This window comes from Agrobacterium sp. GD03872, from assembly GCF_029840625.1.
Classification (GTDB): domain Bacteria; phylum Pseudomonadota; class Alphaproteobacteria; order Rhizobiales; family Rhizobiaceae; genus Agrobacterium; species Agrobacterium fabrum_A.
Map to the genome: position 1 here is coordinate 1 of NZ_JAOCCY010000022.1, position 57,671 is coordinate 57,671.

Annotated in this window: 48 protein-coding genes (1 of these 48 running past the window's edge); 18 read left to right on the forward strand and 30 right to left on the reverse strand. The window is 61.0% G+C overall.

The genetic code is table 11. The features are described 5' to 3' along the window. Positions 1–20 precede the first annotated feature (20 nt). The 10 genes from ugpC to aztA form a co-directional block, all read right to left on the reverse strand. Positions 21–1,097 carry a sn-glycerol-3-phosphate ABC transporter ATP-binding protein UgpC gene (ugpC, locus tag N5D22_RS24880; RefSeq protein ID WP_279658688.1) on the reverse strand — a complete coding sequence of 359 codons (1,077 nt, stop codon included), beginning with the start codon at positions 1,095–1,097 and terminating at the stop codon, positions 21–23. 4 nt (positions 1,098–1,101) lie between these two features. Next, on the reverse strand, positions 1,102–1,932 hold the full coding sequence (locus tag N5D22_RS24885; RefSeq protein WP_279658689.1) for a carbohydrate ABC transporter permease: 831 nt from the start codon (positions 1,930–1,932) through the stop codon (positions 1,102–1,104). Positions 1,933–1,935: 3 nt separating this feature from the next. Next, entirely contained in the window at positions 1,936–2,880 is a 945-nt protein-coding gene (locus N5D22_RS24890) for a sugar ABC transporter permease (RefSeq protein ID WP_279658690.1), read from the reverse strand. A gap of 151 nt (positions 2,881–3,031) precedes the next feature. Then, on the reverse strand, positions 3,032–4,291 hold the full coding sequence (locus N5D22_RS24895) for a sugar ABC transporter substrate-binding protein (protein ID WP_127758036.1): 1,260 nt from the start codon (positions 4,289–4,291) through the stop codon (positions 3,032–3,034). Positions 4,292–4,329: 38 nt separating this feature from the next. Further along, positions 4,330–5,502, reverse strand: a complete 1,173-nt coding sequence (locus N5D22_RS24900) for a PLP-dependent transferase (protein ID WP_279658691.1) — start codon at positions 5,500–5,502, stop codon at positions 4,330–4,332. After that, complete coding sequence (locus N5D22_RS24905; protein WP_279658692.1) at positions 5,499–6,191, reverse strand: FadR/GntR family transcriptional regulator; 693 nt, start codon at positions 6,189–6,191, stop codon at positions 5,499–5,501. Before N5D22_RS24905 ends, N5D22_RS24900 begins: the two co-directional genes overlap by 4 nt. Before the next feature lie 229 nt (positions 6,192–6,420). Continuing rightward, positions 6,421–6,894 (reverse strand): ribonuclease HI, encoded by a 474-nt coding sequence (locus N5D22_RS24910; protein ID WP_279658740.1) that lies wholly within the window; start codon positions 6,892–6,894, stop codon positions 6,421–6,423. A 126-nt stretch (positions 6,895–7,020) separates the two neighbouring features. Beyond that, positions 7,021–8,037 carry a zinc ABC transporter substrate-binding protein AztC gene (gene aztC, locus N5D22_RS24915; protein ID WP_279658693.1) on the reverse strand — a complete coding sequence of 339 codons (1,017 nt, stop codon included), beginning with the start codon at positions 8,035–8,037 and terminating at the stop codon, positions 7,021–7,023. A gap of 27 nt (positions 8,038–8,064) precedes the next feature. Next, positions 8,065–8,931 carry a zinc ABC transporter permease AztB gene (gene aztB / locus N5D22_RS24920; protein ID WP_279658694.1) on the reverse strand — a complete coding sequence of 289 codons (867 nt, stop codon included), beginning with the start codon at positions 8,929–8,931 and terminating at the stop codon, positions 8,065–8,067. Then, entirely contained in the window at positions 8,924–9,751 is an 828-nt protein-coding gene (aztA, locus tag N5D22_RS24925) for a zinc ABC transporter ATP-binding protein AztA (protein ID WP_279658695.1), read from the reverse strand. Before aztA ends, aztB begins: the two co-directional genes overlap by 8 nt. Positions 9,752–10,181: 430 nt before the next feature. Between aztA and zigA the strand changes: the two genes are divergently transcribed. Then, positions 10,182–11,387, forward strand: a complete 1,206-nt coding sequence (gene zigA, locus N5D22_RS24930) for a zinc metallochaperone GTPase ZigA (protein ID WP_279658696.1) — start codon at positions 10,182–10,184, stop codon at positions 11,385–11,387. Positions 11,388–11,632: 245 nt separating this feature from the next. Here the strand turns inward: zigA and N5D22_RS24935 are convergent, their stop codons facing one another. Both N5D22_RS24935 and N5D22_RS24940 read right to left on the reverse strand, forming a co-directional pair. Next, positions 11,633–11,902, reverse strand: a complete 270-nt coding sequence (locus tag N5D22_RS24935) for a hypothetical protein (RefSeq protein WP_279658697.1) — start codon at positions 11,900–11,902, stop codon at positions 11,633–11,635. Next, positions 11,899–13,005 (reverse strand): GTP-binding protein, encoded by a 1,107-nt coding sequence (locus N5D22_RS24940; RefSeq protein ID WP_279658698.1) that lies wholly within the window; start codon positions 13,003–13,005, stop codon positions 11,899–11,901. The genes N5D22_RS24935 and N5D22_RS24940 overlap by 4 nt, the downstream gene beginning before the upstream one ends. Positions 13,006–13,367: 362 nt before the next feature. On the opposite strand from N5D22_RS24940, the gene ugpB reads away from it, so the two are divergent. The 4 genes from ugpB (at position 13,368) to N5D22_RS24960 (ending at position 17,548) form a co-directional block, all read left to right on the forward strand. Then, complete coding sequence (ugpB, locus tag N5D22_RS24945; protein ID WP_279658741.1) at positions 13,368–14,678, forward strand: sn-glycerol-3-phosphate ABC transporter substrate-binding protein UgpB; 1,311 nt, start codon at positions 13,368–13,370, stop codon at positions 14,676–14,678. Positions 14,679–14,746: 68 nt separating this feature from the next. Next, positions 14,747–15,628 carry a sn-glycerol-3-phosphate ABC transporter permease UgpA gene (ugpA, locus tag N5D22_RS24950; protein ID WP_279658699.1) on the forward strand — a complete coding sequence of 294 codons (882 nt, stop codon included), beginning with the start codon at positions 14,747–14,749 and terminating at the stop codon, positions 15,626–15,628. Positions 15,629–15,638: 10 nt separating this feature from the next. Then, positions 15,639–16,487, forward strand: a complete 849-nt coding sequence (gene ugpE, locus N5D22_RS24955) for a sn-glycerol-3-phosphate ABC transporter permease UgpE (RefSeq protein WP_279658700.1) — start codon at positions 15,639–15,641, stop codon at positions 16,485–16,487. Beyond that, the gene (locus N5D22_RS24960; RefSeq protein WP_279658701.1) at positions 16,487–17,548 is read left to right on the forward strand and encodes a sn-glycerol-3-phosphate import ATP-binding protein UgpC; all 1,062 of its coding nucleotides are present in this window, start codon (positions 16,487–16,489) and stop codon (positions 17,546–17,548) included. Before ugpE ends, N5D22_RS24960 begins: the two co-directional genes overlap by 1 nt. 73 nt (positions 17,549–17,621) lie before the next feature. Here the strand turns inward: N5D22_RS24960 and N5D22_RS24965 are convergent, their stop codons facing one another. The 6 genes from N5D22_RS24965 to odc2 form a co-directional block, all read right to left on the reverse strand. Further along, positions 17,622–18,065: a glyoxalase superfamily protein gene (locus N5D22_RS24965; RefSeq protein ID WP_279658702.1), complete on the reverse strand. Its 444-nt coding sequence runs from the start codon at positions 18,063–18,065 to the stop codon at positions 17,622–17,624. A 209-nt stretch (positions 18,066–18,274) separates the two neighbouring features. After that, positions 18,275–18,973 (reverse strand): OmpW family protein, encoded by a 699-nt coding sequence (locus N5D22_RS24970; RefSeq protein ID WP_279658703.1) that lies wholly within the window; start codon positions 18,971–18,973, stop codon positions 18,275–18,277. Positions 18,974–19,284: 311 nt separating this feature from the next. Next, positions 19,285–20,580 (reverse strand): MFS transporter, encoded by a 1,296-nt coding sequence (locus tag N5D22_RS24975; RefSeq protein WP_279658704.1) that lies wholly within the window; start codon positions 20,578–20,580, stop codon positions 19,285–19,287. Between the two features lie 89 nt (positions 20,581–20,669). Beyond that, positions 20,670–21,071, reverse strand: coding sequence for a MarR family winged helix-turn-helix transcriptional regulator (locus N5D22_RS24980; protein WP_020813347.1), 402 nt, complete (start codon positions 21,069–21,071; stop codon positions 20,670–20,672). Positions 21,072–21,217: 146 nt separating this feature from the next. Beyond that, positions 21,218–21,787, reverse strand: a complete 570-nt coding sequence (locus N5D22_RS24985; RefSeq protein WP_279658705.1) for an N-acetyltransferase — start codon at positions 21,785–21,787, stop codon at positions 21,218–21,220. A 249-nt stretch (positions 21,788–22,036) separates the two neighbouring features. Next, positions 22,037–23,170 (reverse strand): ornithine/lysine decarboxylase, encoded by a 1,134-nt coding sequence (gene odc2 / locus N5D22_RS24990; protein ID WP_279658706.1) that lies wholly within the window; start codon positions 23,168–23,170, stop codon positions 22,037–22,039. Between the two features lie 538 nt (positions 23,171–23,708). Between odc2 and N5D22_RS24995 the strand changes: the two genes are divergently transcribed. Further along, on the forward strand, positions 23,709–24,602 hold the full coding sequence (locus N5D22_RS24995) for a LysR family transcriptional regulator (protein ID WP_279658707.1): 894 nt from the start codon (positions 23,709–23,711) through the stop codon (positions 24,600–24,602). A 222-nt stretch (positions 24,603–24,824) separates the two neighbouring features. On the opposite strand, the gene N5D22_RS25000 is transcribed toward N5D22_RS24995, so the two are convergent. The 9 genes from N5D22_RS25000 to N5D22_RS25040 form a co-directional block, all read right to left on the reverse strand. Beyond that, positions 24,825–25,778 (reverse strand): substrate-binding domain-containing protein, encoded by a 954-nt coding sequence (locus tag N5D22_RS25000; protein ID WP_279658708.1) that lies wholly within the window; start codon positions 25,776–25,778, stop codon positions 24,825–24,827. A 72-nt stretch (positions 25,779–25,850) separates the two neighbouring features. Next, complete coding sequence (locus tag N5D22_RS25005) at positions 25,851–26,852, reverse strand: ABC transporter permease (protein ID WP_279658709.1); 1,002 nt, start codon at positions 26,850–26,852, stop codon at positions 25,851–25,853. A gap of 50 nt (positions 26,853–26,902) precedes the next feature. Continuing rightward, positions 26,903–28,426, reverse strand: a complete 1,524-nt coding sequence (locus N5D22_RS25010; protein WP_279658710.1) for a sugar ABC transporter ATP-binding protein — start codon at positions 28,424–28,426, stop codon at positions 26,903–26,905. Positions 28,427–28,621: 195 nt separating this feature from the next. After that, complete coding sequence (locus tag N5D22_RS25015) at positions 28,622–29,245, reverse strand: TetR family transcriptional regulator (RefSeq protein WP_279658711.1); 624 nt, start codon at positions 29,243–29,245, stop codon at positions 28,622–28,624. Between the two features lie 115 nt (positions 29,246–29,360). Continuing rightward, positions 29,361–32,495, reverse strand: a complete 3,135-nt coding sequence (locus N5D22_RS25020; RefSeq protein ID WP_279658712.1) for an efflux RND transporter permease subunit — start codon at positions 32,493–32,495, stop codon at positions 29,361–29,363. A gap of 11 nt (positions 32,496–32,506) precedes the next feature. Next, positions 32,507–33,736, reverse strand: coding sequence for an efflux RND transporter periplasmic adaptor subunit (locus tag N5D22_RS25025; protein WP_279658713.1), 1,230 nt, complete (start codon positions 33,734–33,736; stop codon positions 32,507–32,509). 301 nt (positions 33,737–34,037) lie between these two features. Then, on the reverse strand, positions 34,038–35,540 hold the full coding sequence (locus tag N5D22_RS25030) for a sensor domain-containing diguanylate cyclase (protein WP_279658714.1): 1,503 nt from the start codon (positions 35,538–35,540) through the stop codon (positions 34,038–34,040). A 166-nt stretch (positions 35,541–35,706) separates the two neighbouring features. Further along, entirely contained in the window at positions 35,707–36,531 is an 825-nt protein-coding gene (locus tag N5D22_RS25035; RefSeq protein ID WP_279658715.1) for a bifunctional allantoicase/(S)-ureidoglycine aminohydrolase, read from the reverse strand. A 195-nt stretch (positions 36,532–36,726) separates the two neighbouring features. Next, positions 36,727–37,773, reverse strand: coding sequence for a class I SAM-dependent methyltransferase (locus tag N5D22_RS25040; protein ID WP_279658716.1), 1,047 nt, complete (start codon positions 37,771–37,773; stop codon positions 36,727–36,729). Between the two features lie 316 nt (positions 37,774–38,089). Between N5D22_RS25040 and N5D22_RS25045 the strand changes: the two genes are divergently transcribed. Then, positions 38,090–40,084 (forward strand): GGDEF and EAL domain-containing protein, encoded by a 1,995-nt coding sequence (locus N5D22_RS25045; RefSeq protein ID WP_279658717.1) that lies wholly within the window; start codon positions 38,090–38,092, stop codon positions 40,082–40,084. 55 nt (positions 40,085–40,139) lie between these two features. Here the strand turns inward: N5D22_RS25045 and N5D22_RS25050 are convergent, their stop codons facing one another. Further along, entirely contained in the window at positions 40,140–41,216 is a 1,077-nt protein-coding gene (locus tag N5D22_RS25050; protein WP_279658718.1) for an Ldh family oxidoreductase, read from the reverse strand. A 92-nt stretch (positions 41,217–41,308) separates the two neighbouring features. After that, on the reverse strand, positions 41,309–44,038 hold the full coding sequence (locus N5D22_RS25055) for a DNA translocase FtsK (protein ID WP_279658719.1): 2,730 nt from the start codon (positions 44,036–44,038) through the stop codon (positions 41,309–41,311). A gap of 378 nt (positions 44,039–44,416) precedes the next feature. Here N5D22_RS25055 and N5D22_RS25060 point away from each other — a divergent pair, with 378 nt between their 5' ends. The 7 genes from N5D22_RS25060 (at position 44,417) to N5D22_RS25090 (ending at position 50,907) form a co-directional block, all read left to right on the forward strand. Further along, a complete protein-coding gene (locus N5D22_RS25060) occupies positions 44,417–46,024 on the forward strand; it encodes an ABC transporter substrate-binding protein (RefSeq protein ID WP_279658720.1) in 1,608 nt (535 codons plus the stop codon). Positions 46,025–46,033: 9 nt separating this feature from the next. Continuing rightward, positions 46,034–47,023 (forward strand): ABC transporter permease, encoded by a 990-nt coding sequence (locus N5D22_RS25065; protein ID WP_279658721.1) that lies wholly within the window; start codon positions 46,034–46,036, stop codon positions 47,021–47,023. Further along, on the forward strand, positions 47,020–47,850 hold the full coding sequence (locus N5D22_RS25070) for an ABC transporter permease (RefSeq protein ID WP_279658722.1): 831 nt from the start codon (positions 47,020–47,022) through the stop codon (positions 47,848–47,850). Before N5D22_RS25065 ends, N5D22_RS25070 begins: the two co-directional genes overlap by 4 nt. Continuing rightward, on the forward strand, positions 47,847–48,650 hold the full coding sequence (locus tag N5D22_RS25075) for an ABC transporter ATP-binding protein (protein WP_279658723.1): 804 nt from the start codon (positions 47,847–47,849) through the stop codon (positions 48,648–48,650). Before N5D22_RS25070 ends, N5D22_RS25075 begins: the two co-directional genes overlap by 4 nt. Further along, positions 48,647–49,432 carry an ATP-binding cassette domain-containing protein gene (locus N5D22_RS25080; RefSeq protein ID WP_279658724.1) on the forward strand — a complete coding sequence of 262 codons (786 nt, stop codon included), beginning with the start codon at positions 48,647–48,649 and terminating at the stop codon, positions 49,430–49,432. The genes N5D22_RS25075 and N5D22_RS25080 overlap by 4 nt, the downstream gene beginning before the upstream one ends. Before the next feature lie 3 nt (positions 49,433–49,435). Beyond that, positions 49,436–50,554, forward strand: coding sequence for an alanine--glyoxylate aminotransferase family protein (locus tag N5D22_RS25085; RefSeq protein ID WP_279658725.1), 1,119 nt, complete (start codon positions 49,436–49,438; stop codon positions 50,552–50,554). A 158-nt stretch (positions 50,555–50,712) separates the two neighbouring features. Beyond that, positions 50,713–50,907, forward strand: coding sequence for a hypothetical protein (locus N5D22_RS25090; protein WP_003523745.1), 195 nt, complete (start codon positions 50,713–50,715; stop codon positions 50,905–50,907). A gap of 337 nt (positions 50,908–51,244) precedes the next feature. Here N5D22_RS25090 and N5D22_RS25095 read toward each other — a convergent pair whose 3' ends face one another. Next, complete coding sequence (locus tag N5D22_RS25095) at positions 51,245–53,056, reverse strand: IlvD/Edd family dehydratase (RefSeq protein ID WP_279658726.1); 1,812 nt, start codon at positions 53,054–53,056, stop codon at positions 51,245–51,247. 520 nt (positions 53,057–53,576) lie between these two features. Between N5D22_RS25095 and ytfQ the strand changes: the two genes are divergently transcribed. From ytfQ to yjfF, 4 genes are all read left to right on the forward strand, one after another. Further along, positions 53,577–54,536, forward strand: a complete 960-nt coding sequence (ytfQ, locus tag N5D22_RS25100; RefSeq protein ID WP_279658727.1) for a galactofuranose ABC transporter, galactofuranose-binding protein YtfQ — start codon at positions 53,577–53,579, stop codon at positions 54,534–54,536. Between the two features lie 239 nt (positions 54,537–54,775). Then, a complete protein-coding gene (locus tag N5D22_RS25105) occupies positions 54,776–56,299 on the forward strand; it encodes a sugar ABC transporter ATP-binding protein (protein WP_279658728.1) in 1,524 nt (507 codons plus the stop codon). Then, on the forward strand, positions 56,299–57,339 hold the full coding sequence (locus N5D22_RS25110; RefSeq protein ID WP_279658729.1) for an ABC transporter permease: 1,041 nt from the start codon (positions 56,299–56,301) through the stop codon (positions 57,337–57,339). Before N5D22_RS25105 ends, N5D22_RS25110 begins: the two co-directional genes overlap by 1 nt. Then, positions 57,336–57,671, forward strand: partial view of a galactofuranose ABC transporter, permease protein YjfF gene (yjfF, locus tag N5D22_RS25115; protein ID WP_279658730.1) — the start only. 645 nt of this gene lie beyond the right edge of the window; 336 of the gene's 981 nt are visible here — the first part of the coding sequence; its start codon is at positions 57,336–57,338; its stop codon lies off the right edge, out of view. The genes N5D22_RS25110 and yjfF overlap by 4 nt, the downstream gene beginning before the upstream one ends.

Here is a 57,671-nt window from a genome sequence, read left to right on the forward strand (position 1 = left end):
AGGCGATCTAGGCCGAAGCCTCACGCCTCCCCGATCCTGACGCCATTCCTGTCGAAGACATGCAGCCTTTCCTGCGGGAAACCGACCCGCAGGGACTTGCCCGGCTGCAACAATGCCCGGTCTGACGAAAACAGCTTGAACGGCAATCCATGCACGGTGAGATGCAGGATGACGCCGAGGCCGGTCGGCTCGACCAGATCGACAGTCGCTTCCACACCGCCTTCATCAGGCGCCACGGTGACATGTTCCGGGCGGATACCGAGCGTGACCGGTTCGCCATCGGCCAGCTCCACTTCACGGCCGAGCGCAAGGCGCGTGCCGTCACCCAGCACGACGAAACTGCCGCCATTCTCCCGTCCGATTCGGCCTTCCAGGAAATTCATGCCGGGCGAACCGATGAAACCGGCGACGAAAAGATTGGCAGGGCGGTCGTAAAGATCGAGCGGCGCGCCGATCTGCTGCACATGGCCGGCATTCATCGCGACGATGCGTGAGGCAAGCGTCATCGCCTCGATCTGGTCATGGGTGACGTAAACCGAGGTTGCGCCAAGATCGGCATGCATGCGCTTGATCTCGGCGCGCATCTGTTCGCGCAGCCGGGCATCGAGGTTGGACAGCGGCTCATCGAACAGGAAGGCCTTTGGCTGGCGCACGATGGCGCGGCCCATGGCGACGCGCTGGCGCTGGCCGCCGGAGAGCGCCTTCGGGCGGCGGGCGAGATAGGGATCGAGGCCGAGCTTGGCGGAAGCACCGGCCACCGCCGCCGCGATGGTTTCTTTCGGGCTGCGGCGCAGACGCAGGCTATAACTCATATTGTCGGCGACGCTCATATGCGGATAGAGCGCATAGGACTGGAACACCATGGCAATATCGCGATCCTTCGGCCGGCGATCATTGACGCGTTCGCCGTCGATGGACAGGTCGCCGGACGTTATCTCTTCAAGCCCGGCGATCATGCGCAGCAGCGTCGATTTTCCGCAGCCGGATGGGCCGACGAGGACGATGAACTCGCCATCCCTGATATCAAGATCGACGCCATGCAGCACGGCGAGGTCGCCATAGGTCTTGCCGACATTCTTCAGCTCGATGGAAGCCATGGGATTATCCTTTCACCGCGCCGGCCGTCAGGCCCTGCACGAGATAACGTTGAATGAGCAGGAAGAAGAGGCAGGCCGGAATGAGCGCCAGAACGCCCGCCGCCATCATCTGCCCGAAATCGACGGAGAATTTCGAAACGAAGGTCAGAAGACCAACCGGGAAAGTGGCGCTCTGGTTGCCGGAAATCAGCATCAGCGCAAACAGAAGCTCGCTCCACGCGGCGGTGAAGACGAAACCAAGCGTCGCGGCAATGCCCGGCAGCGTCAACGGCAGGATGATCTGGCGAAAGGCCGTAAACCGGCTCGCCCCGTCGATCATCGCCGCCTCTTCCAGATCCTTCGGAATGCCATCGAAGAACGACTGCATCAGGAAGGTGGCGAAGGGCACGTTGAAGGCGGTGTAGACGATGACGAGGCCCGTGAGGCTGTTGGTGAGGCCGAGGGGCGAGAGCATCTTGAAGATCGGCGCGACCAGCATGACCAGCGGAAACATCTGGGTGATCAGCATTAGCGCCACGATCCAGTATTTGCCCTTGAAACGGAAGCGTGACAGCGCGTAACCCGAGAGCGAAGAAAGTATCGTTACGGCAATTGCCGTGGAGCCCGCGACGATGACGCTGTTCTTAAAAAACGTCGGGAAGGCACTGTTTTCTATGACGAAACGATAATGATCCCAGGTCGCCCGCGATGGCCACATCCTGACACCTTCGCTATAGAGTAGATCGTTCGGCGTCACGGACACCTTGAGCAGCCAGAACAGCGGGAACAGTGCAAAGGCGATATAGACAAGGATCGCCAGACGATGGGCAAGGGTGAGAAATATCCTTGATGTCATCGGTCAGTCCTTCTCGATCAGGCGCTGGCGCAAAAGCACGATCAGCATGGAATAGGCGAGCAGCAGTACCAGAAGCACCAGCGCGATGGCCGAGGCATAACCGAAATCCAGACGCCTAAAGGCCTGGGTGAAGATGTAGCTGGCGACGATCTGCGTGCGGTCGGCCGGTCCGCCATTGGTCATGACGATGATGAGATCGGCGAAATTGGCGATCCAGACGGTGCGCAGCAGGATGGTGATGGCGATGGTGGGCGCCAGAAACGGCAGGGTGATGGAGGTGAAGCGCTGCAGCGGGTTCGCCCCGTCAATTTCCGCCGCCTCGTAAAGATCGCGCGGGATGGCCTGAAGTGCCGCAAGCAAAGTGATGGCGAAGAAGGGAATGCCCCACCAGACATTGGCGATGATCGGCCCCCACATGGCAAGCTGCGGATCGGCGAGGATATTGTTGGGCGCGGATAACAGCCCGAGCGAGACCATCCAGTGCGGCAGCGGCCCGATGACCGGGTTGAACAGCCATGCCCAGTTGAGACCGGCAAGGAAGGTCGGCACGGCCCATGGCAGGAACACCAGCGCCTGCGCCAGCCCCCTGCCCGCAAAGGGTTTATCGAGCAGCAGCGCCAGAATGAGGCCGAAGAAGAATTGCAGGAAAACCGAAGCGCCGGTCCACCACAGCGTATTTTTCAGCGCCCGGTAAAAGGCCGCATCCTGCGACAGCGCCTCCAGATGTTTGAGGCCGACAAAACCGCCGGAAAACGGATTGAGCAGCTGCACATCGCGAAAGGCATAGGAGAGGCCGAGCACCAGCGGCACCAGCATGACGGCGACGATGAGCACCAGCACGGGCGCGCTGTAAAGCCACGGTTCGGCCCAATCGGCAAACCGCCGCATCGCGGGCTTGCCAGCCGGTTTGCTCGCAGCCACTGGCCCGGCGCCATGGGCATAGGACATTGTATCGCTCCCTGATCGGACGACGGAACGGACGGGTTTTCCAGCCTCTCGGCTTACCGATCCGAAAAATTTCTATGAAAAGGCCTGTCGCAGCGAAGGCCGGCAAGACCCGCCGCACGGGCATTTGCGCCCGGACGGCCGGTCAATGTCGTTACTTCGAGGCCAGGAACTTCTGCTGCGCCTTGGTCATGTAATCAGCCCATTGCTTGGCGAGGTCTTCCGGCGTGATATCGCCGAGAAGCGCTTCCTGCGATGTTTTGATGACCAGCGAATCCTTGAAGAAGGCGAATTCCTCAAGATAGGTCGGCATCGTCGTCGGCACGGCGTTCTTGTCGGCCAGTTCGTCGAACCAGCCCTTGAACTGCTCGCTGGCATAGAAGGGGTCCTTCTCCGCCGACTTGTGCACCGGCAGCGCACCGGTCTTCTTGTTCCACTCGATATTGCCTTCCGGCCCTTCAAGTGTCTCGATCAGCTTCCAGGAAAGGTCCTTGTTTTCGGATTTCGACATCATCGACCAGCCGGCGAAACCAATCGTCGGGAAGGTCTTGCCGTCAGGCCCCTTGGGCATGGTCATGACGCCGAAATCTTCCGGCTTCATGCGCTGGGCAATGGCGATCAGCGCATCCGGGTCCTGATCAAGGAAGGCGCAGGTGCCGGAATAAAAGCCGGCGACGATCTCGTTGAAGCCCCAGTTGACGCTGTCCTTCGGCGCGTAACCGTTCTTGTAGAGATCGATCACATAGGTCAGGCCCTTCACCCAGCCGGGGCTGTCGAAGGTGGAGGTGCCGTCCTTGGTGAAGAACTCGTTGGAACCCGCCATGGAGGCGCCGAACATGACCCAGCCGTTGAGGCCGCCCGGGCCGCCGCGCAGGCAATAGCCAGATTTGCCGGGAAGGGCTGCGACCTTCTTGGAAGCATCGGCAAATTCCTCGAGGGTCTTTGGCGGCTCCTTCACGCCGGCTTCGGCCAGCAGCTTCTTGTTGTAGAACATGGCGCGCAGGTAAAAACCATAGGGCAGCATATAGGCCGTGTCCTTGACATCGCGGCCGAGTTCCAGCGTGCGCTCGCTCAAGCCCGCGGTATGCTCCCACTTGGCAAGATAGGGCTCAAGGCTCTCCAGCATGCCGTTATTGGCATAAAGCGACAGCCATGTGTCGGGCATTTCCATCACGTCAGGCACATCGCCGGCCGAGACCATGGTGGCGAATTTTTGGAAGGCTTCGCTCCACGGCAGGGAGATGATCTCCACTTTGGTGCCGGGATTGGCGGCCTCGAATTTCGAGACGATGCCTTTCAGCGTTTCCGTCCGCTCGGGACTTGTGATGACCTCGACCAGTTTCAAGGTCGTGTCCGCCAGCGCCGTTCCGGTCATCAGGGCGGTGAAGATTGCTGCTGTTACCAGTTTTTTCATGTCGTTCTCCCCTTTTTTGTCGTCAGTTTAAAAACACGTCAGGCGGCGGTGGCCGCCTTGATCGCGGGTTCGAGATCGTTCCAGAGGGCTTCCGTGCCCTCCAGCCCGACATGCAGGCGCACCGAACGCGCGCTGATGCCGAAGGTGTGGGCGGAGTTTGGCTGCGCCTTCTGTTCGAGCACCACTTCGCCGGGGACGATCAGGCTTTCATGCCCGCCCCAGGAAACACCCAGTTTGAAAAGCTTGAGGCGGTCGGCAAAAGCGCGCACATCCACCCCTTCCCTAAAGATGAAGGAAAACAGGCCCGACGTGCCGTGAAGGCCGGGCGGCAGGCGGTTCGCCAGCCCCGGATGGCAGACCTTCTCCACCACATCCAGCGCCTGCAGGCGGGTTGCGATCTCAAGCGCCGAGGCCTGATGCGCCTTCATGCGCAACGGCAGGGTGCGAAGCCCGCGAATGAGCAGCCAGGCATCGAAGGGTGACATCTTGCCACCGAGATAGGGATAGGTTTCCGCCCGGATGCGGTCGATCATCGCCTTTGAACCGGCCACCACACCGGAGACCACATCGCTGTGGCCGCCGAGATATTTCGAGGCCGAATGCACGACGAAATCGACACCGAGCAAGATCGGCTGCTGGAAGACCGGGCTCGCCCAGGAATTGTCGATGACGGTGACGGCGCCATGACGTTTGCCGATGGCCGCCAGCGCGCCGACATCATGGGCTTCCATCACCCAGCTCGTCGGGCTTTCCATGTAAAACAGCTTTGCGCCCGGCATCGCCTTTTCAACCGCCGCCTCATCGCGGCCGTCGACATAGGTCACCTCGATATTCATGCGCTGCATGAAGGTGCCGAACAGGCGGAACGCATCGGGATAGACATGGCGCACGGCGACGATCCGGTCGCCCGGCGACACGAAGGACAGCACGGTGGAGGAAATGGCCGACATGCCGCTTGCAAAACCGAGCGCATCTTCGGCCCCTTCGAGCTTCGCCAGCATCTCCTCAAACAGCCGCACGGTGGGGTTCAGCCCGCGCGTATAGACCGGCCGCACCTTTTCGCCGCGATAGGTGGAGACCATTTCGTCATAGCTGGAAAAGGTGAAAAGCGAGGTCTGCACGATGGGCGGCACCACGGCCTCGAAGGCGTGGGCCTCGTCATGCGCAACAATAAATGAGGCGGGATCGAAGAGATCGTTGCCATGGTTCATTTCGACATGTCCTTGATATCCTCCTCGACGACGGCGAGGATTTTCAGTGTTTCTTCACGGGCGGTTTCCGCGTCGCCGGCGGCGATGGCGTTAAACAGCGTGCGGTGAAAGGGAAAAGAGCGGCTGGCGAAATCCGGGCGATCGAAGGGTCTCGACCAGAAACGTTCGAAGCCTTCGCGCATCTGCTCCAGAAGCTGTTTGAACAGTGAATTATGGGTGGCGTCATAGATCGACAGATGGAAGGCTAGGTCGGCCTTGCCGGAGGTTCCCTCCGCCAGATGCACCCGCTCCATCTCATCGAGCCGCGCTTCCATCGTGGCGATATCGTCTGCCGTGCGGCGGCGCGCGGCGGCCATGGAGGCTTCCACCTCGATGCCGCGCCGCACTTCCAGCGTCATCAGCAGCGCATCGCGCAGGCTTTCGGCATCGATGGAGATCGGCATATGCACGGTGGCGGCGGAAATCGGCTTCAGCAGATAATTGCCGCTACCCTTGCGGCTGTCGATAACGCCGAGCGCCTGAAACTTGCGGATGACTTCACGGATGGTGGACCGGCCGACGCCCAGCGCCGCCATCAGTTCCCGCTCGGCCGGCAACCGGTCTCCCGCCTTCAGCCCTGCCCGCTCCACATAGTCGGAAAGTGCTGCCTCGACCTGGCGCACGCGGTCGCTCGGCGGAATCGGTTGCATGAGTTCCCGGCTGGACCTGTCCAAGACGCATCCCCTAAATTGGTCTGACATCTTACCATTTCAAACCGGATGTCGATTGTCAACCGGCAAGCGGCCGTGCGTGCACACCATTCGGTTGGAGTCGCGAAAGAGTACCGGGGCAACCGCTCGATACGGAAAAAGGTCGAAACGGGAGATGGCTGAAGTGAAGAGATTAACGTGCCGAAGCACGACGACTGACGGCCGCCGGCTAAATCACCGTCGCACGGGAAACGCCACGCGCCAATGCATCGGCATGCTCGTTGCCGACAGTGCCGGAATGCCCTTTGCACCATTCTACAACCACATGGGGATGCCGCTCCAGCAGGCTGTCGAGCTGCTGCCAGATTTCCCTGTCGGGGATCGGTCTGCGGCGGGTGCGCTGGTTGGGCGTGATCCGCTTCCAGCCGTTATTGCGCCAGATCGCCCTATATCGGCGGCAGCCTTCGATGACATGAATGGCATCCGTCCAGAGCGTGACTGCCCGCATCGGCGCTTCGACGGCGATCCACGACATTGCATTGAGGACCGCGAGGACCTCGAACGTATTGTTCGATGTGCCGACCGTCCTGCCTGAGGCGGAGTGGACTTGGTGGCCTGCTTCATGAACCACGAACGCCCAACCTCCGGTTCTGGAGGCGTCGTCGAAGGAACCGTCGGTGAAGATGTGAAGCGCATCGCACATGAAGAGGGGGTGTAGCACCAATATGGAAATCGCCAAAGGGAGAGTTCCAGGGCCGTTGCATAAACACAAAAGCAGAGAGGGCGGCGCAAGCCACCCTCTCCCTGACTCACAACGGGTGAACCGAAATTACTGGCCGAGCACGGCGGCCGTGATCGTCTCGATATTGTGGTTGATCATGTCGATATAGGTCGCAGCCGGGCCGTCGGCGGTCGAAAGCGCGTCGGAATAGAGCGTGCCGCCAACCTTCAGGCCGGTTTCGCTGGCGATCTGGTCGATCAGCCGCTTGTCGGTGATGTTTTCGACGAAGATTGCCGAGGCCTTGTCGTGCTTCACCTGATCCACCAGCTTGGCGACATCGGCGGCTGAGGCTTCGGATTCCGTCGAGATGCCCTCCGGCGCGAGGAAGATCAGGCCATAGGCATGCTCGAAATAACCGAAGGCGTCATGCGAGGTGATGATGACGCGTTTTTCCGGCGGGATGGAGGCGATTTCGGTCTTCACCTTCTCGCTCAAGGCGGCAAGCTTGGCGACATAGGCATCCGAATTGGCGGTGTAAGTGGCGCAACCGGCCTTGTCGACCTCGCAAAAGGCGCCGGCAATGTTCTTCACATAGATTTCCGCGTTCTTGATCGACTGCCAGGCATGGGGGTCGAATTCGCCATGGTGGTGCCCTTCATGGCCGTGGTCGTCCGCCGCGGCGGTCTCGTGCTTATGGCCGGCTTCTTCCGCCTTGTGGTCGTGACCTTGTTCTTCCTCGGCTTCCGGGTGGGCATGGCCGGCCGGCTCTTCGGAAAGCTTGAGCGGCTCGACACCCTTGGTCAGCTCCACAACCGGCGCCTTGGTGCCGCTGGTGTCGATCAGCCGCTTCAGGAATCCTTCGAATTCCAGGCCATTGACCAGCACCACATCCGCCTTGCTGACGGCGACGGCATCGGCCGGGCGGGGTTCATAGACATGGGCGTCGCCATCCGGCCCGACCAGCGTAGTGATTTCGACGCGGTCGCCGCCGACGTTCTTCGCGAAATCGGCGATGATCGAGAAGCTGGCCACGACCTTGAGTTCGGCGGCGGACGCCTGCGCCATCAGAACTGGAGAGAGGGAAAGAAGGCTGACGCCGGTGGCCAAGCGGAGGGTTTTGAACATGAGGGTTCTCCTTTTCGAACGCTGTTTTCAGGCCGTCCTGTGACGGCCGGAACCGAGAAGATCGCGGAGCACGCCGCGCGTGCCGACGAGGATGGAGAGCGCATAGATGACGCCCGCGGAAAGGATGATCGCCGGGCCTGAAGGCAGCGACGCGTGATAGGACAGAAGCAGGCCGGCGAAGCAGGACACCATGCCGATGCCGATGGAGATGAAGCACATGGGTGCGACACGGTTGGACCAGAAGCGGCTGGCGGCGGCGGGCAGCATCATCAGCCCGACCGACAGCAGCGTTCCCAGCGCCTGAAAGCCGCCGACCAGATTGAGCACGACGATGGCAAGGAAGAGGAAATGCACCGGGCTGCCCCAGTTGCTGACGGAGCGCAGAAACAGGGGATCGAGGCATTCCGCCAAAAGCGCCCGCCAGAAGATTATCATCACCAGAAGCGTCACGATGCAGATGCCGCCGATCAGGCCGAGCGCCTCATTGTTCAGCGCCAGCACCGTGCCGAACAGCACATGCATCAGATCGACGCTGGAACCGCGCCACGAGACGAGCAGCACGCCGAGCGCCAGCGAGATGAGATAAAAGGCGGCAAGCGAGGCGTCTTCCTTCTGGATGGTGAAGCGTGACACAGCACCGGCACCCAGCGCGACCAGAAGGCCGACGGCCAGCCCGCCGATGGTCATGGGCAGGATTTCCAGCCCGTAAAACAGGAAACCGACCGCCGCTCCCGGCAGGATGGCGTGAGACATGGCGTCGCCCGTCAGGCTCATGCGGCGCAGCATCAGAAACACCCCGACCGGGCCGCAGCTCACGGCAAGGATCAAGGCGCCGGCAAGCGCGCGCTGCATGAAGACATATTGGACGAAGGGTTGGATGAAAATATCAGCCATGGACATTCGAATTCGCGTGGGAGTGGGCATGGGAATGAGAGGACGCCGCCCGCGGACTTGCCCTGACGGTCTGAAGCGGAGACGCCTCGGCCGGTTCGCACCAGGGTGCATTTTCCTCCCACGCCTCGTGGAAGTGCTGCGCCTGCCTGATATTCTCCGCCTTCAGGACTTCGGCCGTAGGCCCCAGCCCGACAAGCTTTCGGGCAAGGAACAGGGTCTGCGGAAAATGCCGCCGCACGAGCTGGAAATCATGAAGGACGGCCAGAACCGTGCGCCCCTCCGCCACCCATGATTTGATCAGGACCATAAGGTCGGCAACGGTGCGCTCGTCGACGGCATTGAAGGGTTCGTCGAGCAGGATCAGCTGCGCATCCTGCAACATCGCGCGGGCAAACAGGGCGCGCTGCATCTGCCCGCCGGAGAGCGAGTCGATATTGCGCTTTTCAAAACCTGATAACCCGACCGCCTCCATCACGCGGCCCATCGCCGCCCGGTCTTCAGGACGGTGGCGACCGAGCAGGCCGCGTTTCGGCCAGAGACCAAGCGCCACCAGATCCCGCACCTGCGCCGGAAAGGAGCGGTCGAGTTCCGATTGCTGCGGCAGATAAGCGACGGACAGATCTGGGCTTACCCGGCATTCGCCGCCGAGCGGCTTCAAAATGCCGGCAATGCCTTTCATCAGCGTCGATTTTCCTGAGCCATTGGCGCCGACCACCGCAGTGAGCGCGCCTTTGGCAATATCACCATTCAGATGATGCACCGCCGCGCGGCCGGCATATCCAAGCGTCAGATCTTTGAAGGCAAGGCACGGATCGCTCATCGATCCCTCCGGGGCAGGATGTCATTCGATGACCCCTAATATGTAATGTTATTACATTCGTCAAATGAATACGTAATGAAATAACATTAACCATTGGAAAGATGGACTCCGCCTCACCACGCCGTCACCCTCGGGCTTGACCCGAGGGTCCATGGTCACGCTGGGTTTTGTATCCTCGGGTCAAGCCCGAGGATGACGTCGAGTGCGAGAGACGCTTGCGATCAAGGGACGCATTTTAGCCATCCGCGCGGTCACCTATCCTACTCCGACGGGTATGCCAGTTCTTCTATTGCCTGTTGACATGGTATGCGCATGTAATGTTATTACATTACCATTCTGGAAGCATGACGGCGAACCGCGCCGTTATGTTTTCGTCTGCGGCGGCCACCCCGTGGCCCCGCGCGCAGCCTGCTTACACGACGAGGTCCATATGTCGAAAAAACTTCCCGTCACCGTGCTTTCCGGCTTTCTCGGCGCCGGCAAGACGACGCTTCTCAACCATATTCTCGCCAATCGCGACGGTCTGCGCGTGGCGTTGATCGTCAACGACATGAGCGAGATCAATATCGACGCCGCACTGGTGCGCGATGGCGGCGCCAATCTCTCCCGCACGGAAGAGCAATTGGTGGAAATGACCAATGGCTGCATCTGTTGCACGCTGCGCGACGACCTCTTGACGGAGGTGCGGGCGCTGGCCGAACAGGGCCGTTTCGATTACCTGCTGATCGAATCCACCGGCATTGCCGAGCCGCTTCCGGTCGCCGCAACCTTCGATTTTCGCGATGAGAACGGCCGCAGCCTTTCCGATGTCGCGCGTCTCGACACCATGGTGACAGTGGTGGATGCCGCCAATCTTCTCAACGATTACGGTTCGTCCGATTTTCTGGCCGACCGGGGCGAAACGGCTGGTGACGGCGACAATCGCACCATCGTCGACCTGCTGGTGGAGCAGATCGAATTCGCCGATGTCGTCGTCCTCAACAAGATCGGCACCGCGACGCCGGAGGAACGGGACGCCGCCCGCAAGATCATCGTTGGGCTGAACCCGGATGCGAAACTCATCGAGGCCGATTTCGGCAAGGTGGCGCTGAAGGAGGTTCTCGGCACCGGCCGTTTCGATTTCGCCAGGGCCGAGGAACATCCCCTGTGGTTCAAGGAATTGCACGGCTTCAAGGATCACATTCCCGAGACCGAGGAATATGGCATCCGTTCCTTCGTCTATCGCGCCCAAAAGCCGTTCGACCCCGTGCTGTTCCAGCGCTTCATCGACCGCGCCTGGCCCGGCGTGGTGCGCGCCAAGGGCTTTTTCTGGCTGGCGACGCGTCCGCGTTATGTCGGCGAGATCAGTCAGGCCGGCGCCCTGGTCCGCACCGGCAAGATGGGCCTGTGGTGGTCCGCCGTGCCGAAGGAGCAATGGCCGCGTGAAAAGCAGTTCCTCGACATGATGCAGCCCTATCTCGATCCGGTCTTCGGCGACCGGCGACAGGAAATCGTCTTCATCGGCTCCGATCCGATGAACGAGGCGCGCATCCGCGCGCAGCTCGATGCCTGCCTGATTGATACCGAGGCATTCACGCCGGATGCATGGCGGCACCTGCCCGATCCTTTCGCCAGTTGGGACAGGCAAGCGGCTTGATTGTCCTCACTGCCCGCATTTTGGCCGAGCGGATGCGCCTTTCGCCTTCTCCCCGCCGGGGAGAAGAAACGGGAGGCGCCCTCGCGGGAAAATAGGCAACTGAAAAATTATAGAAAATCCAGCGTCACCAGCGCCAGAACGAGATCATGCCCGCCCTTCATCGTCCGCGGATCCCGCCGTCTGCCCCTGAAGTCGCCGATGAGGGCAGCGGTGGTCAAGCGCATCTTGAGCCTGGAAACGGGTTCTCAAGCCGAATTCGCGGCGATGGCGCGCACGATATCGTCGTGAACCACCTCCAGCAGCGCCTTGTGGATGGATAATTGCCGGCTTGCGCCGGAAGCCGACAGGACGACGATCACCGTTTCGCGCGGCGGGCAATCCGGCAGGGCGCAGGAAAGCTCGCTGACGGTGACAATGTCTTCGGGGCGGAGATGCAGCAGATCGCGTGACCACTGCTTCAGAAGACGGGCCTGCGAGACGATTGCGGAGCCGCTGCGCCCAAGCGGATTGTTCATGCCCTGCCCCTTCGCCCCGCCTGCGAGGCCAATGTGTCGAAGAGAGCGCGGATCGGCTGTTGCGGCATATCCATGCCGATCAGCACGATGCGCGTGGAACGATTTCCATCCGGCCAGCGCTCCAGGCGGGTCAATGGATAAAGCCGGTGCTGCACCGCATGGGCGACAACCGGCCGCTCCGGATCGTCAGTCGCGCCGAAAATTCCCTTGAGCCGCAGCAGGCCGGAATGCACATTGCTGGTGACGAGTTCCAGAAACGTGACAATCGCCTGCGGATCGAAAGCGCCGTCAAAGGTGAGATCGAAAGCCTCGACCCCGACGCCATGGCGATTGATATCGTGGTCATGGGCGGCATGAAGGCTCAGCCTGTCGGCCGCAAGCCACCCCGGCGCATCCTCCGGCTTGCCGCGCAGCGAATAATCCGAGGCTGCAAATAACGACATCAGATCGAAATCGACCGCATTGCGGTCATGAAATGAGGCCGCAGGATTGAGATCCGCGAGGCTTTCGCGGTCCACGGCCGCAGCATCGGCAAGATCGGTTTTCGTCAGAACGATATGATCGGCGAAGGCAAGCTGTTTCCAGCCTTCAATAAAGCTGTCGAGCATCGCCGGGCCGGAGACAACGTCGAAAGCCGTGACCACACCTGAAAGATGGAAATGCCGGGCCACGATGTGATCGCGTAGGCCAAGAGCCGGCGTGCCGCCGGCGATCAGGCTGTTGATGATCGGCGCGGGATCGGCAAGGCCGGTGGTTTCGATAACGACCCGCGATACTTCCGGCATCATCCCTTCCAGAAATGCCTGATGCAGCTCGTAAAGCGAGGTGCGGATATCGCTGGTGGCGGTGCAGCAGATGCAGCCCGTCGTCGTTCTGAAATATCGCTCAGAACCCGTCCGAACCAGACCGTGATCGATGGGCACCGAGCCGAATTCATTAACGATGACCGCGGCATCGCGCATGGCCGGCTCAGTCAGAAGCGCGTTCAGCAACGTCGTTTTGCCCGCTCCCAGAAAACCGGTCAGCAGAGTGACCGGCACCGTGCTGGCGGGTAGCGCGACGGCTGCGTCGTTCCTGCGCTCCACCGCTTTCTTCCGCTTCATTCCAAACACGCCAGCACCTTCGCTATCCATAAAATTCACGCCACCATAATACGTAATGTAATAACATTTCAATGGTGATTAAGGAATTTCCGGCGAGCGCAATTCCCTTATGCCGGATGAGAAAAGGTCATGGCCACATGCTCGCAACTCTCAGGCGCATGAAAAAACCACGGAACGAAGAAAATGGAATAATAAATCCGTTTCCTTCACTTTCGTTTTAATCGTTCCACGTTCTCTTGCATTTTCGTTAGAGTTCGCTTTTAATCGGCAATGCAAATACAGAAAAGGTCGCCCGCAACCGGATCGAGGAGGATAGGCTGCAATAAGGGGCTGTATCTTTTACTGTTTTCACAATGGGAGGAATCACCTTGAAAAAACTCAGCTACCGCCTCGCGGCGGCTTCCGCGCTTTCGTTTTTTGTCACATCGAACGCATATGCTGTAACCGAGATCCAGTGGTGGCACGCCATGACCGGCGCCAATAACGAGGTCGTGGATACGCTGGCGAAAGAATTCAACGACAGCCAGAAAGACTACAAGATCACGCCCGTCTTCAAGGGCACTTATCCGGAAACGCTGAATGCCGGCATTGCCGCATTCCGCGCCAAGCAGCCGCCGGCGATCATTCAGGTCTTCGATGCCGGTTCGGGCGTGATGATGGGCGCTGCCGGCGCGATCAAGCCGGTGGCGGACGTGCTGAAGGAAGGCGGCTATACCTTCAACAAGGATGAATATCTGGCCGGCATCGTGGCCTATTATTCCAAGCCTGACGGCACCATGCTGTCCTTCCCTTACAATTCATCCTCGCCGATCCTCTATTACAACAAGGATGTCTTCCAGAAGGCTGGCCTTGATGCAGCCAACCCGCCGAAGACCTGGCCGGAAGTTTTCGAAGCCGCCAAGAAGATCAAGACCAGCGGTGCCGCGCAGTGCGGTTTCACCTCCACCTGGCTCACCTGGATCCAGACCGAAAACTTCGCCGCCTGGAACAACGTCTCCTATGGCAGCAATGAAAACGGCCTCGGCGGCACCGATGTGAAGCTTGCGGTCAATGCGCCGCTCTTCGTCGAACACTTCCAGGCGATTGCCGATCTCGCCAAGGACGGCACATTCCGTTATGGCGGCCGCACCTCCGAAGCCAAGCAGCTGTTCATGTCCGGCGAATGCGGCATCCTGACCGAATCCTCCGGCGGCCTTGGCGATATCGTCAAGACCGGCATGAATTACGGCATCGGCCAGCTTCCCTATTATGAGGGCCATGGTCCGCAGAACACCATTCCCGGTGGCGCGAGCCTCTGGGTCTTCGGCGGCAAGAGCGAAGCCGAATATAAAGGTGTCGCCGAATTCTTCCACTTCCTCTCCCAGACCAAGATCCAGGCACGCCTGCATCAGGTTTCCGGCTATATGCCGGTGACGATCGCGGCCTATGAGGAAACCAAGAAATCCGGCTTCTACGACAAGAACCCCGCCCGTGAGACGCCGCTGCTGCAGATGATGGGCAAGCCGCCGACAGAAAACTCCAAGGGCGTGCGCCTCGTGAACCTGCCGCAGGTGCGCGACATCATGAACGAAGAGTTCGAGGCGATGCTGGCCGGCAAGCAGGACGCGAAAGCCGCCCTCGACAAGATCGTGGAGCGTGGTGACGCAGCCATCAAGCAGGCCGCCGGCAACTAAACGATCCCCTGCCCCGCCCGCATCCTTATCCGATGCGGGCGGCATTCCCACGTCATCAGGAGATCGCCGTGCAAAGCGTCGTATTCCCCAACAAGATCCTGCCTTATCTGCTGGTCGCACCGCAGATCATTCTGACGGTGGTCTTTTTCTTCTGGCCCGCCAGCCAGGCGCTCTACCAGTCGACCATGCGCGAGGACGCCTTCGGGCTGAGCAGCAACTTCGTCGGACTGGCGAATTTTTCGGCCGTGCTGTCGGATGAGAGCTATCTGAACTCGCTGCAGGTCACCGTCATCTTCAGCGTGCTGACCGCACTCGTCTCCATGGGGCTGGCGCTGCTTCTGGCGACGGCGGCGGACCGCGTGGTGCGCGGCAAGGGTTTTTACCGCACCATGATGATCATGCCCTATGCCGTCGCCCCTGCGGTGGCCGGCATGTTGTGGCTCTTCATGTTCAACCCGGCCATGGGCACCTTCTCCTACATCCTGCGCCGCAACGGCATCATGTGGGACCCGCTGCTCAACGGCGATCAGGCCATGTTGCTCGTCGTCGCGGCCGCTGCGTGGAAGCAGATCAGCTATAATTTCCTGTTTTTTGTCGCAGGCTTGCAGGCAATTCCTAAATCATTGCTGGAAGCGGCCTCCATCGACGGCGCGCGCGGTTCGCGGCGCTTCTGGACCATCGTTTTCCCGCTGCTGGCGCCGACAACCTTCTTCCTTCTGGTCGTCAACACGGTCTACGCTTTCTTCGATACATTCGGCATCATCCATGCCGTCACCGGCGGCGGCCCCGCCAAGGCGACGGAAACGCTGGTCTACAAGGTCTATAATGATGGCTTCGTAAACCTGAACCTCGGCTCTTCCGCCGCGCAATCGGTCATCCTGATGGTGATCGTCATCGCGCTCACCGCCTTCCAGTTCCGCTTCGTCGAGAAGCGCGTGCATTACGGCTGAGGATTTCACAATGATTGAAAATCGCCCGGTCGCCCGCGTGATCGCCCATCTGATGCTGGTTCTCGGCATCATCATCGTGGCCTTCCCGATCTATTACACCTTCGTCGCTTCTTCCATGACGTCGACGGATATCATCCGCCCGCCCATGTCGCTTTTGCCCGGCGACCATCTCAGTGCCAATTACACCGAGGCCATGGTCGGCGGCGTCGAAAGAGTGGTCGGCGTCAGCCTCGAGCGGCTGCTGTTCAACAGCTTCGTCGTGGCACTCGCCATCGCCATCGGCAAGATCGTCATTTCGTTCCTGTCGGCCTTCGCCATCGTCTTTTTCCGCTTCCCCTTCCGCATGGGCTTTTTCTGGATGATCTTCATCACCCTCATGCTGCCGGTGGAAGTGCGCATCCTGCCCACTTACAAGGTCATCGTCGATCTTGGGTTGATCGACACCTATGCGGGACTGACGCTGCCGCTGATGGCATCTGCGACGGCGACGTTCCTGTTCCGGCAGTTCTTCCTGACCATTCCCGGTGAACTGGTCGAGGCGGCGCGTATCGACAATGCAGGTCCGTTCCGCTTCATGCGCGATATTCTGCTGCCGCTGTCGAGAACCAATATCGCCGCCCTATTCGTGATCCTGTTCATCTATGGCTGGACCCAGTATCTCTGGCCGCTGCTCGTGACCAACGACGCCAAGATGAACACGATCATCATCGGCCTCAAGCGCATGGTGGATTTCACCGACGCTTCGACGCCCTGGAATTATGTGATGGTGACGGCGATCCTCGCCATCATCCCTCCTGTCATCGTTGTGGTGCTGATGCAGCGCTGGTTCGTCAAAGGTTTGGTGGAGACCGAGAAGTAATGGCAAAAATTGCGCTGAAAGACGTCCGCAAGGTTTATGGCGGCAATGTCGAGGCCATCAAGGGCGTGTCGATGGATATCGCCGACGGCGAAATGATCGTGCTCGTCGGCCCCTCCGGCTGCGGAAAATCCACCCTGCTGCGCATGATCGCCGGGCTGGAGGGCATTTCGGGCGGCCAGATCGTCATCGGCGACCGTGTCGTCAACGATCTGGAACCCTCCGACCGCGACATCGCCATGGTGTTCCAGAATTATGCGCTTTATCCGCATATGACGGTGCGCCAGAACCTTGCCTATGGCCTGAAGAACCGTAACACGCCGAAGGAGGAGATCGAACGGCGCATCACCGAGGCGGCCAAGGCGCTGGAGATCGAGCAGTTCCTGGAGCGCAAGCCGCGCCAGCTTTCCGGCGGCCAGCGCCAGCGCGTGGCCATGGGCCGCGCCATCGTGCGCAAGCCGGCCGCCTTCCTGTTCGATGAGCCGCTCTCCAATCTCGACGCCAAGCTGCGCGTGCAGATGCGGGTGGAAATCCGCCGTCTGCAACGCTCGCTCGCCACGACAAGCGTTTATGTCACCCATGACCAGATGGAGGCCATGACGCTGGCCGACCGGCTGGTGGTGCTGAATGCCGGCCGCATCGAGCAGATGGGCACGCCGATCGAGCTTTACGAAAAGCCGGCAACCACCTTCGTCGCCACCTTCATCGGCTCGCCCTCCATGAACCTGCTGAGCGATGGCGCGACATCGGCAAACGGCTCTTCCGGCTGGTCGGTGCAGGGAACCTCGGCACTACCGCAGGGCGTCGCCACGCTCGGCATTCGCCCCGAAGACATTACCCTTGCCGATGAAGCCCCCGCAGACGCCGCCTTCACCGGCACCGTGCAGGTGGACGCCGTGGAACTGGTGGGTGCGGAAAGCTACGTGCACGGCTCCTTCGCCGACGGCACAACAATCGTCTTCCGCGTCCACGGCCGCTCGCAGCTTCGCATCGGTGAAACGCTGAAGATCGCCGCACAGGCGAAAGACTTCCACCTGTTCGATGCGGCGGGGAAGAGAATCTAAACCTGCCGACAAAAAATGGGACACCCGCCACTCGGCGGGTGCTCGCACTATAGCTAGAATCCCCAGCGGCTCCCTACCAGACGAGCTCCACCTGCGGCCGACCGTTGGAGGTTTTCTCCACGGTGCGGCCGGATGTGTCGACATTGCAGTGGACGCGCTGGCGGAAGGCGGAAAAGCTTTCGAAACTCACCACATCCACGAGATCGTCGAGATGCAGGGTCAGCCGGTAACGTTCGGGATCGCCGCCGAGCGCCTGCACGCCCAGTACCGAAGCCACGAAGGGCTGGCCGAGGTAAAATCCTTCCACACGCGACCCCAGAAGATAGGGGTTGAAGGCGGGGCGGTTGCCGGCTGTGGCGTGCAGGGTATTCCAGTCGCGGAAGCCATATTGCGCGGCGATGAGTTCCAGCGCTTTCGAATGGGTGATTGCCTGCCCCTGATCATCAAGGGCGGCGCGCAGGCGCTTTGCCTGTTCTTTCAGCCCCTCAAGTGCGGGGAGCGGTTTGGACACGTTCATAACGGTTCTCCAACATGCGCATGCCGACTATTCCGAAGGGGGTCCGCGTTGCCATCGACGACATGCAAAACATGGGATGACCGTTATTGAAGAAAGAGCTTCACCAGGGGCGCAAACGCCTGCGGACGGCCGGGGCTCTTATGCCCGTGGCCGTCCCTATAGCCCAGAAAGCGCCGCCCGTCAAAGGCGGCGCTCAGCCGATCCCTTGATCAGAAGCGATAGGTGATACCCGCGCCGATCAGCCATGGATCGAGCTTGGCCTTGCCGCTGATCGGTGTGCCGCCGAGTTCCGCCGTCCAGTCGGTCTCGAGGAAGATTTTCTTCACGTCGAAGTTCACGCCCCAATGCTCGTCCAGCATATAGTCGAAACCGACCTGCACGGCTGCACCGACCTTGTTCTTGACGTCGAGATTGCTGAAACCGGGCTTTTCCGTCTGGTTATAGAACAGCGAATAGTTCACGCCCGCGCCGATATAGGGCTTGAAAGCGCCGAAGTCGGTAAAGTGATATTGCAGCGTCAGTGTCGGCGGCAGCAACCACGTCTTGCCGACCGGCGTGCCGGCCAGCACACCCTCGCCGTTGATCTTGGCATAGGTGGTGCCGAGGATAAGCTCCGCGGCGAAGTTTTCGGTGAAGAAATAGCTGATGTCGAGCTCCGGGATCACGGTGTCCGAATAGGACAGGCCCGCCCCCGGCACACCGTCGACCCTGCCGCTGTCATGGGTGATGACGCCGAGGCCGCGCACGCGCAGCATCCACGGGCTTGCCGCTGCAATCGCCTCTTCGGCGGTGGGGGCCGGCGCTGCCTGGGCCAGATCGGCGGCCATCGCATTGGCGGATACCAGCATGGCCGCAACACCAACTGCGACACTGGCAAGCAAGGCGGTTTTTTTGTTTCTGTTCGTCATTCCATCTCTCCTATAGCGCACCGCAGCCGGGCAAGTCCCCGGGAACCGGCTGATGACGGCGGGCTTTCGCGAATCTTCGCCGGCCGCAACCGCTTGGGGCCACTATGACGAAGGGAGAGGCGGGCCGATTGAGATGGATCAAACCGGGACGCCGATCATGGATCGGAACGATCAACCGGCAAGCATTGTGACAATTACGCAACAAATGCCGTCCAACGATCGAGAAGCGGATGCGCAACGAGCCTGGCAAATGCCGGAAAAATACGAAAAGGGCCTGCATTTGCAGGCCTCCTTCCAGTGCATCACCTCTATCACGCGGCCTGGGGCGTCAGGGTTGCGGAACCCGGCTTGCGCAGAAGCAGAACCGAGACGGCCGCGATCATGCACATCAGACCGGCAATCTGCAGCGCTGGCATATAGGTATCGAAGTCGCTCTTGAAGAAACCGGCGCCAAAGGCGGCGGTGGCGGCTCCCAGCTGATGGCCGGCAAACACCCAGCCGAAAACGAGACCGGCCTTTTCGCGCCCGAAATTCTCGGCAGCGAGCTTCACCGTCGGCGGCACGGTCGCCACCCAGTCCAGCCCGTAAAAGACGGCGAAGACCGAAAGCTCCACGAAGCTGAACCCCGAGAATGAGAGATAAAGCAGGGAAAGCCCGCGCAGACCGTAGAACCAGAACAGCAGGAAGCGATTGTCGAACCGGTCAGAAAGCCAGCCGGCGAAGATCGTGCCGAAGAAATCGAAAATGCCGATCACCGCCAGCGTGCCCGCCGCCGTCACCGCTGCCATGCCGAAATCGCCGCAGATCGAAATCCAGTGTGTCTGGATGAGGCCGTTGGTCGAAAGCCCGCAGACAAAGAAGGTGCCGAAAAGCACCCAGAACACCGGGTTGCCCGAGACGCTCTTCAGGGTCACCAGCGGCGATACCAGTGTGGCGAGAAGATTGTGATCCTGCTTGACCGGCTTTGCCACCGCCGTCTCGCCATAGGCCGGCAGGCCGACATCGGCAGGATGGTCACGCATCAAAAGCAGGACGAGGACCATGGCGGTGGCGATTACCGCAACGGAAAGGGTCAAGGCGGTTCGCCAGCCATAGGCTTCCGTCAGCGCCGCCAGCAGCGGCAGGAAAACCAGCTGGCCGGTGGCGTTGCTCGCTGTCATCAGGCCGATCACCAGCCCACGGCGCTTGGAAAACCAGCGTGTCGCCACGGTGGCGCCCAATACCAGCGCGGTCATGCCGGTGCCGACGCCGATTACCACGCCCCAGAGCAGCAGCAATTGCCATACCTCGGTCATGAAGAAGGAAGCGACAATGCCGCCCATGATCAGGGCGAGCGCCGTGGACACCACCTGCCGGATACCGAAATGATTCATGAAGGCGGCGGCAAAGGGCCCGAGCAGGCCAAAAAGCACCAGCCTGACGGCCATTGCGGAGGAAATATCGGCGATATCCCAGCCGAATTCCTGATGCAGCGGCTGGATCATCACCCCCGCAGATCCCATCGCACCGGCAGTGGCCAGCATGGTCAAAAAGGTGGTTGCGGCGACGACCCAGCCATAATGCAGATTTCTGCCGGCCATCCAGCTGGCGAGGCGTATGGAGAGCATGTTCAAATTCCCTTTCCAGCGGCCGTGGCCGATATTTTACGGGTATATACCCTGTATTGCGGGCAGATACCCGCTTACGTCCCCAAAAATCACAGGGCTGCGAGCAGTTCCTGCAATTGCGCTGTCTTCTCAGGCCCAAGCCGGGCCTCTATTTCATCCTGCACCCCATCCCAGAGCGGCGCGCCCGCCTTCAGGATCGCGTGGCCTTCCTTCGTCACGGTCAGCATCGCTTCCCGCTGATCCTCGCCGTGACCGATGGCCACCAGCCCCATGCGCGCCAGCACCTTGGCGTTGCGGCCGACAGTGGAGCGATCCAGTTCCACCCGCGCGGCCAGATCGGTCAGCGAAACAGGCGCGGTGCGGTTGATGTTTCGCAGCAGGCTGAACTGGCCGATATTGACGCCAAGCGGCGCTAGGGCCTCGTCATAATAGGACGAGACCTTGCGGGATGCTTTGCGCAACAGGATGCAATGGCAGCTATCGTTTGGCATTTGTCTCGGGTATATACCCGTAAATTTCCGCGTGCAAGAGGTGCCGAGAAATTATCGGCGGGCAACGGCCAACCCCATGGCCATAAAGCAGAAACAATAAACCCCGGCTTTGGGCCGAGGTTTGATATCAGCAGCGAGGGCCAGTCTCAGGCCGAGAGCCGTCGGCCACTCGCAACCAGCAAACCGACAGCGCCTTCAAGCCAGCCGGCTTTCAGTTCCAGCGCCAGGAAACGGCTGCGCTCGAACGGGCCGGGCATGATGAGGTGCTGGGCCTTGTCGGCGAAAAAGCCGAAACGCTCGTAATAGGGCGCATCGCCAACCAGAAGAACGGCGCCGTGGCCACGCTTGGTGGCCTCGGCAATGGCGGCGCGCATCAGCGCCGAACCGATGCCCTTGCCCTCATGGGCGGCATCGACGGCCAGCGGGCCGAGCAGCAGCGCTTCGACGGCGCGGCCCTCGCGCGAGATGCCGGCCTCGACATTCCACAGGCGCATCGTGCCGATGACATGGCCGTCCTCATCGCGGGCGACGAGCGCCAGGCCTTCGGCCGGAACGCGGCCCGCGCGCAGCTTTTCGGAAGACTTGCGGCGGCGGCCAGCGCCCATGGCGCGGTCAAGCAGGTTCTCACGGGCGACGACATCGCCCGGATTTTCCTGATCGACATGAAATGTCTGCGGCGTGAAAAATGCCCGTACCGAATTCAAAAGAGCGGCCATCCTTGGCCTCCCGTCACACTACCGCCCACACGCGGCCCTTGATGAAAAATTGGTGGAGCCGTTCCGGCCCGCCGACACGCTTTCCTCGGCTGGAAGAGGTGCAGCAAGCAGGGATTTGCGCAACAGCACAATCGGCAGGGCCGGAACGGAAGCTTGGTCGAGACGCCGCCCTGCTCAGCGGACGGCGCTCGGACTTTTAATGAGCATCGGATTTTCCGAAAACCGCGTAACGCTTTTCGGTTCGATGCCTTAGATGACGTAGGCCTTCAGCGGCTCGAAACCGTTGAACGCGACCGCCGAATAGGTGGTCGTGTAAGCGCCCGTGCCTTCGATCAGAACTTCGTCGCCGATGGTCAGCGAGACCGGCAGCGGGTACATGTTCTTTTCATACAGCACGTCGGCGCTGTCGCAGGTCGGACCGGCCAGAACGCAGGGCTCCATCTCGTCCTGATCGCGCTCGGTGCGGATCGGGTAACGGATAGCCTCGTCCATCGTCTCGGCGAGACCGCCGAACTTGCCGATGTCGAGGAACACCCAGCGGTGGTTGTCATTGTCGGACTTGCGCGACACGAGAACGACTTCCGCCTTGATGACGCCGGCATTGCCGACCATGCCGCGGCCCGGCTCGATGATCGTCTTCGGGATATGGTTGCCGAAGTGCTTGCGCAGCGCCGTGTCGATCGCCTGGCCGTATTCTTCGGCGGCGGGAACGTCGCGCAGGTACTTGGTCGGGAAACCACCACCCATATTGACCATCTGCAGGTGGATGCCCTGCTTGGCAAGCGATGCGAATACGCGCTTGGCATCGGCCAGCGCCGCATCCCATGCGTCGAGATTCATCATCTGCGAACCGACATGGAAGGACACGCCGTAGGATTCCAGGCCGAGCTGATGAGCGTAGACGAGAACGTCGACAGCCATCTGCGGCACGCAGCCGAACTTGCGCGACAGCGGCCATTCGGCGCCTTCGCCATCCGTCAGCACACGGCAGAATACGCGGGCGCCGGGAGCAGCGCGGGCAACCTTCTCGACTTCCTCATGGCTATCAACGGCGAAGAGATCGATACCGAGCGCATGGGCGCGCGCAACATCGCGTTCCTTCTTGATGGTGTTGCCGAAGGAGATACGGTCAGCCGTCGCACCGGCATCGAGCGCCATCTGGATTTCAGCCACGGAGGCGCAATCGAAGTTGGAGCCGAGCGAAGCGAGCAGCTTCAGAATTTCGGGAGCCGGGTTTGCCTTGACGGCGTAATAGATGGCGCTATTCGGCAGGGAATGCCGGAAAGCGTTGAAATTGTCGCGCACGACGTCGAGATCAACCACGAGGCAAGGGCCTTCGGGACGTCGGGTCTTGATGAAGTCGAGAATGCGTGCAGTCGTCATCGATATATTCCCTATAAAACCGGCTTCGGAAAAAATCCGAAGGACAAAGGACGCTCGAGATATGCATTCGAATCAGCCGGTGGAGGCGCAGAATCGATAGCATACGCTCAAGGCGCGAATGTGAACGATGCCCTGCCAGAGCATCATTCGGCTTTGTCTGCCATGGATTGGAGGGAATGACCCGACCGCACTTCAGGCAATGATGGTGTGCCTCTTTAGTACCCCGGCTGATGGAAAGCCGGCAGAGAACCAGAAAGGCCCGCACCGTCGTTGCTTCGTATGTCCTCGCATTTTCCGGTTGGCCGGAATAGCGACTGGAGGGGTTAGTTCCAGGTACCTTACCTAAATCCTCACCACATCGAGGAATCGGCGGACACACATGGGCACGTGCGACTTTGGGCAGCACGGGAAATAAGAATATTCGCCGTCATAATCAAGAGGATTTTTTCATCATATCGCGGATTTTTTCGGCAGCGATTTTAAGGTTGAACAGTCGCCCTCCAGCGTTCAATTATGTGGAACGAACCGGAGAATTTTCATGGACACGCTGACCCGCATTCGCGCCTTTATCGATGTTGTCGAAGCGGAGGGTTTTTCCGCCGCGGCGCGCAAGACGGGGCGCTCCAAGGCGCTGCTATCCAAATATGTGCGGGAACTGGAGGACGATCTCGGCGCGTTGCTCCTCAACCGCACGACAAGGCAGTTTTCGCTGACGGAGGCTGGGCACACCTATTACCGCACCGCTTCCGACATTTTGAAGGAGATCGACAACCTCGCCGATCTGGTGCGCGAAAAAAATGCCGATCTGAAGGGCAAGCTCAGAATTTCCGTTCCCCGCACCTTCATCGACGCCGATGTCGGCCAGAGCCTGATAGACTTCGCCAAGGAAAATCCGGAACTGTCGCTGGAAATCGTCGCCGAGGACCGATTCGTCGACCTGATCGAGGAAGGTTTCGACCTTGCCGTTCGGATCACCCGGCTGGAAGATTCGGGCCTCATCGCCCGCAAGCTTTCCGATTTCCGGGTCTATGCGGTGGCGACGGCGGATTTCGTGGCACAATACGGGCCGCTCGACGGGCCGCAGGATTTCGCCCGCGTGCCCTTCATCATCGACACCAATACGCGCTTTCATAACTCCGTGCGCTATTTCGAACCGGATGGCGGCTCGAACTCCGTCGCCATCAGCGGGCCGATCGAGGTCAACAGCCCGCAGGCGACGCTGCGCGCCGCCCGCGCCGGCCTCGGCATCGCCATGGTGCCGGATTTCATCGCCCGGCCCTATATCCAGTCCGGCGAGCTGGTGACGCTGTTCGATGACTATATTTCGAAGGACAGGGGCATCTACGCGGTCTATCCGCATCGCCGCTACCTGCCCGCCAAGGTGCGCAGCTTCGTGGATTATCTTTCGGCGTGGTTCAGGAAGAATGGGTGAGGACGCGGGTGTTTTGGCCGCAGAGAGCCCGCACCTCCGTCATCCTCGGGCTTGACCCGAGGATCCATGTTTCGGCAGGCGGTGGATCCTCGGGTCAAGCCCGAGGATGACGTCGCGTGTGAGGAAATGTTTGCTGCATTCCCTCCTTCGCGTGTCGAGAAAAAGGTTTCCGCCCATCACTACGCCCGCCTTCCAGCGGGCGTCGCATGGCCGGAACCCTTATCAGAACGGCGAATCCGGGAAATAGAACTGCTCGGCATTGTCCTTGGTGATGAGCGTCGCATCGAGGATATATTCACCCGCGACCGGCACCTGGTCGTAAAAATGCCCGGCCGTCAGCTGCATGGCGGTCGCCACCATCGCCGGCGGATAGAGCACGTCGACCGGCACCAGCTTGTCGCCGTCCATAACCTTCTTGATCATGTCCTTGGAACCGGCGCCCGCAACGATATACTGAATATCGGTGCGTTTCGCCTGCTGGATGGCTTCCAGCACACCAATCGCCATGTCGTCATCCTGACACCAGACCACGTCGATCTTCTTGTATTTGGTCAGATAGTCCTGCATCACGCGGAAGGCGTCGTCGCGGTTCCAGTTGCCGTACTGGCGGTCGAGAACCTTGACGCTGGAACCGGCAATGCCCTTGTCGAAACCATCCTGGCGCTGCTGGTCGATCGGGATCGGCAGGCCGCGGATGACCACGACTTCGGCGTTCGGCGTTGTCTTCTTGATGTATTCGCCCGCCACCTGGCCAAGCGCCGGGTTATTGCCGGCTACATAGATATCGCGGATCGAATTGTCGTTGACGCTCGGCGCGCGGTCGACCAGCGCGACGAAGGTGCCCTTGTCCTTGATCTCCTTGATGGCGTTGACCAGCGGATCGGGATCGGACGGCAAGACGACAAGCGCGTCGAGCCCCTGCACGGCAAGGTCCTGGAGCGCATTCGCCTGATTGGCGGCATCCGGCGATGTCTTGACGATGACATTGAGCCCCGGATGTTCCTGCATCAGCAGCTTCGCCACACGCTCGGCGTGATAAACGACGCCCGCCGTCCAGCCATGGTCGGCGGCCGGAATGGATACGCCGATGGTGACCTTCTTGTCCTGCGCATGCGCTGAAGCGGCAAGCACCGTGGCCAGCGCGGCAAAGGCCACGCCGATGAATTTACTACGCATAGTCTCTTTCCTCCCAAGACCGGGGCGTTCCTCCTTCGACCGCGCCTGCCCCACATGGCGCGGCGTGATGCGTCACCTGCGGCTGAGCGAACGCTGCACCAGCATGGCGATGATGATGATGGCCCCCTGAATGGCGCCGATCAGATATTCGCTGACGAAGTTCGACAGGATCATGATGTTGCCGACGATCTCCAGAATGAAAGCGCCGCAGATCGTACCCCAGATGCGCCCCACCCCGCCCCTCAGCGCCGTGCCGCCGACGACGACGGCGGTGATCGCCTGAAGCTCCCACAACATGCCTGTCGTGGCGGAGGTGGAGGCAAGACGCGGCACGTAAAGCAGCACCGCAACGGCGACACAGAGCCCCTGCACCACATAAGCGATGGTGCGGACCCGGGCGACCGAGATGCCGGAATATCGTGCGACATCCTCGCTTGAGCCAACGGCTGTCAGATGCCGGCCATAACGGGTGCGGTAAAGCACGAAGGCGGCTATGGCAGCGGTGACGAAGATGACAATGACAGGCACCGGTACGCCGAGGATATTGCCGAAATAGACCGGGCGATAAAGCGTCTGGATTTCCGGGTTACGCAGCGTGATCGCGCCGCCCTGCGACAGCCATGTGGTCAAGCCGCGATAGATGCCCATGGTGCCGAGCGTGGCGATGAAGGGCTCGATACGGCCGATGGTGGTGATGAGACCGTTCGTCAGCCCGCAGGCCGCGCCAATGGCGAGCGCCAGCGCCATGGCGGTGAGCAGCATCGGAAGCGGACTGGCGATGACGCCGCTATTCATGAACAGGATCATCAGGCTGGCGACGAAAGCCACCATGGCGCCGACCGAAAGATCGAGCCCGCCCGACGTGATGACGTAGGTTGCGCCAAGCGCGATGATGGCGATGAAGGCGCTGCGGGTGACGACGTTCAGAAGATTGTCGATGCCGATGAAATTGGGATTGGCGATGGCGCCGAGAACCAGAAGCAGGGCCAGCGCCACAAAGGGTGCTACGGCGCGCAGATCCCAGTCCTTAGAGGTCTTCGGCGTCTTGCCGTTATCAAGTGCGGCCTCAGTCATGTTTCCCCTCGGTCTCTTTGTCGGGCCATGTTTCCCGGGACGCCGGGCGCTCAGGCGGGTTCCTGCGTGTGAACACCCGTCGCCAGCGCCACGATGTCGTTTTCAGTCATGCGCTCACCGGTCACCTCACCGACGATCCGGCCCGACCGCATCACCAGAATGCGGTCGCAGATGCCGATCAGTTCCGGCATTTCCGAAGAAACCACGATGATGGAACGCCCCTCATCCGCCAGTTTGGCGATAAAGCGGTAGATCTGTTCCTTGGTGCCGATATCGATGCCGCGCGTCGGTTCGTCGATGATGACGATGGACGGATCGAGCAGCATCATCTTGGCCAGAAGCAGCTTCTGCTGGTTGCCGCCGGAGAGCTGGCCGGCCAGCAGATCCTTGCGGCCGGTGCGGATGTCGAAATCGCGGACCGCATCGTCGAGCGCCGCCGTCTCCCGGCGGATATCGATCTGGAACAGCCGACTGAATTTCCTGAGCGAAGCAAGCGTCAGATTGACCCGCAGATCCTTGCCAAGCAGCAGGCCCTTGCCCTTGCGGTCCTCGCTCAGATAAACGATGCCGGCCTTCAGGCTGTCTTCCGCCTTTGCGAAATGCACCGGCCTGCCGTTATGACGCACCGTTCCGCGACCGGCGCGCAGGCCGAGTATTCCTTCCATGAGTTCCGTTCTGCCGGCGCCGACCAGACCCGCGAAACCGAGGATTTCACCCCTGCGCAGGCTGAAGCCGGCATCCTGCGCATAAGCGGGAACGGTGAAATGCTCCACCTGCAGGACCGGCTCGTGCTCGCCGCCGGCGGCGCGGTCGGGATAAAGCTTGGCAACGTCGCGCCCCACCATCAGCCGCGCCATGTCGGCAGGCTCCAGCGCCGATGCCGGATGGGAGGCGACCAGTCTGCCGTCGCGCAGCACCGTCACCCGGTCGGCAATCTCCTTCACTTCAGGCAGGCGGTGCGAAATATAAAGCACGGCAACGCCCTTCGCCCTGATATCCCTGATGACATTCAGCAGCGCATCCGTCTCGATGGGCGTGAGGCTCGCCGTCGGCTCGTCGAAAATGACGACGCGATGCGGCACGAGCAGAACACGGGCGATCTGAACGAGCTGCCGCTGGGCAATCGACAGGCTGCCGACAATGGCGTCCGGATCGATCGTAGCGCCGAGATCGGCGATCGCCTTGCGGGCGCCGGCGCGCATGGCGCGGTCGTCCACCATGGCTCCCCGGCGCACCTCGCGGCCGAGATAAATGTTCTGCGCCACCGTCAAATCCGGGGCCAGCAATATTTCCTGGTGCACGAGAACGATGCCGCGATGTTCGGCATCCACCGGCCCGCCGAGCGAAACGGCTGCACCATCGATGAGGATTTCACCCCGCGACGGCTTCTCATTGCCCGCCAGCAGCTTCATCAGCGTCGACTTGCCGGCGCCGTTCTCGCCTATGATCGCATGGACCTCGCCGGCCCGCACCGCGATCTCGATATCCTTCAGGACCTGTACCGGCCCGAAGGATTTAGACAGCCCGACCGTCCGGATGAAGGCCGGGTCTGGAGCTTCGTCAGCAGAAGCCATGTGCCGTCACCGGCTGCCAGCGGAAACGAACGGCGCCTGCCCCTTGATTTTACCTGAAATGACCATCTGCGAACTCCTCCCAAAGCTCGAAGAAGAAGCTAGCGTCCGTTTTGAGGTACGTAAAGCAATTTTCGCTGGTCTTTTAGAATACACTCAAATTTGACTGGAGCGGCGCGCTGGTGCAGCGGCCTTCCATCATGGCGTCGGGGGGTGCTGGAACCCCTTCATGAGGCGATGCATGGCCTCTGCGCCTTCCTTCACCAGATCGAAACGCTTTCCGAACAGCAGCCAGTCGTAAACTATGCCTTTGATCAGCCAGTAGAGCGCACCGAGCGCCGATTCCGCCGTCCAGTTGTCGTTGAAGACACCTTCGGCCTGCGCACGCTCAAAAGCAGCCTCCAGCCGGTCCTTGTGGTAACGATCCAGCTCTTCCTGAGCACGCAGGACGGGGGCGAATTCGTCGGAATAATTGGTGCGCAGGCTGATGGTCATGATGCGCTGGCGCTGCTCGTCTTCCGCCAGAAGCGCAAGCCACCGGCACGCCGCTTCCTCGATCTTGGCCAGCAGCGCCGCCCCTTTGAGATCAGGATCGCCGAAATCCAGCAGATCCGATTCCGGCAGCGCCACGGATTCGTAGAGGCCGATGAACAGGTCGGCCTTGCTGGAAAAATGCCAGTATATCGCCCCGCGCGTCACTCCGGCCGCGGCCGCCACCTCGTCCAGCGAACTGTTGGCCACGCCCTTCTTGAAGAACACCCGCTCGGCAGCGGCAAGGATCGCCAGACGGGTCTCTTCTGCCTCGGCCTTGGTACGGCGCATTCCTGTTTCTCCTTCCAATCGTGGCACGGCGCTTTCGCACCGTGCCTTTTCTCTGTCGCCAGCCCCTCTTCACATGGACGTAATCACGTAGTCCCGGGCTGGCCCTGCATCCGTTTTATTCCGCCGGCGATACGGCGTCAGCAGCAATCTGGCTCTCTTTCTTCCTATCGCCGAAAATCTTCATGACAAAGACGAAGAAGACGGGGACGAAGAAGATCGCAAGGATCGTCGCCGAGATCATGCCGCCGAGCACGCCGGTGCCGATGGCGTTCTGGCTCGCCGCGCTGGCGCCCGAAGCAATCGCCATCGGCAGCACGCCGAGCGAGAAGGCAAGCGAGGTCATCAGGATCGGCCGGAAGCGCAGGTGCGCCGCCTCCACCGTCGCATCATAGGTGGATTTTCCTTCCGCCCGCAGATCCTTGGCGAATTCGATGATCAGGATCGCGTTCTTTGCGGACAGGCCGATGATGGCGACGAGGCCCACCAGGAAGTAGACGTCGTTCGGCATGCCGCGCAGCATCACCGCCGCCACCGAACCGATGACCCCGAGAGGCACCACCAGCATGACGGAAAGCGGAATGGACCAGCTTTCATAAAGCGCCGCCAAAAGCAGGAAGACGAACAGCACGCTGAGGCCGATCAGCGCCGGCGCCTGCGAGCCCGACTGGATTTCCTGCAGCGACTGGCCGGTCCATTCGAAACCGAAACCGCTCGGCAATTCGCTGGCCAGACGCTCCATTTCAGCAATGGCGTCACCCGAGGAATAACCGGGCGCGGACTGGCCGCTGATGCGGATGGCCGGGTAGCCGTTGTAACCCACCACCTGCGAGGGGCCGCGCACCCATTCCACCGTGGCGAAGGAGCTGACAGGCACCATGCCGCCATTGGCGTTGCGGACGTTGAGGTTCAGCAGATCCTCCGTCTTCATGCGCTGGCCCTGCTCCGCCTGCACCGTCACGCGCTGCATGCGGCCGGAATTGGGGAAGTCGTTGACGTAAGACGACCCCATATTGGCCGAGATGGTGGCGTTGATGTCGCTGAAGGTGACGCCGAAGGTGTTGGCCTTCTCACGGTCGATGATGAGATTGACCTGCGCCGCATCCGGCATGCCTTCGATACGAAGGCCGGCAAGGATGGGGCTCTGGCGGGCGGCAGCCATGAGCTGTGCGCCTGCCGCGCTGAGCGCGGTCTGGCCGGCTCCCGACCTGTCCTGGAGACGGAAGGTGAAACCGCTGGAGTTGCCGAGACCCTGGATCGGCGGCGGCGACAGGGCAAAGGACATGGCATCCGGAATCCCCCACAATTTGCCGTTGATCCGAGCGGAAATCGCAGCGGCCGAATCCTCGGGCCCGCGTTCGCTCCAGTCCTTCAGCGTGGCGAAGGCAAGGCCGGCATTCTGGCCGGAACCGGAGAAGGAGAAGCCCGAAATCGCAATGACGCGTTCCACCGCCGGCTCTTCCATGAAGATCTTCTCGATCTGCTGGATGGATTGCAGGGTGCGCTCGGTGCTGGCTTCCGCCGGCGCCTGAATATCGACGATCAGATAGCCCTGGTCCTCATTCGGCAGGAACGAGCTCGGCAGCTGCATATAGGCCCAGCCGAGACCGGCCAGCAGCGCCGCATAGATGACCATGAAACGGCCCGAACGCTTGATGATGCCGCCCACGGACGAGGAATATTTATGCGACGCCTTGTCGAAGTTGCGGTTGAACCAGCCGAAGAAGCCTTTCTTCTCATGGTGCCCGGCCTTGATCGGCTTCAGGAACGACGCGCAGAGCGCGGGCGTGAGCGACAGCGCGAGGAAGCCCGAGAACAGGATGGACACCACCATGGTGAGGCTGAACTGCTGGTAGATGATACCGACAGCACCCGGGAAGAAGGCCATCGGCACGAACACCGCCGTCAGCACCAGCGTGATGCCGATGATGGCGCCGGAAATCTGGCCCATCGCCTTGCGGGTCGCCTCCTTCGGCGACAGATGCTCTTCCGCCATGATGCGCTCGACATTCTCGACGACGACGATTGCGTCATCCACCAGAATGCCGATGGCGAGAACCATGGCGAACATGGTCAGAACGTTGATCGAGAAACCCGAGACATACATGATGGCGCAGGTGCCGAGCAGCGCCACGGGCACCACGAGCGTCGGAATGATGGTGTAGCGGATGTTCTGAAGGAAAACGAACATCACCACGAAGACGAGGATGATCGCCTCCACCAGCGTGTTGATCACCTTCTGGATCGAGATTTTAACGAAGGGGCTGGTGTCGTAGGGAATCTCATATTCGATACCCTGCGGGAAATAACGCGACAGTTCCTCCATCGTGGCGCGCACGCCCTCGGAGGTCTGCATGGCATTGCCTGTCGGCGACAGCTGAACGCCGATGGCGGCGCTCGGCTTGCCGTTCAGGCGGCTCGAGAAGTTGTAGCTCTCGCCACCCACCTCGATGCGCGCGACATCGCGCAACCGCACGGAAGAACCGTCCGGATTGGCGCGCAGCACGATGGAGCCGAACTCCTCCGGCGAGGTCAGCTGGCCCTGCACGTTGACGGTCGCGGAAATCTGCTGGCCGACGGGGTTCGGCGATGCGCCGATGCGGCCGGCGGCGACCTGCGAGTTCTGCGCCTGGATGGCGTTGATGACATCGTTCGAGGTCAGGCTGAGGCCCAGCATCTTGTCCGGGTCCATCCAGATGCGCATGGAACGCTGGGTGGCGAACAACTGCGCGCTGCCCACACCCGGCACACGGCGCAATTCGCCCAGCACGTTACGGCTCAGATAATCGCCGAGACCGATGGCGTCGGTATTGCCGTCAACGGAGGTGAGCGCCACCATCATCAGGAACGAGGTGCCGGCCTGTTCGACACGCAGGCCCTGCTGCGTCACCGATTGCGGCAGGCGGGGTTCAACGCGTGCGATGCGGTTTTGAACTTCGACCTGCGCCTCACCGATATTGGTGCCGGGCTCGAACGTCACGTTGATCGAAATGCGGCCCGAGGATTCCGAGGTCGATTCGAAATAGATCAGGCCGGGAACGCCGTTCAGCTCTTCCTCGATGGGACGCGTGACGCTCTGGTAAATGTCCTCAGGCGCGGCGCCCGGATAGCTGGTCCCGATCGAAATCTGCGGCGGCGCCACATTCGGATATTGCGCAATCGGCAACATGGGAATGGCGAGCAGGCCCGCCAGCATGATGAAGATGGCGACGACCCAGGCAAAAATGGGCCGATCGATGAAAAAACGTGCCATTAAATCGGTCCTTATTGCTTCGCGGCAGGGGCTGCAGCCTCGCTGCCGGCAGCAGCGACATCAGGTTCCGCAGACCACGGCTCGGGCTTCACCTTGGCGCCCGGCGCGGTTTTCTGGAAACCTTCGGCGACGACGCGGTCGCCATCCTTCAGGCCGTCCGAAATCACCCAGCGATCACCGATGGAGCGACCGACGCTGACGCGGCGCTGTTCGACGGTGTCTTCGGCATTGACGACAAGCACGCTCGCCTGCCCGCCCGCATCGCGCTGCACCGCCTGCTGCGGCACGGCAAAGGCCGCCTTCTGGATGCCCTGCTGGATCTGCACACGGACATACATGCCCGGCAGCAGATCGCCGTTCGGATTGGGGAATTCGCCGCGCAGCGTCACCTGGCCGGTGGTCTCATCCACCGCCGCCTCGGAAAACAGCAGGCGGCCCGGAACGGGGTAACGGCTGCCATCATCGAACAGCAGGTTGACTTCGGCCTCGTTCGGGCCGGTCATCAGCTGGCCGTCCTGCAGCGCCTTGCGCAGGCGAATGAGATCGGCCGCCGGCTGGGTGAAGTCGGCATAGATGGGATCGAGCTGCTGGATCGTCGCCAGGCTTTCCGAACCGGTAGCGCTGACGAGCGCACCCTCGGTGATGCGCGCCCTGCCGATGACGCCGCTGATCGGAGCCTTCACATCCGCATATTGCAGATTGAGCCTTGCTTCCGCCACACCGGCTTCGGCAACCGCCACCTCGGCATCGGCCTGCGCCAGCAGGGCGATGGCATTGTCGAACTCCTGCTGCGAGCCGACATTGGAACGGCGCAGCTGCTGCTGCCGGTCGGCCGTCTGCCGCGCCTGCAGCTGTGCGGCCTGCGCCCGGCGCAATGTGCCTTCGGCGCTGTCGACGCGCACCTGGAACGGCGCGGGATCGATCCGGTAGAGAACATCGCCTTCCTTCACCAGTGAGCCCTGCTCGAACACCCGCTCGACGATGATGCCGGAAACGCGCGGACGCACTTCGGCAAGCCGCGTCGGCGCGATGCGTCCCGGCAATTCATTGGTGATGGGCAACTCCTCCGGCTTCACGGTCACGACCTTGACCCCGCCGGGCGGCGGCGCGCCGGGCGCAGACGCCTGCTCGTCGCCACATCCGACCAGAACGATGCCCGTCAACAACACCGCCACGATCTGCCCCAATTTCTTCGCCATACTGCGCTCCGAATCCATAAAATAGGTCACATTTACATACATACTAAGACGTATGTAAAATTCTGGCAACGGAATTGTTGCAGCGCAAAAGCGCCTCACGCGCTTGTGAATAGTGCAGGACGATGTGCAAAGGTGTTGTGCGGAGGAGCGGCGAGCCGATCAGCATGTGGCCGGGCATAGGGCGACAGCCGGATTGATGCAAATCCGGAAACCCTTTTCACCTCACGCTCGGGACAGGTCCGATCACCTGCAGCGTTGGCAGATCCCGGAACAACGGTATAGCGCCGATTATCAAGGCGACGAGGGCCAAGCCCGGCGCCGCAGGCGCACCCTGCCCGCCCGTTCAGAACAGGCGTTTCAGCGAGGTGGCTTCCGGCGACCCGTTCTTCGTCGTATCGCTATTATCGGCGGACCTGTTGCGCAGGGCCGCGTAGTGGGCGTTCTTCTGCTCGTACATGTTCATATCGGCGCGGCGCACCAGGGATTCCATGGTCTCGCCCGCCTCGCTGGTCGACACTCCCAAGGAGAGGCTGAGCGGCGCACTGGAATAAAACTGGTTGTTGATCTTCAGCAGTTCATAGACGGTTTCGACCATGGCGGCGGCGATCTGCCTGTCGGCGCCGGGAAGAAGGATGGCGAATTCATCGCCGCCAATGCGGGCGGCATGGTTCGGCGCGGTCACCACGCCGTTCAGCACCTCGCCCACCCGCCGCAGCAAAGCGTCGCCCGCATCGTGGCCAAGCTTGTCATTGGCGTCCTTCAGACCGTTGAGATCGATGACGATGGCCGAAACCGGCCTGAGCGCGCTGCGCTCCAGCCGGTTCAGCTCGTCGGAATAGAAAGCGCGGTTGTGCAGCTTGGTCAGCACGTCGTGCTTGCCGAGATATTCCAGATATGCTTCCGCCTTCTTGCGCGCGGTAATATCCGTCAGCGCCACCTGCACCAGCGACCAATCATGCTCATGGCCGGGAAAGACGGAAAAATGCAGGAGAACATGCCGCTCCGAGCCGTCAAGCGCATAGTTCACCACCTCACGGTGATGGGTGAGATTGCCGTTCCAAAGCTCCATCAGCTGTTCCCGGAACGGCTTTTCCATCTCGCCGCGGAAAATATCGCCGAGCCGGTGCAGCAGAACCTGCCGGTCCGGCGCGCAGAACAGGTCGAGCGTCGCGCGGTTGACATCGATGACACGGATCTCGCTCATGCACTGCCGCACGAATTCGGGATGCACATCCATGAACACCCGGAAATCGATGATGCCGCGCTCGCGAACCTCCTCGATCAGTCGACGCACCCGGCTGAAATCCTCCACCCAGAGCGAAACGGGCGAATGCTTGAACATGCCTTCGGCATAACGGCGATTGAGAAGCTCCTTGCGGCGGGCCTCCTCCCGCTCCGTCACATCCTCGGTGGTCAAAAGCAGCCGGCTGAGGCCATCTTCGTGGCCGGGAATGACCGCACCGCGCAGCTGGATGTCAAGCCGCCTGCCGCCGATCGAATAATTCACCGCATTGCTGGTGAATTCCGTCTTGCCCGCCCAGAGTTCAGACAGCTCGTTCACATGGCTTTCGAGCATATCGTCGCGAAAGATCCGGTGCAGATTGTCGACGAGATGCGCCTGATCGCGCGCCTCGAACAGTTCGAGCGTCTTGGCGTTGACCTGGATGACGCGGATTTTCTGCGAACAGGCCGCCACCCGCGATAAATCTTCCAGAAGAAATGCCCTGATATCCTCGACACCCTCTGCCCGCCAGATATCGAACTGGCTCTTGACCGCGCTGAAATCTTCGATCCACATCGCCACGGGCGCAAGATTGAAGACATTGGTATCGATTGTCTCACTCATACGGCAGTCTTCTCAAGGATAGATGCGGGGGGAGGCCAAAGGGTGCGGAACGGCGACAGCCGCCCGCATCTCAGGATTTATTAGGGATATTCAATCTAACGCAAGCATTTATCGCGCAAGCCGCCGGATTACGCGATAATTCACGGGTTTTACGGTGTTACACCCGTTACCAGAGCTTCACGTGACGATTCACGTCCTTATAGAGCAGGTAACGGAACCGGCCGGGGCCGCCCGCATAACAGGCCTGCGGGCAATAGGCGCGCAGCCACATGAAATCGCCCGCCTGCACTTCCACCCAGTCTTCGTTGAGCCGGTAGACGGCCTTGCCTTCTAGCACATAAAGACCGTGTTCCATCACATGGGTTTCCATGAAGGGAATGGTCGCACCCGGCTCGAAGGTGACGATGTTGAGGTGCATGTCATAACGCACGTCTTCCGGATCGATGAAGCGCGTCGTGGCCCATTTGCCATCGGTATCGGGCATGGCCGACATGGCATTTTCGTCTTCATGCGTGAAGATCGCCGGCGGCGGCTCCAGCCCTTCGACCGCCTGAAACGCCTTGCGCACCCAGTGGAATTTGACGGGCGCCTTGCCGGAATTCCTGACCTGCCAGCGCGCGCCGGCCGGCAGGAAAGCGAACGAGCCCTCCCGCAGCGCATGCTGCGCACCCTCGAACGCCACGGTCATCTCGCCTTCCACAACGAAGATCGCCGCTTGCGCCCTCTCATCCGGCTCCGGTCGGTCGCTGCCGCCGCCCGGCTGTATCTCGACGATATATTGCGCGAAGGTCTCGGAAAACCCGGTCATCGGCCGGGCGATGATCCAGGCCCGGGTGCCGGTCCAGTGCGGCAGCACGCTTGTCACGATATCGGACATGACAGTCTTGGGGATCACCGCATAGGCGGTCTTGAAAACAGCCTTGCTCGACAGCAGTTCCGTCTGCCCCGGCAGACCGCCCATATCCGAATAATATCTCTTCATTTCAGCCATTCCATTTTGCAACGCATCCGGCGCGGATTCTTAGGCCCGCGACAGGGTTTAATCAAATGGTTATTGGCGAAGGCGGAAGCCGGCGTACTGCGGAATGCGCAGGGTGTCTCCGCACGTTTCTTCTCCCCGGTGGGGAGAAGAAACAAGCAGCATGCGCCGGCCTTCCACGAAAACCTAACGAGCGCGGCTCTTGCTTCACATCTTCTTACGCATCGTGGCGTAAACGATATTGTGGTTCTCGCCGAAGAACACCTCCGCCTCGATGCTTGCGGGATCGGCGCTGGCATTGACGATGCGCCACATATCCGCCTTGGAGCGCAAAAGCAGCGCCCAGTTCATGAAGGTTTCCATGTAACCGTCGACGACGATGTCTTCCGAGAAGTTGGCGAAGAGGAACATGCCGCCGGGTTTCAGCATGTCCATGCAGCGCCGCGTCAGCTTGATCGCCACGCGATCGTTCAGGTAATCGTAAAGACCGGCGGCATAGATGAGATCGAAGGTGCCGAGTTCCTGCGTGCGCAGAACAATATCGCGCACGGAACCGTCGATCGCCTCGATGCAGGTGCCATTAAAATCGCGGGCGACGGAACCGACGCTCAAGGGATCTTGATCGAGCGCCACCCAGCGCTTGATTCCACCCTCTTTCAGCGCCACGGACGCATCCGCCTCACGCAGATGACCGGAGGCGATGGTGAGTATCTCCGTCTCCCCGCCGTGCCGGGCCGCCGCCTCGTCGACAAAGCGCGTCAGCAGATCGCGCCGCTCACGCACGGCGACCGAGGAACTGGCGTCCTTGGTATAATCGTAAAGGGCCGCACCGAGCGGCGTCGCCCTGTTCACCACGTCAGCGACGCTGTCATGGCCGTAGATGAAATCGAGCAGCTGCGCATCGCCCGAATAACCCCGCGGCTTTTCGAATGACCAGCGCGTGAACGGGTCTTCCAGAAAATGGACCGAAACCGGGTGATTCTGTACCAGCGGAATCAGTTCAGCCCACACGCTGGAGTGGAGCTTCTCTCGCAGGCCATGCAGTGCGCCCGCTGTTCGATGTATTATCTCACGCGCCGCAACACCATTGTCGAATTGCTGCTGTGCCAATTCGAGAATGAGCGCCACCTCTGCTTTCGCAACTGCGAACTGCTCATCGAATGTTTCGGTTCTGCGTGCAAAAATCTCTTTTGCGACAGTATCCGGGGTAATCAGACTTGCCCCGTCAAGATTTTTCTTCTTTACCCGCGCCACTTCAGCCTCCAGTATTAACACATTGTTAACCATACGTTTCTGGGAGCCGGAAGGCCACTCGCTTTCGATTTTTGAGCGGTGTAGGGATAGATTAGTACGTGAGCGTATTTTTTTGGTCACACTCGTGGGCAGAGGAGAAAGCGGATACGTGATTTAGCGAAACTTAATGTTGCGAACGTATGATGCGCTCTTCCTCTCGGTGTTTTCCGCTCACATCAGGAGAGATTGACAGGAACCCGCGCCGGGTGCGGAAGCACACGGAAAAGTGGAATAAGCAGTTACTTGATTAAGTATACGCAACACTATGGGAAAGTGCATGAAGCACACATTGGGAGAGGCGGGTGGACAGCAAGACTATCGGCGGCCGGACTCCCGGTTTTCTGATGAACTTCTTGCCCTTTACCAGCAGGAAGGCGAACGGAGCCGCCGCGGTTCGATCCGCAGGGGCCTGTGGACGGCTGTTTTAATTTACCTGCTGTTTGCCGCAAGCGACATCATCCTGATACCCGACGTCGCATTCTACACCATTCTCGCCCGCTTCACCGTCGTCCTGTCATCGCTGCTGACACTGGAAATCCAGTTGCGCAAGGGGGCAAGCACCGCGGCGCTCGATCTCACCTGCGCCACCGCCCTCGTGATGGGATATATCGGCTGGCTGGTGCCTTCGCTATTTACCGACAACATCGAAAACATGTCCTATTACATGGTTTTCGGGGCCATCTTCATGATGGGCGCCAATCTGTTTTTCACTTTCCGCTTTCATCTGTCGCTGGTCTCTTCGGGCATTATTCTCGTTACCTATTTTCTGGCGGCAACGCAGTTTCCGGAAGATGCATTCTACAAATTCGCTTTCGGCACCTTCTACCTGTCCTGTTTCATCTTCACCTCTTACGTGAACTGGAACCTGAACCGTGAACGCTACCACGTCTTCGTCAACGGGCTGGAGGCGAAGGCCCAGCAGAAGGCCGCGGATGAGCGCGGCCAGGCGCTGCTGCGTCTTTCCAATACAGATTCCCTCACCGGCCTGCAGAACCGCCGCGCCATAGACCATCACCTGCGGCTGCTGTGGGACAATTGGAGCAAGAAGAAAGAAGGTTTTGCCGTCTTTCTGATCGATGTCGATTTCTTCAAGAAATACAATGACCGCTACGGCCACCAGGAAGGCGATAAATGTCTGGTGACGGTGGGCAACGCGCTGCAGGATGCAATCATCGATCACGGCGCCTCGATCGGCCGTTACGGCGGCGAGGAATTCATCGTGCTGGCGCCGTTCAAGTCCAAACAGCAGGTGGGGGATCTGGCCGAAACGATCCGCCATACCGTTGAAAACCTTTCGCTTGCACATGACCAGCGCCGGGACGGCACTTTCATCGTCACCGTCAGCATCGGCGCGTCCTTCACGCGCCCCAATCCCGACGGCAAGCTCGAGAAGATCATCAACGAAGCCGACCGCGCGCTCTATATCGCCAAGGGCAACGGCCGCAACTGCATGAAACTGTTCGATCCGGAAGACCCGCAGACCAGCGACGAGACCGAGAACATCGCGGCCCTGCTGAAAATCGCCATCGCGGAGAACCTCGTTTCCCTCGTCTATCAGCCGATCCTCAACATTTCGACCAACGAGACCGCAGGCGTCGAGGCACTGATGCGGCTTCGCCTGCTGGACGGCAGCCCTGTCGCCCCCGGTATTTTCATTCCGATTGCCGAGCGTACCGGCACGATCATGGAACTGGGCCTGTGGACCATCAAGACCGTCTGCAAGCAGATCCTGGCCGATGACAAGGTCGCCGTCGTCAGCGTCAACGTCTCGCCGATGCAATTGAAAAACCCCGGTTTCGCCACCTCGGTGGCCGCCATTCTCGTCGAGGCCGGCATCGCCGGCAACAGGCTCGCCTTCGAAATCACCGAAGGCGTCGACATGGAGATGCATTCGGATGTGCTGCGTTGCCTGAACGACCTGAAGACGCTCGGCATCAATATCTGGCTGGATGATTTCGGAACCGGTTTCGCTGGCCTTTCCTGGCTGCGCATGACGGATTTCGATACCGTCAAGATCGACCGCTCGTTCCTGCATGACAGCAAGACCCCACGCGGGCGGGCAATGCTGCAGGACATGATCCGCCTCATCCGCAACCGCGGCCACAAGATCCTGATCGAAGGCGTGGAAACGGAGGAGCAGCTGAGGCTCGTGCGCCAGATGGAGATCGACTACGCGCAGGGCTATTATATCGGTCGCCCTGTCATGGCTGAAAGGCTTGGGGCGACGGCAACGCCCTATCCGCGTCCGAACATGCTGCTGCGCCCCGCCTGAGCCTGCGATGGCGGCGGCAAGGGTCCGCCACAAGGGGCGTCAGCCGCAGGCCGCTTTAATGATAGGCGGGCGGATCGATCGAGAATTTTGCCGCAAGCTCCGAAAAGGCTGCCCGCGTGACGGGGTCGACAGGCGCGCCTTCCCTTTCCCGTTTTGCCGAGACTGCCCACTCCCGGTCGCCGGGCGCCATGACCTTGCAGTCCTGCCGCACGGGCGATTCCCGCAGAACTTCAAGATAACGCTTCATGCCCTCGTCGAATACCTCGCGCTCCAGGAAGGCTTCCGGCTTCAGCGCCACCACAAAGGCCCCCAGCCCGCGCGGCGTGGAAAAGTCCGGCCCGCCCATGGGGGCGATATCGAAGCTGAGTTTCATGCCTGTCAGCACGGCGCTGAAAATCTCCACCATTCCCGCAAGCGCCGCACCCTTGAAACCGAACTCGCCGCCAACCGGGGCAAGCATTTCAACGGCATGGGGATCGCGCGTATCGACACCGTCTCCGTCAGAAGCGACACCTTGCGGCAATTGCTGCCCAAGGCTGCGGTAAAGCAGAACACGGTTATAGGGCACCGCGCTGGTGGCCATGTCGAGCAGCCAGGGCATGTCATCCGCTGCCGGCACACCGATGGCGATGGGGTTGGTGCCATGGAAGCGCATGGCGCCATCGTGCAGACGCACGAAACTGTCCGAGTTGCAGAAGGTGAGACCGATATAACCCCGCCGCGCCGCTTCCAGCGCGTAGGCGCCGGCCGGGCCGAAATGCGAGGAATTCCTGATCGCCACAGCGCCGATGCCGAATTTCTCCGCAAGCGCCATGGCGCTGTCCATGGCCGCATAGGTGGCGCGGGCGCCATGGGCGTTGTCGGCGTCAAGCGTCTCCACTGCGCCGAAACCGGAAACGCGGCTGATCTGCGGCCGACGATTGAGGCGTCCACCCTCCAGCGCGGTGATATAATGGGCAAGCAGACGAACGCCGTGGCTGTCCACGCCAAGCCTTGTGCCATGCATCATGGCGCGGGTCGCCGCATCCGCAGTTTCATCATCGGTGCCGGCGGCCAGGAAAACGGCGCGGCAGAACCGCTCCAGCTCATCCAGCCTCGCCAGAACGGCAGCCTTTTCATTGCCGTGCGCCATGAGGGAATCCTCCCAATTCCAGAATCCATGCCGCACAAGCTATTCACGGGGCGCGTTTTTGCAATCGAATATCGCGCGCCCCGAAGGATCGATCAGTCATCCGATCCCATGGCATCGTAGGAAGAGCGTTCGCCGGCGATGATGGCGCGCTTGCCGACATGATTGGCCGGACCGACGATACCTTCCTGCTCCATGCGCTCCACCAGCGATGCGGCGCGATTGTAGCCGACGGACAGGCGGCGCTGGATATAGGATGTGGAGCACTTCTTGTCGCGCATCACCACCTTGACCGCCTTTTCATAGAGATCGTCGCTATCGTCCTCGCCCATGGCCGTCTTGTCGAAAACCGCGGCGTCCTCTTCCACCTCTTCGTCGGTTTCGTCGGCGTCCTCCGTAACGGTGCCGAGATATTCCGGACGCCCCTGGGTCTTCAGATGCGCCACGACCTTTTCCACTTCCTCGTCCGATACGAAGGGGCCGTGGACACGGGCGATGCGGCCGCCGCCCATCATGTGCAGCATGTCGCCCTGGCCGAGCAGATGCTCCGCGCCCTGTTCGCCAAGGATGGTGCGGCTGTCGATCTTCGAGGTCACCTGGAAGGAGATGCGGGTCGGGAAGTTCGCCTTGATCGTGCCGGTGATGACATCGACCGACGGACGCTGGGTGGCCATGATGAGGTGGATGCCGGCGGCGCGCGCCATCTGCGCCAGGCGCTGGATCGCGCCTTCGATCTCCTTGCCCGCGACCATCATCAGGTCGGCCATCTCGTCAACGATGACGACGATGTAAGGCATGGCCGTGAGGTCCATTTCCTCCTGCTCGTAGACAGCCTCGCCGGTAGCGCGGTCGAAGCCGGTCTGCACGTTGCAGAATACCGTCTCGCCCTTGGCGCGGGCGGCGGCCGCCCTTGCATTGTAACCGTCGATATTGCGCACGCCGAGACGCGACATCTTGCGATAACGGTCTTCCATTTCGCGCACGGCCCATTTCAGCGCCATGACAGCCTTTTTCGGATCGGTGACCACGGGCGTCAAAAGATGCGGGATACCGTCATAGACGGAAAGCTCGAGCATCTTCGGATCGACCATGATCAGGCGGCATTCTTCCGGCTTCAGACGGTAGAGCAGCGACAGGATCATGGTGTTGATCGCAACCGACTTGCCGGAACCGGTGGTGCCGGCGACCAGCAGATGCGGCATCTTCGCCAGTTCGGCGATGACGGGTTCGCCGCCGATGGTCTTGCCGAGGCAGAGCGCGAGCTTCTGGCGGGTTTCGGCATAATCCTGCGCTTCGATCAATTCACGCAGATAGACCGTTTCGCGCACCGGGTTCGGCAACTCGATGCCGATGACATTGCGGCCGGGCACGACCGCAACGCGGGCCGAGAGCGCCGACATGGAGCGGGCGATATCATCGGACAGACCGATGACACGCGAGGATTTGACACCCGGGGCGGGTTCGAATTCATAAAGCGTCACGACAGGGCCGGGGCGGACATCGATGATCTCACCCTTGATGCCGAAATCCTCAAGCACGCTTTCGAGAAGCCCGGCGCTCTGCTCCAGCGCCTCGGGCGTCATGGTCGTGGTCTGCTGGATGCGGGCTTCCTGCAAAAGATCGATGGAGGGATATTCATATTCTCCCTCGGCAAAGACCGGCGCTTCGCGGAACATCGGCTGCGAGGCCTGAATGGGCGCACGCGGCGCAAACCGCGGCTCGGCCGTCATTCTTTCCGCCGGCTGGGCCTGCTCGACAGGCGGCTGCGGCTCGATAACCACAGGGACTTCCGCCACCGGCTGCGGCGCGATTTCCTGCTCGATGACGGGAACAGCGGCGGGAACGACGGCCTGACGCACGCCGATTTCCCGATAAAGCCGGATCGCGGAGCCGCCCGGCACGGTGACAACGGGAGGTTCGGAGGACAGCACGACGGCGGCGGACGGCAATGCGGGAACGGAGGAAACAGGCTGTGCCGGCACCGGGTTCGTCAGATCGGGATTTGCAGGCGCCGGGCCAAAATTGGCGCGCAGATAGGCGGGAGCGTTCTCGCCGACATCACCCGGCAGATCGAGCGTCATGACTTCCCAGAAAAGCTCGTCCGGCAGATGTGCGGCAAAGGCGGGGATGGACGCACCCGGCACGGCGGCCTGTGCGGCAGCGACCGGCGTCTCGGCAGATTGAGGCTGAAGAGCGGAGAATACCCGCTGCTGTACCGGCGCTTCCGCCGCCATGGGCGCAGTAGTGACGTTCTGGACCGGCGCCTGTGCGGCGGCGGCCTCTTCCGCCTGCTTGCGGGCAAGCTCCAGGCGCAGTTTATAGGTCAACGCCCTGGCGCCCCGCGCATCCGGCGGCTGCGGCAGGAACGGCATGCGTGGCGGCGGCACGCGTTGCTCCGCCGGCTTTACGACTGGCGGAGAAGGGGGAACGACTTCCTGTTGCACGGCCTGTTGCTGCGTCACGGCATCCGGCTCCGCGGTTTCAGGCGGAACGGCGGCAACCACGTCGTCCTCGGGAATATTGGGGGTCTCAACCGGCATACGCCGGTTAAAGGCGCTTTCTGGCGTGCGGGTGAAACGGACATTCGGGCCAAGCACGAAAGCATTCTGCCAGCCGGGCATCTCGGCGCGGCCTTCAATGGCGTCGGCGGCGCTGACATCGGCATTCGGCCGGGGTGTCGCGCCCGTCTTCGTCGCCATTGCCCGCTGCCCGGCAGCCGGCTGGCCGCCGGCATGACGAGCCTTGTCGCTCCCCTCCCCTACGCTATTGGACGAATTCTGGAATCTGGATCGGGAGAAACTCATGGCAGCGTGCACACTCATCATAAACGTACATATTTCGGTCTCCCTGAAATAAAAAATAAAGGTTAATTACCCCTTTCCAAACGGGTTGCCGCCGGCAGATTTTCGCGTGGCCGGCGGGCGCGGCAACGCGCCCGGCACCGATGCTGGCGGCGATCAAGATATTGATTTTATAATCTTAAATCGTGTTTTTTCGGGGGATTTCCTCCACCTGTTCCGGCAAGAGAAAAGCAGATTACCGCCGGTGAGGCATATTGTTTCCGCAAATGCGCCCGCAACGTAAAATCATTGCTGTAAAGGCCGCGAATTAACGTGGACACTGCCGAGGTTGCAGTCTTAAGATCGGCGCGCCGCGGGCCATGCGGAAAGGCCCGCCTCGCCCTCATTTCCGGAGTGAAATTCATGTCGCCTGTCCAGCTTTCCCGCCGCTCGCTTCTCAAGACCTCGCTTGCGCTTGCCGCAACCACGGGACTGGCGGGAATTGCCGCAGCACAGGAGAAGTCCGGAGGCCGGCTGATCGTCGCAGCCGATTCCGAACCGAAGAACCTCAACCCCGCCATCGTCGCCTCCAACGGCGTGTTTTATATCGCCAGCAAGGTCGTCGAGCCGCTGGCGGAAGCCTCCTTCGAAGGCAAGGACGGGCTGGAACCGCGGCTTGCGACCGAATGGCAGGGATCGGATGACGGGCTGAGCGCCACCTTCAAGCTGCGCGAAGGCGTGACCTGGCATGACGGCAAGCCCTTCACCTCGGCGGATGTGGCCTTTTCGGCGCTTTCCGTCTGGAAACCGTTGCAGAACCTCGGACGGCTGGTCTTTGCCAATCTCGAAAAGGTGGAAACGCCTGACGATCACACGGCGATTTTCCACTTCTCAAAGCCCACGCCGTTCCAGCTTATCCGCAATGCGCTGCCGGTCGTCACGAGCGTCGTGCCGAAACATCTCTACGAGGGCACCGATATCGCCGCCAATCCGGCCAATACCAAACCGGTCGGCACCGGGCCCTTCGTTTTTGCCGAATACAAGCCCGGCGAATATTACCGCCTGACCCGCAATGCGAATTATTGGGGCAAAGGCCAGCCCCAGCTCGACGAAATCATCTATCGTGTCTTGCCCGACCGCGCGGGCGCAGCCTCGGCGCTGGAAGCGGAAGAAATCCAGCTGGCCGCCTTTTCCGCCGTGCCGCTGGCCGATCTTGCCCGCATTGCCAAGGAACCGGGCATCCAGGTGATCGCCGACGGCTATGAGGCGCTGACCTACCAGCTGGTGGTGGAAGTCAACCACCGCCGCAAGGAACTGGCCGACCTCAGGGTCAGAAAGGCCATCGCCCACGCCATCGACAAAAAATTCGTCATCGACAAGGTCTTCCTCGGTTATGCCACGGCATCGACAGGCCCCGTGCCGAAAAACGCCCCGGAATTTTATAACGGTAATGTCGAGACCTATGGTTTCGACGTAGCCAGGGCCAATGCCCTGCTGGACGAGGCCGGCTACGTGCGCGGCCCGAACGGAACACGTTTCTCATTGAAGCTCCTACCCGCGCCTTATTTCAACGAAACCAGACAGTTCGGCGCCTATCTTCGCCAGGCGCTGCAGGACATCGGCATCGATGCCGAGCTGGTCAATAATGATTCGGCCGCGCACCAGAAGGCTGTCTATACCGACCACGCCTTCGATCTCGCCATTGCCCCGCCGGTCTTCCGCGGCGATCCGGCGATCTCGACCACCATTCTGGTGCGCTCGGGCATTCCGGCCGGTGTCGGTTTCTCCAATCAGGGCGGTTATGAGAACAAGGTGCTGGACGCGCTGATCGACAAGGCGGCGGAAACCGTGGACACGGCCGCGCGCACCGCGCTCTACAAGGATTTCCAGAAACAGGTCGCCGCCGACCTGCCGCTGATCAACGTCGCCGAATGGGGTTTCATCACGGTGGCGCGCGATACGGTCAAACATGTCGCCAGCAATCCGCGCTGGGCGGTTTCCAACTGGGCGGACACCGCGGTCGAGACCTGAGGCAGCACCGTGAACCGTGCTGCGACATTGCTGCGGCGAAGGGCAGTCAGCGCCATTCCGGTGCTGCTGATCGTTCTCATCTTCACCTTCGTCCTGCTTGAAAATGCCTCCGGCGATGCGGTGGACGCCTATCTCGTCTCCATCGGCGGCGGTGATGCCGGGCTGCGGGATGCGTTGCGTGAGCAATATGGCCTCAACGGTTCGATGCTCGCCCGTTTCTGGCTCTATGCCAGTTCGGTGCTGCGGCTCGATCTCGGCTGGTCGCTCGCCTTCGACCGACCGGTTCTGGGCCTGATCCTCGAACGGCTGCCGAACACATTGCTGCTGATGGGCAGCGCCACTGCACTCGCCTTCATCCTCGGCACCGCGCTCGGCATCTGGGCCGGCGCGCGCCCGGGCGGATTGCCGGACCGTGTGCTTTCAACGCTTTCGCTGGCGCTTTACGCCACGCCCGGTTTCTGGCTCGGCCTCGTGCTGGCCATCGTCTTTGCCGTGCAGCTCAAATGGCTGCCCACATCCGGCATCGAAACGATTGCATCCGGAAAACAGGGCTTTGCAAGGGCGCTCGACATTGCAAGACACCTCGCCCTGCCCGTCACCAGCCTTGGGCTGATCTATCTGGCGCTGTTCCTGCGCGTCATGCGCGCCGCCATGGCGGCGATCTGGCCGCTGGATTTCGTGCTTTTTGCCGAGTCCAAGGGGCTTTCCAGACGGCGCATCGTGCTGCGCCACGTTGCCCGCAACGCGGCCCTGCCGCTCATCACCGTGCTTGGCCTGCAGGCCGCCGCCATGCTGGGCGGCAGTGTGGTGATCGAAAGCGTCTTCGCCATTCCGGGTTTCGGCCGGCTGGCGCAGGAGGCTGTCAGCGGCCGCGATACGCCGCTTCTGATGGGCATTATCCTCACCAGCGCCGTCTTCGTCATCCTCGTCAATCTCGCCGTCGACATTCTCTATTCCGTTCTCGATCCGCGCATCGGCAGCGGGGAGAGTGCGGCATGAGTTTCGTTCTCCGGCTGCTGCGCAGTTTCGAAGGCGTGACGGGCGTTGTCATCCTGGCGCTGCTGGCGGCGACCGCTGCTTTCGCTCCACTACTCTTCCCCGGCGATCCGCTGGCGATCGTCGGCGAGCCGCTGATTGCACCCTTTACGGATGCCGCCCTGCCGCTCGGCACCGACCGGCTGGGCCGCAATGTGCTGGCCGGACTTGCCCATGGCGCGCAGGCCTCCCTGCTCGTCGGCATGGGTGCAGCCGCCGCCGCACTCGTTATCGGCACCGTCATCGGCACGATTGCCGGTTTTGCCGGCGGCCTCGTCGATGAGGCGCTGATGCGCGTCACCGATGCCTTCCAGATCGTGCCGAATTTCCTGCTGGCGCTTGCCTTTGTCAGCACCATCGGCCCTTCCATGCCCATTGTCATTCTGGCCATTGCGCTCGGCGCATGGGCGGACCCGGCGCGGCTGATGCGGGCGCAGGTACTGAGCATCCGCGAGCGTGATTATGTGCAATCCGCCCGCGCCATCGGCATGCATCCGCTGGAAATCGCCTTCCGGCAAATATTGCCCAATGCCCTGCCGCCGGTTCTGGCGCTGGCCGCCATCATCGTCGCCGCCGCCATCCTCACCGAGGCGGCGCTTTCCTTCCTCGGGCTTGGAGATCCCAATATCGTCACCTGGGGCTCGATGATCGCGGAAGGACGCAATGTCCTGCGCTCGGCGGCGTTCCTGTCCGTCGTCCCCGGCATCGGCCTGCTGGTCACGGTTGTCGGCGTCTATCTTCTCGGAGAAGGCGTCAACAGGGCGATGGCGACGGGGAGGCAGGCGCCATGAGCGGCAACGCCCTTTGCCGGATCGACGATCTCAGCATCCGTTATGCGGCCGCCGATGCACCGGCGCCGCGCAAGGTTTCGCTGACGATACGGCAGGGGCAGCGGCTGGCGATCATCGGCGAAAGCGGCTCGGGCAAATCCACGCTCGGCAACGCGATAGCCGGGCTTCTTCCGCAGACCGCGCGGGTCTCGGGCGATCTATCCTGGAGCCGCGACAGCGGCCTTTTCACCGGCAGGCCGATGCCGGGGCGGGATATCGGCACGATCTTTCAGGATACCGGCGCGACGCTGAACCCGGTTCTGACCATCGGCGAACAGGTGGCGGAAGGCGCCGTACGCCATCTCGGCCTCTCCTGGAGAGCGGCGCGCGATCTTGCCCGCGATCTTCTGGAAAAGGTTCGGCTGCCACACCCTTCGCATCTGCTCACCGCTTATCCGCATCAGCTTTCGGGCGGCCAGAGGCAACGTGTGGCGATTGCCGCCGCCATTGCGGCGCGTCCTTCCATCCTGATTGCCGACGAAGCGACGAGCGCGCTCGACACTGTGACCCAGGCGGCCATCGCCACCCTTCTCGATGATCTCGTGCGCGAGGAAGAAAGAACGCTTGTATTCATCACCCATGATATCGGCCTAGCCTCCAGCCTCGCCGACGACATCGCTGTTTTAAGCGCCGGCAAGCTGGTGGAACACGGCCCGGCCCGCCGGGTGCTTTCCGCGCCCGCGCATGCCTATACCCGGGCGCTGCTTGCCGATTACCTCGATCTTTCGACCCCGCCGCTCGTCAACGAGGCCGCGCCATGAATGAAACCCTTCTGAGCGCGGATGGCCTTTCCAAGACCTACCGCACCGGCGCAAGGACGGTGACGGCGCTCTCCGATATCTCGTTTTCGCTCAAGCGCGGTGAGACGCTGGGGCTTGCCGGCCCTTCCGGCTGCGGGAAATCGACACTGGCACGGATCCTGATGCGGCTGATCCCGGCGGACGCCGGAACCATCCGCTTCGAAGGCGGCGACTGGCTGGCGCCTGACGGACGTGCGTTGCGTGCAGCACGGCGGCAGATGCAGATGGTGTTTCAGGATACGCATGGCGCCTTCAATCCGCGAGCGAGCGTCGCCGACGCCATTGGCGAACCGTTGCGCATCCACCGCATCGTTCAGGCGCGCGACCGCCCGACGGAAATACGCCGCCTTCTCGAGCGTGTCGGCCTGCCCGCCGCCTATGCCGGACGCTCCGTCTTCGAGCTTTCGGGCGGGCAGAGACAGCGTGTGGCGATTGCCAGAGCCATTGCGCTCAAGCCGTCGCTTCTCATTATGGATGAAGCGGTGTCGGCGCTCGATGTGTCCGTCCGCCGGCAAATCCTCGAACTCCTGGTGGAGATACAGCAGGAAACGGCGATTTCCTGTATTTTCGTGTCCCACGATCTCGCGGTCATCCGCGCCGTCTGCCACCGCGTCGCCATCATGGAGGCAGGACGGATCGTCGAAATCGGCCGGACCGACGCCATCATTTCCGCGCCGCAGTCCTCAACCGCCAGAAGCCTGATCGACGCCGCGCCACGGCTCACCATCACCATGCAAGGATAAGACATGTCCGCCCCGGATTACGCATTGTTTCTCGACCCGCCGGCTTTCCCCGCCGAACGTTACGCCGTGCTGGCCGACCGGCTGGCGGCCCTGATGGGCACAAAAAACGACGTGCTGCTGATACAGGCGGAAGCCGTACTGGCGCTGGAGGCGGCGGCAACCAGCCTTGCACGGCCGGGACTGAAGGCGCTCAACATCGTCACCAGCCCCTATGGCGCATGGTTTGGCGGCTGGCTGGAAAGGGGCGGCGCGACGGTGCACAACCTGACGGCCAGCCCGGCAAAGCCGGTGACGCTGAATGAGGTTGAACGGGCGCTGGATGAAGGGCCGGGTTTCGACCTTCTCGCCATCGTGCATGCGGAATCGGCAAGCGGCATTCTCAACCCCCTGCCCGCCATTGCCGCGCTGGCGAAAGAAAGAGGCATCGTCACCCTCGTCGATGCCGTCGCCTCGATTGGCGGCCACGCCTTCGAGGTCGACAGGCTGGGTATCGATATCGCCGTCATCGGGCCGCAGAAGGCGCTGGCCGGCCCGGCCGGCATATCGGCCATTTCGGTCAGCTTTTCAGCATGGGAACTTCTTTCGCACGACAAGGCGCCTGCCAATTCCATGCTCTCGCTTCTCGACCAGAAGAAGCTCTGGCTGGATGCCGGCCGCGGCGCACTGCCCGGAACGCCTGCGCCGCTGGAATTCTACGCATTGGAGGCCGCGCTCGACAGGATCGAGGCCGAGGGCTTGCCAGCCGCCAATGCGCGCCACGAGCGGGCGGCGGCGGCCACCCGTCACGGCATCAGGGCGCTTGGCATTACCACCTGGGTGGAGGACGCGCATGCGTCAGCCCTCGTTTCCACGGCGATCCTGCCGGATGCGGTCGAAGCCGGAGCATTTCTTGCCGCTGCATCCAGAAAGCAGGGCGCAGATATTTCCACCGGCGTCGGCCCCGGTGCAGAGCGGCTGATAAGGCTCAACCACACCGGCCGGCGTGCGCATCCGGATGCGGTGAAGGCCAATATTGCGGCTGTCTCAAGCGCCTTGAAAAGTCTTGGCCACGACGCAGATACCGATTCCGCGCTGGAAGCGGCCGAAAGAACCTATTCAGGCCCCTTCACGAAAGGTGTTTAACGTCACCGATAAACGTTCGTTGCGCGAAATCCGCCGCCGGTGGAACGCCAATCACGACATTGTTGTTAAAAATGGTAGACAAATTCCTCGGCCAATCTTGACGAAATCATGGCAACGCGCGAAACTTAACATACCGTTAACTCGCGTGAAGAAGGGAAATGGCCATGGTAGCAGGGTTCAACATGCTCTCCTTTGACCTCTTTGGCATTGGCCGAAGGATGCCCGTCGTCAATGAGCGGGTGGAGACCGAGTTTCAGGACAAGACGCCGCGCAGACCGGACGATGAGTCGCATGACGACGACCGCGACCAGGAATATGAACTGTTCTTCTGGTCGCTTTATCCGGTGATCTGAATTTCTGAAACTTGGCCGACCCCACACCTGTTTCTCAAGGCTTAATCGAGCGAGCGCCGCTTGTTTCTTCTCCCCGCCGGGGGAGAAGGTCGCGGCAGCGGGATGAGGGGGCAAGCCCTGCGATATGTGGTGAGGGTTCCCCCTCATCCGACCCTTCGGGCCACCTTCTCCCCGGCGGGGAGAAGAAAAGTGTGGCGACCTCGCACCCTATCCAAATCCCAGCAACCAATTGACCGGTTACGACATCTCGGTTGGACGCGAGGATTATGTAAAGGGCATTTCAGCCCCGGGGATAAACCCGAGGCTGACGAGAAAAGCGTAAGTGCGCGCCCTTGCTTCAGTGGTTGTCGCGCGGCAGGCCCTTGGTCTGGGCGATGCGCTGGTATTTCACGGCCGGCTCCAGAACCGCGCCGGTTTCCATCTGGCTGACGATACCGCGCTGGATTTCCTGCCATGGCGTCTGGTGGTCAGGGAACTTGTAACCGCCCTGAGCCGTCAACGCCTCGTAACGCTTGGCCAGTTCTTCACCTGAAATCAGGATATCCGCCTTGCCGCGGCCGACATCAATACGGACGCGGTCACCCGTCTGCAGGACGGCGAGACCGCCGCCAGCCGCCGCTTCCGGGGAAGCGTTGAGGATGGACGGGCTGCCCGACGTGCCGGACTGACGGCCATCGCCGATGCAGGGCAGCGAATTGACGCCTTCCTTCAGGAGATAATCCGGCGCGCGCATGTTCACCACTTCCGCCGCACCCGGATAACCGATGGGTCCCGCGCCGCGCATGAAGAGGATGGTGTTGGCGTCGATCTTCAGCGACGGATCGTCGATGCGGTGATGGTAATCCTCCGGACCGTCGAACACCACGGCGCGGCCTTCGAAGGCTTCCGGGTCGTTCGGGTTGGAGAGGTAACGGTTGCGGAACTCTTCCGAGATCACGCTGGTTTTCATGATGGCTGAAGAGAACAGGTTGCCGCGCAGAACACGGAAGCCGGCGCGCTCCTTGAGCGGCTGCTCATAGGGGCGGATGACCTTCTCGTCTTCGATGATCGCACCACGGCAATTGTCGCCGATGGTCTTGCCGTTGACAGTCATGGCGTCTTCCATGATCAGTCCCTGGGTCATCAGCTGGTTGACGACAGCGGGAACGCCGCCGGCATGGTAATAATCCTCGCCGAGATATTCGCCGGCCGGCTGCAGGTTGACAAGCAGCGGCACGTCTTCGCCATAGGTCTGCCAGTCATCCACGGTCAGTTCGACGCCGACGTGACGTGCGAGGCCGTTCAGATGGATCGGCGCATTGGTGGAGCCGCCGATGGCCGAATTGACGCGGATGGCGTTGATGAAGGCATCCTTGGTCATGATATCCGATGGTTTCAGATCTTCCTTGACCATTTCGACGATGCGCAGGCCGGTGAGATAAGAGACCTCCTGACGATCACGGTAAGGCGCCGGAATGGCGGCGGAGCCCGGAAGCTGCATGCCGAGTGCTTCGGCAAGCGAGTTCATGGTCGTTGCCGTGCCCATGGTGTTGCAATAACCGGTGGAGGGAGCCGACGAGGCGACGAGCTTGACGAAGCCCTGATAATCGATCTCGCCCTTCGCCAGCAATTCACGCGCCTTCCAGACGATGGTGCCGGAGCCGGTGCGTTCGCCACGGAACCAGCCGTTCAGCATGGGGCCGACGGAAAGGGCGATGGCCGGAATGTTGACGGTGGCCGCCGCCATAAGACAGGCAGGCGTGGTCTTGTCACAGCCGATGGTCAGAACGACGCCGTCGAGCGGATAACCGTAGAGCACTTCCACGAGGCCGAGATAGGCAAGGTTACGGTCGAGACCGGCGGTCGGGCGTTTGCCGGTTTCCTGGATCGGATGGACCGGAAACTCAATCGCGATGCCGCCAGCTTCACGAATGCCTTCACGCAGGCGGTTCGCCAGCTCCAGATGGTGACGGTTGCAGGGCGAAAGATCCGAACCGGTCTGGGCAATGCCGATGATCGGGCGGTCGGACTGAAGCTCGGCCTGGCTGAGACCGAAATTCATGTAACGCTCGAGATAAAGTGCCGTCATATCCGCATTGGCGGGGTTGTCGAACCACGCGCGCGAACGAAGCTTGCCTTGGGTTGCAGGCAGATTGTCGGATTTGGTCATTATGCAGGTCTCCAGCCGGAAGTGGCCAACGGTAAAATATTACGAAATGCGACAAGCTTATGTTGTGCGCAAGGAAAATGGAATCAGCTTTCGGAGATCACGCATAACCGACAGAGCAGGCGCAGACGAGTGGATCGTGGCCGTTCTTCGGCTTTAGCCGAATATTTTTCGGCGCTTACGATAATATCGGCGCTGCGCAACGGTCTCTCCCTCCCTGCCTTGCCTTATGGCCGCGAGCCGGCGGCGGCGCATTTCATCACGAACTGATCTATTTATTTGTATTACTATTAGATGTCATCTTTGCCTGTCAAGGCAGATATGGCGTCATTTGCGTCCTGATCCCGCTTTCAAAGAACGCTGAGATTCTGCAATTAAGCATTTGATTCATCAAGATTCATTGAAAAATCCCGATAAATCTCGCGAATGACAAATTGCGGAAATGCTAAAAAACACTTTTCAAGAGTATTACTATATGCTCATAGTGTCGCCGTCACGCTGACATCATCTCTGGGAGGATAAGATGAGAAAAGCTCTTGCGGCATTCACTGTCGCCATTTCCGCATGCCTTGCATCCAGTGTTTCCGCCCAATCGCTCACCGTCGGTTTCTCGCAGATCGGCTCGGAATCCGGCTGGCGCGCGGCTGAGACCACCGTCACCAAACAGCAGGCCGAAAAGCGCGGCGTCACGCTGAAATTCGCCGACGCGCAGCAGAAGCAGGAAAACCAGATCAAGGCGGTGCGCGGCTTCATCGCGCAGGGCGTCGATGCGATCCTGATCGCGCCCGTCGTCGCCACCGGCTGGGATGCCGTGCTGAAGGAAGCCAAGGAAGAAAAAATCCCCGTCATCCTGCTCGACCGCCAGATCGAGGCGCCTGATGATCTTTACCTGACCGCCGTAACCTCCGACCAGGTGCACGAAGGCAAGGTGGCCGGTGACTGGCTTGTCAAGGATGTCGGCTCCAAGGACTGCAAGGTCGTGGAATTGCAGGGCACGACCGGCTCCTCGCCCGCCATCAACCGCAAGAAGGGCTTCGAAGACGCCATCGCTTCCCACGCCAACATCAAGATCGTGCGCTCGCAGACGGGTGACTTCACCCGCACCAAGGGCAAGGAAGTGATGGAAAGCTTCATCAAGGCCGAAGGCGGCGGCAAGGATATCTGTGCGGTCTATGCCCATAATGACGACATGGCCGTCGGCGCGATCCAGGCGATCAAGGAAGCCGGCCTGAAACCCGGAACCGACATCAAGATCGTCTCCATCGACGCCGTGCCTGACATCTTCAAGGCCATGGCGGATGGCGAGGCCAATGCGACGGTGGAACTGACACCCGACATGGCCGGCCCGGCCTTTGACGCGCTCGAGGCCTATCTGAAAGACAAGAAGGCGCCAGCGAAGTGGATCCAGACGGAATCCAAGCTTTATACGGCATCCGATGATCCGATGAAGGTCTATGAGGCGAAGAAGGGCCTGGGGTACTGAGCCATTTCTTTGAAGGGAGCGGCGCGTCATTCGCGCCGCTCTCTGGCATGTTGTGCAGCACAAAACCTTACGCCGTCATCCTCGCCCCTGAGGCGAGGATCCATGCCCCTGGAAGGATGGATCCTCGGGTTAAACCCGAGGATGACCTGGTGTTTGGAGAAGAGCTTGCAAGCAACTTTTGGAGCGGTTCATAAGCTGCGCCGCTCCCTCATGGCTTTATTTCGTACGGAACCTGCTCAATGTCCGAAACGGCATCACTTCTGGAAGCACGCGCCATCGGCAAATCCTTTCTCGGGATCACCGCGCTCGATAATGTCGATTTCTCGCTCCGGCGCGGTGAAATCCACGCACTGCTCGGCGAAAACGGCGCGGGCAAATCGACGCTGATCAAGATCCTGACCGGCGTTTATCACCGCGACAGCGGCTCGATCTTTCTGGAAGGCAGCGAGATTTCGCCTACCAATGTCGGCGAGGCGCAGGCGCTCGGCATCGGCACGGTCTATCAGGAAGTGAACCTTCTCGAAAACCTGACGGTTGCCGAAAACCTGTTTCTCGGCCGCCAGCCGCGCCGCTTCGGGCTGATCGACCGCAGCGCGATGCAGAAGAATTCGCAAGCGCTGCTTGCCCAATACGGACTTTCCATAGACGTCAACGCGCTTCTCTCCAGTTATTCCGTCGCCATCCGCCAAATCATCGCCATTGCCCGCGCCGTCGATCTTTCCGGCAAGGTGCTGGTGCTGGACGAACCCACCGCCAGCCTTGATGCCCATGAGGTCGAGATGCTGTTCGGCGTCTTGAGAAACCTGCGCGCGCGCGGCATCGGTATCGTCATCATCACCCACTTCCTCAATCAGGTCTATGAAATCGCCGACCGGGTGACGGTGCTGCGCAATGGCCGCCTCGTCGGCACCCGCGACATCGGCAGTTTGCCGAGGTCCGAACTGATTTCGATGATGCTCGGCCGCGAGCTTCAGCATATTACCCACGAACATCAGGCGACCGAAGAGACGGTTGCCGAAGGCGAGCCGCCGATCCGTTTCGAAGGTTACGGCAAACGCGGCAGCATCGCCCCCTTCGATCTCGGCATCCGCCCCGGCGAAATCGTCGGTGTTGCCGGGCTACTCGGTTCGGGCCGAACGGAAACAGCCTTCCTGCTATTCGGCATCGACCGGCCGGATACCGGAAAGGCTGTCATCGACGGCCAGACGGTGGCGATTTCTTCACCGGAAGCGGCCATCACCGCCGGTTTCGGTTTCTGTCCGGAAGAGCGCAAGACCGACGGCATCATCGGCGATTTTTCCGTCACCGACAATATCGCGCTGGCGCTTCAGGCCCGGCAGGGGTGGGCACGGCCACTGTCGCGCCGGCAGAAAGCGGAACTGGCCGAAAGCTTCATCAAGTCGCTCGATATCCGCCCGGCCGACCCCGACCGGCCAATCAAATTCCTGTCCGGCGGCAATCAGCAGAAGGCCATTCTGGCGCGCTGGCTCGCCACCCATCCCCGGCTTCTGATACTCGACGAGCCGACACGCGGCATCGATATCGGCGCGCATGCTGAAATCCTGAAAATGATCGAAAAACTCTGCAGCGAAGGCATGTCGCTCGTCGTCATCTCCTCCGAACTGGAGGAGCTTACCGCCGTTGCCCATCGTGTCGTCGTACTTTCGGATCGTCGCCATGTCAGCGAGTTGAAGGGCGGCGAAGTGACCGCCGACAACATCATGCGGGCGATTGCCGATGCGGCAAAAACGGAGGCGGCGTGATGGCGGCAGTGACAAGACGCCTGAAAAGGCTCGCTCCCCAGCTTATCGCGCTGTTCGTCATTCTGGCTGCGATTACAATCGTTTCGCCAGGTTTCCTGCATGTCTCGTTCCAGAACGGCCGGCTCTATGGCAGCCTGGTCGATATTCTCGTACGCGCCGCACCCGTGGCGCTTTTGACCATCGGCATGACGCTGGTCATCGCCACCAAGGGCATCGATCTGTCCATCGGCGCCGTCATCGCCATCTGCGGTGCGGTCGCGGCCACGCTCATCAGCAACGGCCATTCCATTCCTTCGGTCATCGTCATCTCGCTTGCGGTGGGCATTGCCTGCGGGTTATGGAACGGCGTGCTGGTCGCCCTTCTCGACATACAGCCGATCATTGCCACGCTGATCCTGATGGTGGCGGGACGCGGCATCGCCCAGCTTATTACCGAAGGTGTCATTCTCACCTTCAACAATGACAGCTTTTCCGCCATCGGCTCCGGCTCGTTCGCGGGCATTCCACTGCCCGTCATCATCTGGATGGCGGCAGCGCTCATGATCGGCCTTCTGGTGCGCAAGAGCGCGCTCGGCTTCCTGATCGAGGCGACCGGCATCAATCGTCGCGCCGCAGCTCTCGCGGGCGTGCGGGCCCGCTTCCTGCTGTTTTTCGTCTATGCGGTTTCCGGCCTCTGCGCAGCCATCGCCGGCATGATCGTGACCGCCGATATTCGCGGCGCGGATGCCAATAATGCCGGGCTGTGGCTGGAGCTGGACGCGATCCTTGCGGTGGTCATCGGTGGCACCTCGCTGAATGGCGGGCGCTTCTCCATCACCGCCTCGCTGATCGGCGCGCTCATCATCCAGACCATCAATACCGGCATCCTCGTTTCGGGCTTTCCGCCGGAATTCAACCTCATCATCAAGGCGGGCATCATCATGGTGGTGCTGACTCTGCAATCGCCGGCAATCATGACGGTTCTGGGCTTCGTCCGGACCCCGAAACCGCATGCCAAACCGGCCGCCAATGGCATGACCAAGGAAGGAACCGCGCGATGATTCACAGCCGCAACCTGCCCTTCCTCACCACACTGGCGATCTTCGTCATCGCCTATCTGCTGTGCGCACTGCAATATCCGGCAATCTTCTCGACGCGGGTGATCGGCAATCTTCTCACCGACAATGCCTTTCTCGGCATCGCGGCCGTCGGCATGACCTTCGTCATCCTGTCGGGCGGCATCGACCTCTCCATCGGTTCGGTCATCGCCTTCACCAGCGTCTTCGTCGCCGTCATGGTCGGCACCTATAACGTCCATCCGCTGCTCGCCTTCGCCATCGTGCTGGTGGTCTCGACATTGTTCGGCTGCCTGATGGGAGCGATGATCCGCTTC

Excerpts from the sequence above, each read along its gene's own strand:
- ugpC (WP_279658688.1), bottom strand. The coding sequence starts at position 1,097 with ATGGCTTCCATCGAGCTGAAGAATGTCGGCAAGACCTATGGCGACCTC.
- N5D22_RS24885 (WP_279658689.1), bottom strand. The coding sequence starts at position 1,932 with ATGACATCAAGGATATTTCTCACCCTTGCCCATCGTCTGGCGATCCTT.
- N5D22_RS24890 (WP_279658690.1), bottom strand. The coding sequence starts at position 2,880 with ATGTCCTATGCCCATGGCGCCGGGCCAGTGGCTGCGAGCAAACCGGCT.
- N5D22_RS24895 (WP_127758036.1), bottom strand. The coding sequence starts at position 4,291 with ATGAAAAAACTGGTAACAGCAGCAATCTTCACCGCCCTGATGACCGGA.
- N5D22_RS24900 (WP_279658691.1), bottom strand. The coding sequence starts at position 5,502 with ATGAACCATGGCAACGATCTCTTCGATCCCGCCTCATTTATTGTTGCG.
- N5D22_RS24905 (WP_279658692.1), bottom strand. The coding sequence starts at position 6,191 with ATGCAACCGATTCCGCCGAGCGACCGCGTGCGCCAGGTCGAGGCAGCA.
- N5D22_RS24910 (WP_279658740.1), bottom strand. The coding sequence starts at position 6,894 with ATGTGCGATGCGCTTCACATCTTCACCGACGGTTCCTTCGACGACGCC.
- aztC (WP_279658693.1), bottom strand. The coding sequence starts at position 8,037 with ATGTTCAAAACCCTCCGCTTGGCCACCGGCGTCAGCCTTCTTTCCCTC.
- aztB (WP_279658694.1), bottom strand. The coding sequence starts at position 8,931 with ATGGCTGATATTTTCATCCAACCCTTCGTCCAATATGTCTTCATGCAG.
- aztA (WP_279658695.1), bottom strand. The coding sequence starts at position 9,751 with ATGAGCGATCCGTGCCTTGCCTTCAAAGATCTGACGCTTGGATATGCC.
- zigA (WP_279658696.1), top strand. The coding sequence starts at position 10,182 with ATGTCGAAAAAACTTCCCGTCACCGTGCTTTCCGGCTTTCTCGGCGCC.
- N5D22_RS24935 (WP_279658697.1), bottom strand. The coding sequence starts at position 11,902 with ATGAACAATCCGCTTGGGCGCAGCGGCTCCGCAATCGTCTCGCAGGCC.
- N5D22_RS24940 (WP_279658698.1), bottom strand. The coding sequence starts at position 13,005 with ATGAAGCGGAAGAAAGCGGTGGAGCGCAGGAACGACGCAGCCGTCGCG.
- ugpE (WP_279658700.1), top strand. The coding sequence starts at position 15,639 with ATGATTGAAAATCGCCCGGTCGCCCGCGTGATCGCCCATCTGATGCTG.
- N5D22_RS24960 (WP_279658701.1), top strand. The coding sequence starts at position 16,487 with ATGGCAAAAATTGCGCTGAAAGACGTCCGCAAGGTTTATGGCGGCAAT.
- N5D22_RS24965 (WP_279658702.1), bottom strand. The coding sequence starts at position 18,065 with ATGAACGTGTCCAAACCGCTCCCCGCACTTGAGGGGCTGAAAGAACAG.
- N5D22_RS24970 (WP_279658703.1), bottom strand. The coding sequence starts at position 18,973 with ATGACGAACAGAAACAAAAAAACCGCCTTGCTTGCCAGTGTCGCAGTT.
- N5D22_RS24975 (WP_279658704.1), bottom strand. The coding sequence starts at position 20,580 with ATGCTCTCCATACGCCTCGCCAGCTGGATGGCCGGCAGAAATCTGCAT.
- N5D22_RS24980 (WP_020813347.1), bottom strand. The coding sequence starts at position 21,071 with ATGCCAAACGATAGCTGCCATTGCATCCTGTTGCGCAAAGCATCCCGC.
- N5D22_RS24985 (WP_279658705.1), bottom strand. The coding sequence starts at position 21,787 with ATGGCCGCTCTTTTGAATTCGGTACGGGCATTTTTCACGCCGCAGACA.
- odc2 (WP_279658706.1), bottom strand. The coding sequence starts at position 23,170 with ATGACGACTGCACGCATTCTCGACTTCATCAAGACCCGACGTCCCGAA.
- N5D22_RS24995 (WP_279658707.1), top strand. The coding sequence starts at position 23,709 with ATGGACACGCTGACCCGCATTCGCGCCTTTATCGATGTTGTCGAAGCG.
- N5D22_RS25000 (WP_279658708.1), bottom strand. The coding sequence starts at position 25,778 with ATGCGTAGTAAATTCATCGGCGTGGCCTTTGCCGCGCTGGCCACGGTG.
- N5D22_RS25005 (WP_279658709.1), bottom strand. The coding sequence starts at position 26,852 with ATGACTGAGGCCGCACTTGATAACGGCAAGACGCCGAAGACCTCTAAG.
- N5D22_RS25010 (WP_279658710.1), bottom strand. The coding sequence starts at position 28,426 with ATGGCTTCTGCTGACGAAGCTCCAGACCCGGCCTTCATCCGGACGGTC.
- N5D22_RS25015 (WP_279658711.1), bottom strand. The coding sequence starts at position 29,245 with ATGCGCCGTACCAAGGCCGAGGCAGAAGAGACCCGTCTGGCGATCCTT.
- N5D22_RS25020 (WP_279658712.1), bottom strand. The coding sequence starts at position 32,495 with ATGGCACGTTTTTTCATCGATCGGCCCATTTTTGCCTGGGTCGTCGCC.
- N5D22_RS25025 (WP_279658713.1), bottom strand. The coding sequence starts at position 33,736 with ATGTATGTAAATGTGACCTATTTTATGGATTCGGAGCGCAGTATGGCG.
- N5D22_RS25030 (WP_279658714.1), bottom strand. The coding sequence starts at position 35,540 with ATGAGTGAGACAATCGATACCAATGTCTTCAATCTTGCGCCCGTGGCG.
- N5D22_RS25035 (WP_279658715.1), bottom strand. The coding sequence starts at position 36,531 with ATGGCTGAAATGAAGAGATATTATTCGGATATGGGCGGTCTGCCGGGG.
- N5D22_RS25045 (WP_279658717.1), top strand. The coding sequence starts at position 38,090 with ATGAAGCACACATTGGGAGAGGCGGGTGGACAGCAAGACTATCGGCGG.
- N5D22_RS25050 (WP_279658718.1), bottom strand. The coding sequence starts at position 41,216 with ATGGCGCACGGCAATGAAAAGGCTGCCGTTCTGGCGAGGCTGGATGAG.
- N5D22_RS25055 (WP_279658719.1), bottom strand. The coding sequence starts at position 44,038 with ATGATGAGTGTGCACGCTGCCATGAGTTTCTCCCGATCCAGATTCCAG.
- N5D22_RS25060 (WP_279658720.1), top strand. The coding sequence starts at position 44,417 with ATGTCGCCTGTCCAGCTTTCCCGCCGCTCGCTTCTCAAGACCTCGCTT.
- N5D22_RS25070 (WP_279658722.1), top strand. The coding sequence starts at position 47,020 with ATGAGTTTCGTTCTCCGGCTGCTGCGCAGTTTCGAAGGCGTGACGGGC.
- N5D22_RS25075 (WP_279658723.1), top strand. The coding sequence starts at position 47,847 with ATGAGCGGCAACGCCCTTTGCCGGATCGACGATCTCAGCATCCGTTAT.
- N5D22_RS25080 (WP_279658724.1), top strand. The coding sequence starts at position 48,647 with ATGAATGAAACCCTTCTGAGCGCGGATGGCCTTTCCAAGACCTACCGC.
- N5D22_RS25085 (WP_279658725.1), top strand. The coding sequence starts at position 49,436 with ATGTCCGCCCCGGATTACGCATTGTTTCTCGACCCGCCGGCTTTCCCC.
- N5D22_RS25090 (WP_003523745.1), top strand. The coding sequence starts at position 50,713 with ATGGCCATGGTAGCAGGGTTCAACATGCTCTCCTTTGACCTCTTTGGC.
- N5D22_RS25095 (WP_279658726.1), bottom strand. The coding sequence starts at position 53,056 with ATGACCAAATCCGACAATCTGCCTGCAACCCAAGGCAAGCTTCGTTCG.
- ytfQ (WP_279658727.1), top strand. The coding sequence starts at position 53,577 with ATGAGAAAAGCTCTTGCGGCATTCACTGTCGCCATTTCCGCATGCCTT.
- N5D22_RS25105 (WP_279658728.1), top strand. The coding sequence starts at position 54,776 with ATGTCCGAAACGGCATCACTTCTGGAAGCACGCGCCATCGGCAAATCC.
- N5D22_RS25110 (WP_279658729.1), top strand. The coding sequence starts at position 56,299 with ATGGCGGCAGTGACAAGACGCCTGAAAAGGCTCGCTCCCCAGCTTATC.